Genomic DNA, 55201 nt, shown 5'->3' with positions numbered 1-55201 from the left:
CCCCAGATCCGCCGTTTCCTCGCCTCCAGCCTCGTTCAACCGCCAATACCCGTACGGGCCCGAGTCCAGGACCGCCGCCCGATAGTTGGAGCCGCTGCCGTACTCGTAACGGGTGCACACAGGCTCGGCACCGGGAGCGCATACCTTTGTCAGCCTGCCGGCGTCGTACTCGTATGTCCATGTCAACGCCTGGCCGTCGACGGGATCAGTGGACACACGGGTGACGTGGCTCCCGGTCCAGGTGAAGCGGAGCGACCGTCCGCCCATCGCACTCACCGTGGACAGCAACCCCGCCGCGTCATAGGCCAGGTCCTGGCTACGCCCCCGGCTGTCCGAGATCGTGCTCAGCCGCCCGTCCCCGTCGAACACGTACGAGGTGGCGGACTTGTCCATCAGTCTCCAGCCTCCGCCGACCACCTCCGCCAGCGTGACGAACATCCCCGGAGGCGGCTGAAACGTGCCATCGCCCTTCGCGCCGAAACGCAGCACCCGCCCATCCGGCTGCGTCACCAGCAACGCCGAACCGTCACGGACAACTTTCATGTCCCAGCGAGTGGACCAGCCGGTGCCGAACATCCCGTCGCCACGCGGATCGAAGGTGTTATAGGAACGCACGACCGACAGCGGAGGCCCTGCCACGGCCACTTTCACATCCGTCTTCGTGGTCGTGTAGTTCCCAGTGACCTGATCGAACTCCTGGCCATCCGGCCCTCGCGTCGCCAGCTGGGAACCCACCACCGGCTGCCGCACCCCCGTGGTGAAGGAGTCCGCATCCGACACCGTTTGAGCCAAGGTGCCACGGTCCTTGACCGTCACCTGCCAGAAGTACTGATGGCTCCACGCCAATTTGCCCGCGGGCACCCGCCAAAAGTGGGTGTCGCCCAGCACTCTGGAGGAAAAGCACCCCTTCACCATCGAGGCGTCGTCGCAGACCTTGAAGGTGTAGTCCATGCCGTTGTCGCTGGAGGCCCGCACCAGCAACAACGGCGTCAACGTGTCAGCCAGCGCCCAATCCAGCGGAAAACGGTCCTCAATCACTGGCGAGCAACACGCCGCGTCTCGCTGCTCGATACGTCGTGTCCCGCTGGGAAGCTCCCGCTCTTCCTTCCCAGCAGGAGGCTCGGTGCGAACCCGCTGCTCCAGCGGCACAGCGCCTTCCGGACGCCTACCGTCCCCGTCCGGCTCTGGCACGCCTGCGGAAGCCTGCGCCACGGATGAGGGCACCAGCGACGGCAGACCGGCCGCCGTTTCGGCCATCTGCCGGGGCATATCATCCGTTCCCCCGGTGACCGATAACTCCAGGTTCACAAGTTCCACGGCCTGAGCAGGAATGGAAATAAGCGTCAGCAACCCAGGCAGCACGGCCATGAGGATCGCGAGCACCTGCAGCCCTGATCGAGCCCATGCCCCATACACGGCTCGATGCCTCGCCCGGTCGTCCTTGCCGGGGAGCAACGCCGACTGTCTGCGAAGCGTCCTGACCCGCCTCGCCATCCTGCCCAACCGGTTCATCAACGGCCTCGATCCATGAAGGGGAGACCCAGGGCGTCACATGACGGAATCAACGCACCAGGCCGAACGTGTCGATGGCAGGATGCGACCCAGCACTCTCGATCTTGGCACCGCCAACTCTCGATCTTGTCGTGCTGATCTGATATTCAGAGGTTCCAGCTACGGAGCTCCTGGTCACGCCGTGGCGGGTTCGGCACCACCCACACTTCACGACCTGGCTCTAGGAGGGGCATGTGGAGTATCGGATCCTGGGCCCGGTGGATCTGTGGCGCGACGGACACTCGGTTTCCGTCGTCGGCCAGAAGCAGCGGACCCTCCTGGCGGTCCTTGTGCTCAACGCAAACCACGTGGTCTCTCACGACCGGCTGCTCGCCGCGCTCTGGGGGACGGACCTCCCGGCAACAGGCCGGAAGCTGCTGCACAACCACCTGTGGTCACTGCGGCGCCTGCTGAGCACTCCCGTTCATCTGTCCGGCACGCCGACGGGCTACCGGCTCCATGTGCCGCCGGGCGGTGCCGATCTCGCCATCTTCACCGCCGGGGTCCGGGCGGCACGCACGTCCCAGGCCGCCGGCGACGTTCAGCGGGCGGCGGAGCAGTTCCGCGAGGCGCTGACATTGTGGCGCGGCTCCGCGCTGGCGGGCACCCGGGACGAGCTGATGCTCACGCAGGGCGCCGCGCTTGACGAACTGCGGATCGCCGCGCTCGCCGACCGGATCGAAGCCGATCTCGCCGTTGGGCGCCATGCGGATCTGATCAGCGAGTTACGGCACCTCGTGACGGAACATCCCCTGCAGGAACGGCTGCGCGGCCACCTGATGACGGCACTCCACCGCTCAGGCCGCACCGCGGAGGCCCTTGAGGAATATCGAATCGGGCGTCACCATCTGCGTCAGGAGCTCGGGCTGGATCCGGGCCAGGAGCTGACCTCCCTGCACCAGGAGATCCTGCGTGCAGCCCCCGCGAAGACAGGCCCGTCCCCAGCCGGTGCGACGGACACGACCGCTCTTAGACGATCCGTGACACCGCGCCAGCTGCCGGCCGACATCGTCCGTTTCACCGGACGCGAGGACGACATGCATCATCTGGATCGTTTGCTGTCGGGCGAACCCGGCGCGGTGACGATGGCCGTCGTGACAGGTGCGCCGGGGATCGGCAAAACCGCGCTCGCGACGCGTTGGGGCCACCGGCACGAGGCGCGCTTCCCGGACGGGCAGCTCTACATCGACCTGCACGGCTATTCACCCGGGGAGCCTGCGACGGCCATGCAGGCCTTGCACCAGCTCCTGCACGGACTTGGCGTGGCTCAGGACGCGATCCCCCACGGAATGGGCGAGAAAGAAACGCTGTACCGGTCGTTGCTGGCCGACCGGCGGCTGCTTCTGGTGCTCGACAACGCCGCCAGGGCCGACCAGATCCGTCCCCTGCTACCCGGCGGTTCCCGCTGCAAAGTGGTGATCACGAGCCGAGATTCGTTACGCGGTCTCGTCACCACTCATGACGTGTACAGCGTGGTTCTCGACGTGCTGTCGGCCGAGGAGGCGATGACGTTACTCGCCTCGATCCTGGGCGAGGAGCGAGTGTCCCGCGAGATGGACGCCGCGAAGTCGCTGGCCCGCCTGTGCGGTCATCTGCCCCTCGCCCTCCGCCTGGCCGCGGCCCATCTCTGGGGCCAGCCGGACATGCCCATCGGCGACTTCTTGGCCGCTTTCCTCGCAGACGATCCACTGTCCGTGCTCGAGATCGAGGGCGACCCCGGTGTCGGCGTCCGGCACGCTTTCGAACTGTCGTACCAAGGGCTCACGGAAACATGCCAGCGGACGTTCAGGATGATGGGGTTGCACCCCGGCCCGAACCTCGGTGTCGACGAGCTTCTCGTCATGACGGAGGAGTCCAGGAACGACATCGACTCGGCGGTCGACGCGCTCATCAGAGCACATCTCGTCCACCGCGACGGCAATGGCCGCTACTTCCTGCACGATCTCGTGTGGCTCTTCGCGCGCGAGCTCAGCCACGCTCACGACGGCGAACAGCTCCGGCACGACGCCCTGTTCCGGCTGTTCGACTGGCTCCTGCACGCCTCAAGGGCGGCGATGGACCAGGTTTACATGTCCAGCCTCAACCACGAGCTCAAGTGCTCGCCTCCCGTACACGACGTGCCTGTGTTCGACGGGTTCGCTCCCGCCGCTGCCTGGCTGGAGCTCCGGTATCCCATGCTCATGTCCGTGATCCAGTACGCCGGGCGGCACGGCTACAACGCCCACGCCTGGCAGCTGGTGGAGACACTGGACTACTTCTTCTACCTGAGGAACCAGGTCGATGACTGGCTGGCAAGCCTCCGGCTGGCGTTGGAGGCGGTACGGGTCCTGAGTGACCGAGACGGTGAAGGACGCGTACTGAATGCCCTGGGCATGGCTCTACTCATGGCCGGACGCGTGCGGGAATGCATCGAGTACCAGCAGCAGGCCTTGAATCTGAGCCGCGTGGTCGGCGATCCCGTGCGCGAGGCGTACGCGCTCTACAGGATCGGATACAGCCGCCTCTGGAACGGAGACTTCCGCCAGTCGATGGCCGACAACCTGAGGGCGGTCGACTTGTATCGGCAACTGGGCAACGAGCGTGGGGAGATCCTGGCGACAGTGGCTCTAGGGATCGTCAATCTCCGGATGGGGCGATCGTCCGAGGCTCTGTCCTGCCTACGTAGATGCCTCGACTACGACCGTGCGAACGGCAACCGTAGCGACGAGGGCTACACGCTCACCCTGCTAGGAGACGTCTATGACGAGCTGGGCGACTCAGAGACGGCCCTGGACTGTTACGAACGCGCCTTTCGCCTGAACGGGGAGATCGGCCAGACCAGGTTCGAGGCCGGCGCGCTCAACGGCATCGGCCGGGTGTACCGCAAGCAGGGCCGTCTCGCCGAATCGGCCGAGTCGCATCTGCGGGCGCTCGCCCTCATCAGAGACGGCGGCGACCGCACCACCGAGTGCGAGATCTTGTTGGACCTGGGCCACTATCACCTGGCAGGCGGAGACGCCCTTGAGGCGCTGAGGAACTGTCGCCTCGCCCTGGAAATAGCCGACGAGATCACCGACCGTTTCCTGCAAGGGCTCACACACCGCGCCGTCGCGGGCGCTCACCACGCTCTCGGTCAGCCAAGCAGAGCGGAACACCATCTCCGTGAAGCTCTCAGCATTCTCGCCCCCATGGGCGTCCCGCAGGCCGAGGATGTCGCCAAGCGCCTGCCATGAACCGGAACGGCGGTGACGGGCGGCCCGTCAAGGAAGATCTTCCTTAGTTCTCCTGACAGAGAGTGTTTACCTTGTCACCATGGGCGCATGCGTCGTGGTGATCTGACGAACGCCGAATGGGAACGGCTGGCGCCGCTGCTGCCCCCGGAAGAGTTGCTACCCCTTGACGACAGACGCGGACGTCCGCGGACCGGCCATCGGGCGGCGATCAACGCAATGCTCTATCAGGCCCGCACCGGGGAGCACTGGCGAGATCTGCCACAGCGGTTCGGATGCTGGGTCGCTATATATAAGCGTCATCGACGGTGGGCGGCGGACGGAACCTGGCAACAGTTGTTGTCCGCGATCGAAGTCGTTCAGGGCACGAGCGCCCAAACGCCCAGCGATGCATCGAGTCGCCGCCCCAAGCTGCGCGCCGTCCCGCCGCCGACACCTCGGCGCAGGAGAGCGACGCCGAGCGATCCGGTGCTGACACGGCTCCGCGCCCATCTGGCGGAGGTCGTCGGCCAGAGGACCGTATAGGTCGCGTACGGGCGCTCCATGCGCGTGTTGATACGTGGCATCGGCCCTCGATGGTCACCCGTGGCCTGGCGGGCGAGTTCGAGTATCACTTGACCGGCCCCTGTCTGAACGCGCACAACGGCGACCCTGCATCCCCCACCTCTATATAAAGGGAACGTTCCTCGGGCCTGGGACGACCGGCCCGCCGGGGCACGAGGGACCGGGCGGCGACCAGGGCGATGCCTCCCCCTTGGCCAGGAACCGGCCGCACAGCGGCTCCGGCGACCCGCACCGGCCCGCGCCCTCGCGGCGATCACCGCCCACCTCTCCTCGCGAGCCGAGGGAACGCCCGTCGTTGCCCCAGCAGCAAATCCCGACAAACCAGGCGAATGTGGATGTATTGGGTCGGAACCTGAAGATCGCCTGAGAGGAGGCGAGCATCTTAGACGGGGCAGGCTCCGATCTGGTTCCTGTGATCTAAGTCACGTTTTCCCGGCTACGTTCTGTGTCGGAGTGCTAACGGACCTTTCGTCCCGGCAGCAACATGTCGCCCATACCCTGCGAAGATGTAACCCTTCGGTCACCATACGCGAAGATCTCTGACTGGTAACAGCACGGTAACGGCGGTAAGAGTCACTTCCGGATCTTCCAAACCGGGTTCCACCTGCGGAGATCACCACGCTATGTTCCTTGCTATCCCTTTACTGACGCATGGGACGCAAGTTGCGACCCACGACAGAGCAAGGAGCAGTTCCCTTGAAGCGCATTCTCATCCCCGCCGGTGGTGCCGTTCTCGCCACCGGTCTTCTGGCTGCCGGCCTCGTCGGCTCGGCTCAGGCTGACAGCGACGTCGCCAAGGACAACATGGCGACCAGCGCGGCCAACGCGAAGGCCATCGCGAACTTCTGGGCGGAGAACAACGGTGCTGCCCTTAAGGCCGCCAAGCAGTCCGACATCTGGACCAAGTCCGATGTCTCCAAGCTGCAGAGCAAGGGCGGCTACAGCTCGGACACCAAGCCGGGTTCGACCGCTCCGATCGGCCAGGAGAAGAAGTCCTCGTCGAAGACGCAGAACGTCAACTTCCCGAAGACCATCGGTAAGGTGTTCTTCGTCAACAGCAAGGGCGAGAAGAAGTGGTGCTCCGCCACTTCGATCCAGTCGAGCCACCGCAACCTGGTCGCCACGGCCGGCCACTGCGTGTACGACACCGCGACGAACTCGGCCACCATGGACAAGTGGGTCTTCGTCCCCGGTTACTACCAGGGCAAGTCCCCGTGGGGCATCTACGTCGGCAAGACCGCCTTCACCCACTACGACTTCGACGTGTACGAGGACTACGACCGCGACTACGCGTTCGTCACCGTGTACAACGGTGTCAAGCTCGACGCGAGCAAGTCCAAGAACGTCACCAAGGAAGAGTGGGACAAGTACGAGGGCATCAAGGATGCCAAGGACGTCGAGGTCAGCCGGGAGGAGTTCCGCAAGGGCAAGCTCGACCCGAAGACCGCAGACTACTACTGGGTGAAGAGGGGCTCGGCGCCTGAGGCGACCGGTCCCGACTACCCGGGTGCCGAGGTCGGCAAGGTCGAGGTTTCCGAGACCCAATACAAGGCTGCCCGCGTGGGCAAGGGCAACGGCCGCAAGTTCGGTGAGCCCATCACCGAGATCGTGACCGACAACGAGGCTGCCGCCTACAAGGCCAAGCAGGCTCAGGACCCGACGAAGTACCCGGCCAAGGTGGTCAAGGACCGCCGCGGCAACTGGACGATCACGCACTTCTACGTCCAGCAGTGGTACAAGCCGGGCTCGGACTCGAAGTACTTCAAGACCGTCTTCTACATCATCGAGGACTTCGCCAAGGACGCGGGTCGTCTCGGTGACAACGTCGGCGGTCAGGGCTTCGCGTGGAACCAGCCCACCGGCAAGGCCGTGCGCGTGTTCGGCTACCCGGCCGCTCCTCACCCCGACGGCAACAAGGCCTACACCGGCATTACTCCGAAGTGGTGCTACGGCAAGACCACGAAGAAGCTGGTCGGCTCGAAGGCCAAGAAGATCGAGGAGCACGTCGCCCTCAAGTGCGCCATGACCGAGGGCGCCGACGGTGGCCCGTGGCTGTACAAGTACAGCAACGCCAAGCGTCTCGGCTACGTGAACGGTGTCATCAGCACCTTCAACGACCAGGACGGCAACGGCCGCGTTGACTACATCTCGTCGCCGTACTTCGACGGCGAGACCAACACCGTCTACAAGGCCGCTGCGGCCTCGTGGTCCGGCAAGGTCGTCTAAGTAACTCGTAGCGACCGGCCCTAAACCGTTCGTTAGGCGTTACAAGCGAGGGGCTCGGCATGTGCCGAGCCCCTCTGCTTTTCCGGCCCAGAAGTGAAGGCGTTTTGACGCATGGGACCGCCAGATGGTGCCATGCATCCTTTGTGATCTGTGTCACATAGAAGCGTCGGCCTTGATTCGCGCAACCCCCGCGCCTCGCTGGTCACCCTGACAACGTACTTATGTTGATCAGGGCAAACGGCGAGAAGGTGAGCTTCGCTCAGCTCCTGCGGTTTAGCCAGTTAAACATCACGAAACGATCACGCCCGACTTGTCGCAGCTTTTCCTGGCAAAGCGGCTACCGGTTCCCAAGATCGACACTGTATGTTCCTGGCTATCCCTTTACTGACGCATGGGACGCAAGAGGCGTTCCACGACAGCGCAAGGAGTCATTGTGAAGCGCATCCTCATCCCGGCTGGTGGCGTGGTTCTGGCCACCGGTCTTCTGGCTGCCGGCCTGGCCGGCACCGCCCAGGCCGCCGACAAGACCGTCGCCAGCGACGCTCTGGCGGCGAACGCCCAGAAGGCGGCCGAGACGCTCGAGTTCTGGACCAAGTCCAACAACGCTGCCCTCAAGGGCGCCGTGGCGTTCAGCCCCGACGCTCTCGAGGTCAAGAAGATCCAGAGCAGCGGCGGCTATACCGCGGACACCAAGCCCGGTGAGACCAAGCCGATCGGCGAGGAAGGCAAGTCCTCCTCCAAGACCCAGAACGTCAACTTCCCGAAGACCATCGGTAAGGTGTTCTTCGAGGGTCGCGACGGCAAGCTGTACTGGTGCTCGGGCACCTCGATCCAGTCGAAGTACCGCAACCTGGTCGCCACGGCCGGCCACTGCGTGTACGACATCAAGGCCAACCAGGAGACCGTGTCTCGCTGGGTCTTCGTCCCCGGTTACTACCAGGGCAAGGCTCCTTGGGGCGTCTACGTGGGTAAGCAGGCCTTCACCCACTACGACTTCGACGTGTACGAGGACTTCGACCGCGACTACGCGTTCGTCACCGTCTACGACGGCATCGGCGGCACGCTGAACAAGCCGAAGCAGGTCACCAAGGCCGAGTTCGACGCCTACAAGGGCGAGAAGGAGGCCAAGGACGTCGAGGTCAGCAGGGAAGAGTTCCGCAAGGGCAAGCTCGACCCGAAGACCTCCGACTACTACTGGCGTCAGAAGGGCAGCGACGCTGAGCTCGCCGGCCCTGACTACCCTGGCGCTGAGGTGGCCAAGGTCGAGGTCAACGAGGCTCGGTACAAGGCTGCCCGCGTGGGCAAGGGCAACGGTCGCAAGTTCGGCGAGCCCATCGTCGAGAACGTGACCTACAACGAGGCTGCCGCCTACCTGAAGAACCAGGAAGCGAACCCGGCCAAGTTCCCCGGCACCGTCAAGCTGGACCGGCGGGGCAACTCCACGATCACGCACTACTACGTGCAGGCGTGGTACAAGCCGGGCACCGACAAGAAGTTCTACCGCACCGACTTCTTCATCATCGTTCACGAGGTGAAGAGCGTCGGCAAGCTGGGCGACAACGTCGGTGGCCAGGGCTTCTCGTGGAACCAGCCGACCGGCAAGGCTATCCGGACGTTCGGTTACCCGCAGGGCGCGCACCCCGACGGCAACAAGGCCTACACGGGCGTTACGCCGAAGTGGTGCTACGGCAAGACCAGCAAGAACACCTACAAGATCGCCCAGTACCGGGTCGAGGAGCAGGTGGCGCTGAAGTGCGCCGTCACCGGTGGCTACGCCGGTGGCCCGTGGCTGTACAAGTACAGCAACGCCAAGCGCCTCGGCTACGTGAACGGTGTCACCAGCCTGATCGTCGACAGCGACGACAACAAGCGCTACGACACCATCACCTCGGCGTACTTCGACGGTGAGGCCAACACGGTCTACAAGGCCGCTGCGGCCGCGTGGTCCGGCAAGCTCATCCCGTAGTTCACTGCGGACCCCGAACGAGGACTCGTCTTCGTTCACCAGCACGACCAGAGGGCTCGGCATCCAGCCGGGCCCTTTGCCCTTTATTAGCGTGAAATCCGTGAATCCCCTTACAAGAGTGACTGAAGGGTCGATAGGGTTCTTACGCCCGTTTTGACAACTGTGGAGCCTCCCGTGAAGCGCCTGCTCATCCCCCTAGCCGCCGCCGGCCTGAGCGCCGTGACCCTTGCCGCACCCGCCAACGCCCAACCGCACTGGGCGTCCGACGACCTCCAACCCAAGCCCGCCGACGCTTACGGCGCCGCCTTCTTCTGGCTCGACTCCAACGGAGCCGCGCTGAAGAAGGCCACCCAGTACAACCTGGACACCAAGGCCCCGCCGAAGCTCGTGTCCTCGGGGGGCAGCGGCAGCTCGTCCGACGGCAAGCCCGGGAGCACCGCCCCGACCGGCACCACCAAGAGCTCTGCCAAGGTGTCGAGCGTCAACCTGCCCAAGACCGTCGGCAAGGTCTTCTTCCTCGACAAGGCCGGCAACTACCGCTGGTGCACGGCCACGTCCATCCAGTCCAGGAACCGCAACCTGGTCGCCACCGCCGGGCACTGCGTGTTCGAGAACGGCAAGGACGACGTCTACGACAAGTGGATCTTCGTCCCGGGCTACTACCAGGGCAAGGCCCCCTGGGGTGTCTACGTCGGCGCGTACGCCTTCACCGCGTACGACCTCGACACCTACGACGACTACGACGGCGACTACGCCTTCGTCGCCGTGCACAACGGCTTCGGCCTGGGCCCGGACAAGCGAGTCACCGCCAAGGAGTTCAAGGCCTGGGCCGGCGACAAGTGGGTGAAGCCGCGTGAGATCAGCCGCGAGGAGTACGTCAAGTGCGTGCTGAACCTCGGCGAATGCTGGTCCGAGGGCAAGAACACGCCGGCTGACCTGGTCGGCCCCGACTACCCCGGCGCCGTCCTCGAGAAGGTCGAGGTCAGCGCGGCCAAGTACAAGGCCGCCAGGGTCGGCAAGGGCCAGGGCTTCAAGTTCGGTGAGCCCGTCGTCGAGCACGTCACCCAGCCCAAGTGGGCCGCCTACAACGGCCCCGGCGACAAGGGCAGGGGCCCCGACGCCCTCGGCAACTACAAGATCACCCACTACTACGTGCAGAAGTGGGTCAAGCCCGGCACGTCCCGTAAGTACTACGAGGCGCAGTACATCATCGGCATCGCCAAGGACATGGGCCGGCTCGGCGACACCGTCGGCGGTCAGGGCTTCTCCTGGAACCAGCCGCTGAACCAGAAGGTCATGGCCTTCGGCTACCCCTCCGCCCCGCACCCCGACGGCGACAAGCCCTTCACCGGGGTGACGCCGAAGCACTGCTACGGCAAGACCGGCACCAAGAAGTATCAGGTCAACATGTTCAGGGTCGACACGCACCAGGTGCTCAAGTGCTCGATGACCCCCGGCGCCGACGGCGGCCCGTGGCTCATGAAGTACAGCAACGCCAAGCGCGTGGGCTACGTCAACGGCGTGACGAGCATGTTCCACGACACCGACAAGAACGGCCGGATCGACTACATCAGCTCGGCCGTCTTCGACAGTGAGACGGCCGACGTGTACAACAAGGCCAACTACGCGACCACCAAGAGGATCGTCGGCCCGCACGGCGAGCTTCTCAAGTAAGAGGTCCAGCGCGCCGGCCCGGATCGCCCGCAGGGGCGGTCCGGGCCGTTTCGTGTTCAGACGGCGGTGGACAACTCGCGCTCGCGCAGCGCCCGCACGGGCCGCTCGTTGCGGTAGGGCTTCAGGCGCCGCCGGAGGTCGTCGGCGTAGGAGCGGGACCTGGCCGACTGCAGCTCACCCGACAGCGCCAGCGCGCCGGACGCGACCTGGCAGGCCTCCTCCAGCTCGCCCGACTGCAGCAGGCCGGCGGCCAGCAGCGACAGGTTGAACATCCGCCCTCGCACGTAGCGGGAGTCCATGTCGAGCGAACGGTGCGCGTGGCGGACGACCTGCTCGCCCTCCCCCAGGTCGCGGAAGCAGTGGGCGAACTTGGCCGACAGGTAGGCCTCGTCGAAGTAGCTCAGCCACGGGGGCTCGTCGGCGGGCCTGCGGGCGTCGAAGGCGCGCTCCGCCTCGTTGAGCGAGGCGGAGCAGGAGCGGGTGTCGCCCATGCCGGCGTGGGCGTGGGCCTCCAGCACCTGCGAGGAGGCCAGCAGGGTTTTCACGCCGGCGCTGCGAGCCGCCATCTGGGCGGCCCTGGCCAGGTCGAGTGCGTGCGCCGGCTGGCCCATGTAGATGGCCTGGTGGGCCATGCCGGCCAGGATCTCCCCGCCCAGGGTCTGGTCGTCGGCGCCCCTGGCCAGGCGCAGGGCCTGGATGAGGTAGCGCTGGGCGAGGCCGTGCTGCTCCATGTCGTAGGCCATCCACCCGGCCAGCCGGGTCAGCTCGGCGGCCGCGGTGGCCAGCTGCTTGCCGGTGGCGTCGTCGTAGGAGCCGTCCTTGAGCAGCGGCGAGACGGCGTTGTCGAGATATCTCACCACGGACGAGCGGACACGGCCGCTGCCGAAGCGGTTGTCGAGCTCACCGAACGATCGGGTGACCTCGCGGATGGCGACGATGTCCGCGCGGCCCACCCGCCGCGCGCCCATGCCGCTCGGGCGTCCCTCGGTGGGGAACGTCAACCAGCGTATGGCTCCTACGGAGCCGGCTCCGATCGCGAAGGTCGAGTCGATCAGGAACCTTCGTCGCTCTACATCGGCACGCCATAGCGCCGTCACGGTCGCGACCCCCTCCTGCCAGGTGTGCGTGAACTCCTGTCCGAGATCGAGGGGGGAGATGACCGGCATGCCAAGGTCGTCCGAGGTGACCCGTCTGCCCAGCCGTAGCGCGAAGATCTCGGTGAGCAGACTTGGCACGGGATCGCGCGGCCTCTGACCGCTGATCCAGCGCAGCACGGAACTGTGGTCGTACTTGAGGCCTGGTGTCCCGCGTGCGGCTCCCAGATCGTTGAGACGTCTGGCCAATCCCTTATGGGAGAACCCCGCCTCCGCGATGAGTTGCTGCAGCAGACGGTTAGGCTCGCGTTCCATCGCTCTCCTCGTCGCAGGAGCCGGCGCCCACAAATCTTTACAGAGAGCTACAGTTATAGCACCTAGCGTAAAGAGAATATGGCAGTTCGCTGACCTCAACCAGACTCTGTCCCGCACCCGGCCCGTCGGCGATCCCCTCCTCCTGGAGAGGTCCGCATCTACCCGCCGTCGCGCGGGATAACCGCGGCAAGAAGAGAGCGAGGGCCGTCGGGCCCCCGCTCAGGAGTGATGCCGCAGGTCAGGCGCGGGCCACGCCGTCGGCGCGGGCCTGGGCGGCCACGGCGGCCGTCACGGCGGGCGCGACCCGGTCGTCGAACGGGCTCGGGATGACGTACGTCGCCGCCAGGTCGTCACCGACGACGGCCGCCAGCGCGGTGGCCGCGGCCACCTTCATGTTCTCCGTGATGGTGGTGGCCCGCACGTCGAGGGCCCCGCGGAAGACGCCGGGGAAGGCCAGCACGTTGTTGATCTGGTTGGGGTGGTCGGAGCGCCCGGTGGCGACGACGGCGACGTGTTTGGCGGCCACGCCGGGCTCGACCTCGGGCGTCGGGTTGGACAGGGCGAACACCACGGCCTCGGGAGCCATGGACGCGATGGCCTGCTCCGACACCGTCGACCCCGACAGCCCGATGAACACGTCGGCGCCTGCGAGGGCGTCTTCCGTCGACCCGGTGTGCCCGGCCCGGTTGGTCTGGCGGGCGAGCGCCTCCTTGACGGGGTTGAGGCCCTCACGGCCCTCGTAGATCATGCCCTTGGAGTCGGCGACGGCGATGTCGCCGACGCCCGCCTCCAGGAGGATCTTGGTGACCGCGACGCCGGAGGCGCCGGCGCCGGCCACCACGGCGCGCAGGTCGCCGAGCGCTCGGCCGGTCAGACGGGCGGCGTTCTGGAGCGCGGCGAGCACCACGATGGCCGTGCCGTGCTGGTCGTCGTGGAAGACGGGGATGTCGAGCAGGTCGCGCAGCCGGTCTTCGACCTCGAAGCAGCGCGGGGCACTGATGTCCTCCAGGTTGATGCCGCCGAACGAGGGCGCGAGCCGCACGACGGTCTCGACGAGCGCGTCGACGTCGGTGCAGTCGAGGCAGATCGGCACGGCGTCGACGCCGGCGAACTCCTTGAACAGCAGGGCCTTGCCCTCCATGACCGGCATGGCGGCCGAGGGGCCGATGTCGCCCAGGCCGAGCACGGCGGTGCCGTCGGAGACGACGGCGACCACGTTGGGGACCCAGGTGTAGTCGCCGGCCAGCGCGGGGTTGTCGGCGATCGCGGTGCAGACCCGGGCGACGCCGGGCGTGTAGGCCAGCGACAGGTCATCGGCGTCACGGACGGGAACGGTGGAACGGACCTCGAGCTTGCCCCCGCGGTGCAGCGCGAAGGCAGGATCGACGTCGAGTGTGTCGGGAGAAGAAGATGCGGGCGTGGCAGCCACAACGACCCCTGTGTTGATCGGTAGCGGAAGAGACCTTCGGCGGACGAGCGCGAGCGGGCTGGCCTCGGTAGCTGCCAGGATCCCCTCGTCGGTCATCTCGGAGGGGGTTACGGGGGTCACCCGTGTGCCCATCTTGCCACATGGTGAGATGGTGTCGGCGCCGACGCCGTTCCGTTGACGCATCGTTAAACCCCAGATGACGTACCTGCACAAAACCCCATTTAAACTGCACAAAACGCAAGTTTCGTGGCTTTTCACTCCTAGGAGGCCGTTCATGGCCCTCAGCCTCAAGGGCCGCCGTGGCTACGCCGCCGGCGCGCTCGCCTTGACCGCCGCTCTCGCGCTCACCGCTTGCGGCGGCGAATCCGGCTCGAGCTCCGGCACCACGAGCGCCAGCGCCTCCGCAGCCGGTGGCGCCCAGCTCGTCCAGCCGGGCAAGCTCACCGTCTGCACCAACATCCCGTACGAGCCCTTCCAGTTCAAGGACGACACCGGCAAGATCGTCGGGTTCGACGTGGACATCGTCGACCTCGCCGCGAAGAAGCTCGGCGTGACCCAGAACATCGTGGACATCGACTTCGCGGTGATCAAGAGCGGTGCCGCCATGGCCGCCAAGAAGTGCGACGTGGCCGCCGCCGGCATGACCATCACCCCGGAGCGCCAGCAGAACATCACCTTCTCCGACCCGTACTTCGACGCCACGCAGGCGCTGCTGGCCAAGAAGGGCACGGGCGCCAAGTCGCTGGAGGACGTGAAGGCCAAAGGGCTCAAGCTGGGCGCGCAGGCCAGCACCACCGGCCTCGACTACGTCAAAAAGAACGGCCACAACCCGACCGAGTACGCCGACTCGTCCAAGGAACTGCTCGCCCTGCAGGCCGGCCAGGCCGACGTGGTCGTCCAGGACCTGCCCGTCGTGCTCACCTGGCTGAAGAAGCCCGAGATCGCGGCCAAGTTCGAGATGATCGCCAGCCTCGACACCGGCGAGCAGTACGGCATCGGCCTGAAGAAGGACGCCGACCCGGTGCTCCTCAAGACGATCAACGAAGAGATCGCCAAGGCCAAGCAGGACGGCACGTACGAGAAGATCTTCGTGAAGTGGTTCGACAAGAAGCCGGGCGAGCTGAGCTGATCCATGGCCGACCAGCCGACGACGGCTGAGCCTGTCCGCGCCAGGCTCAGCCCCCGGAAAAAACAGCAGATCAGCCGCGGCGTCCAGTACGCCATCCTGGTCGTGGCGCTCATCGTCGTGGCGCTGTACGCCGACTGGGGCAGCCTCGCACAAAACTTCGCCAAGGCCGACGTGGCCGAGCAGGCGCTGCCCGACCTCTTCACCATCGCGCTGCGCAACACGATCATCTACGCGGCCGGAGGGTTCATCTTCGCGTTCGTGCTGGGCCTGTTGCTCGCGCTCATGCGGATCTCCCAGGTCCGGCCCTACCGCTGGATCGCGCTCCTCTACATCGAGATCTTCCGCGGCCTGCCAGCGCTGCTGATCTTCCTGATGATCACCTTCCTGCCGCTGGCGCTGCCCGGGTTCGAGGTGCCGTTCGGCACCTACGGCCAGGGCATCCTCGGGCTCGGCCTGGTCGGCGCCGCCTACCAGGCGGAGGTCTTCCGCGCCGGGTTGCAGGCCGTGCCCAAGGGGCAGACCGAGGCCGCCAGGTCGCTGGGCATGTCGGCGACCAGGGCACAGGTCACGGTGGTGATCCCGCAGGCCGTGCGCATGGTCATCCCGCCGACGACCAACCAGTTCGTCTCCCTGCTCAAGGACTCGTCGCTGGTGTTGTTCCTGGGCGTCTCCGGCGAATATGTCGAGCTCGCCAAGTTCGGCAACGACCTGGCCTCCCAGTACGCCAACGCCACGCCCATCATGGTGGCGGGCGTGACGTACCTGATCGTCACGATCCCGCTGGGATACCTCGCGTCCCGGCTGGAGGGACGTAAGGGGAGGAACCGATGACGCACGCCATCGAGCTCAAGAACCTGCACAAATACTTCGGCAAGAACGAGGTGCTCAAGGGCATCGACATGACGGTCGAGCCCGGGCAGGTGGTCTGCGTGATCGGCCCGTCGGGATCGGGCAAGTCCACCCTGCTGCGCTGCGTCAACCTGCTGGAGCAGCCCACCAAGGGCAAGGTGTTCGTGGAGGGCATCGAGGTCACCGACCCCGACGTCGACATCGACGCCGTCCGGCGCCGCATCGGGATGGTCTTCCAGCAGTTCAACCTCTTCCCTCACATGACCGCGCTGCAGAACGTGATGATCGCCCAGCAGCGGGTGCTGAGGCGCGGCAAGCGCGAGGCCGAGGTCACCGCCAGGGAGAACCTCGACAAGGTCGGCGTCGGCGCCAAGTGCGACTCACTGCCCGGCCAGCTCTCGGGCGGGCAGCAGCAGCGGGTGGCGATCGCGAGGGCGCTGGCCATGGAGCCCGACCTGATGTTGTTCGACGAGCCGACCTCGGCGCTCGACCCCGAGCTGGTCGGCGACGTGCTGACCGTCATGCGCAAGCTCGCCGAGGAGGGGATGACCATGCTCGTGGTCACCCACGAGATGGGCTTCGCCCGCGAGGTGGCCGACCGGGTGGTGTTCATGGACGGCGGCGTGGTCGTCGAGGACGGCCCTCCGTCGCAGGTCATCGGCGACCCGCGGCATGAGCGCACCCAGGCGTTCCTGCACCGGGTGCTGCACCCCGAGGGATAGCCGCGACCGGCGGGGGCGTCTCCCCGAGCCGCTCCCGCCGCGCCGGCCGGCCGTGGTGTAATGGACCGGGATGGACCTGACCTCTTACGCCGCGTGGGCGGTCCGGCTGGCCGACGATCCCGCCCCGCCGCCCGACCTAGCCCGCCTGCGCGACGAGCTGGCCGCCGTCTTCGACGCGGCCGGCGACGACCGGCGGGTGGTCGCGCTGCTCAACACCCTGCTCGTGCGCTATCCCGTACGCCCTCAGCTCTCCGACCACGACGGCGGGCCCTGGCACCTCCATCTGGCCGACGACTACGCCGCCTGCGCCGTGATGGGCCTGGCCGCGGTCGTGGCCGAGCTGGGCGTCGACCGGCTCGGCCGGTGCCTCGACCCGCGCTGTGGCAAGGCGTTCCTCGACACCTCGTCCAACCGCTCGCGCCGCTACTGCTCGGCCCGCTGCGCCAGCCGCGCGAACGTGGCCGCCTTCCGCGCCCGCCGCAAGAACGCCTCCTGACTCAGCACGCCGGCGGGCGTGCCTGGCGCCGTCTCCGCAGCCCGGACGCCCTCCCGGCGCCGGCCCGGCGCACCAGCGGCCAGTAGCGCAGCACCACCCGGCCGACGATGTCGTGAACGGGGCCGAAGTCCCAGCTGTCGCGCCGGCCACTGGCCCGCTGGTTGTCGCTCTCCAGCCACCAGCCGTCCGCCCCGTGCCACTGCGCCCGTTTCACGATGAGGTGTTCGGGGTCGCCGGGGAGCCTGGCCACCACCAGGTCACCCGGGCGCACGGTCGCGCCGCGCCGGACGAGAAGCCAGTCTCCCGGCACCAGCGCGGGACGCATCGAATCGCCTTCGACACGCACTCTCATGGGCTGCGACCCCCTACTCCACGGGCACCGGGACCCGAGTAAGGTCGGTTGTGGACCAAGCTGATTCAGCATCAAGGAAGGACTTTCCGATGCTCGCACGACTGCTACGACCCAAGCATGTCGCATCCGCACACTGCGACCTGCCCTGCGGGGTCTACGACCCCGCTCAGGCCCGCATCGAGGCCGAGTCGGTCAAGGCGATCATGGAGAAGTACGCGGCCAACGAGGACCCGGTCTTCCGCGCCCGCGCGGTGACCATCAAGGAGGAGCGCGCGGAGCTGGTCAAGCACCACCTCTGGGTGCTCTGGACCGACTACTTCAAGCCGCCGCACCTCGAGCAGTACCCTCAGCTCCACCAGCTGTTCTGGGACGCGACAAAGCTCGCCGGCGCCGCCGGCGCCAAGGGCACGGTCGACGTCGGCAAGGCCGAGGATCTGCTGGGCAAGATCGACGAGATCTCCAAGATCTTCTGGGAGACCAAGGCCGCCTAAAACGGCACCTAAGGCTCTGCGCGGTCGCCGACCGCGCAGAGCCTTTTCCATTGATGGCGAGTCTGAAGCGTCCAAGCACCGCTCAGGGACGGTAAGTTGCAGTTGGCGTCGGATACGGTGGGTCGCGGTCAGCGGCCCGCCACGTGGCGGTTCCCACGTACGCGAGGAGGAACGTGACCGAGGAAACCGAGACCCGCGCGGAGGGCGTGGCCGGCATCCGCGACGTGGTGAGCATCAGGCTCCCCGCCGCTAGTGCCTACCTGTCTGTGCTGCGCACGGCCACCGCCGGGCTCGCGGCGCGGCTCGACTTCACGCTGGACGAGATCGAGGATCTGCGGATCGCGGTCGACGAGGCGTGCGCCATGCTGCTGAGCGAGGCGGTGCCCGGCACCGACCTGACCGCCGAGTTCGAGCTGACCGGCCAGGAGATGCAGGTCAGGGTCGAGGTGGCGACCGTCGGCAGTTCCGCTCCCAAGCGTGACGACTTCGCCTGGATGGTGCTGACCGCCCTGGCCGATGACGTGGACGCCGTGGCACCTTCCCAGGGTTTCCCCGATCGCATGGCGATCGTCCTGCGTAAGCGCCGAGGCGCGGCCCAGAGAACGGCGGGGCCGGCGTGACGGAAAGGACTGGAGCCATGGCCACCAGCGAACACGCCGTGCCCGACAGGGTCCGTGCCCGCAGGCTCTTCGCCGAGCTGGCCGAGCTGGGTCCTGAGGAGCCGCGCCGCCAGCGCATCAGGGACGAGCTGGTCGAGCTTCACCTTCCTTTGGTGGAATACCTGGCGCGCCGCTTCCGCAACAGGGGCGAGTGGCTCGACGACCTCACCCAGGTCGCCACCATCGGCCTGATCAAGTCGATCGACCGGTTCGACCTCAACCGGGGCGTCGAGTTCTCCACCTACGCGACGCCGACGATCGTCGGCGAGATCAAGCGGCACTTCCGCGACAAGGGCTGGGCGGTGCGCGTGCCGCGCCGCCTGCAGGAGCTGAAGCTCTCGCTCACCAAGGCCATCAGCGATCTGTCGCAGCGCGAGGGCCGGGCGCCGACGGTGTCCGAGCTGGCCTCCTACCTGAAGATGACCGAGGAGGAGGTGCTCGAGGGCCTCGAGTCGGCCAACGCCTACTCGACCGTGTCGCTCGACGCCCCCGACTCCGGCGACGACGACGCTCCCGCGGTGTCCGACTCTCTCGGCATCGTCGACGAGTCACTCGAGGGCGTCGAATATCGCGAGTCGCTCAAACCGTTGCTGGAGCGGCTGCCTCCGCGGGAAAAACGTATCCTGCTGCTGCGGTTCTTCGGCAACATGACGCAGTCGCAGATCGCCACCGAGCTGGGCATCTCACAGATGCACGTCTCGCGTCTGCTCGCCCGCACGCTGGCTCAGCTGCGCGAGGGCCTGACCGCCGACGACTAACCGTCTCCATAGAGAGCATGGGTGGTGGAGGGCGCCAGCAGGGTCACGAGCCCTGTCACGGCGACCACGATCAGCGGGATGCCGAGCTGCGGCTGGTCCGACTGGATGAGGGTGACGGCGATGAGCAGCATGAAGATCTGCGTCAGCACGGCCGGTGACCTCCCCCACCGCTCCCTTTTGAACAGACCGCCCCAGGCCACCCAGAGCAGCCCGGCGGCCACCAGCAGCGCGAACCCCGACTCCGCCAGGGCCGTCGTCACGTTGTCCGGCGCTCCCGTCAGCGTCTGCACCGCGACGAGCACGCCGAGCCCCAGCGCGACGAGCCCCTCCAGGGCGACGACCACGGCGGCGATGAGAAGGGTAAGCGGGCGACCGTTCACGCCCGTACCCTACCGCCAGGACCGTACGGTCCGAGAAATAGGACGTTAGGCCCACAAAGCGGACGAGCTTAACCGGCTACGCTGGCGATATGCGCGCCATGCTGCTGGTCAACCCCAAGGCCACCACCACCAACGCTCGCACGCGTGACGTGCTGATCCGCGCGCTCGGCGCGGCCGTCGACCTCGCCGTCGAGGAGACCCGCTACCGCGGCCACGCGGCTTCGCTGGCGTCCACGGCACGGGCCAAGGGATACGACCTGGTGGCTGTGCTCGGAGGCGACGGCACGATCAACGAGACCGTCAACGGCCTGCTGAACCCGGTGGACGGCGAGCCCGCGCGGGACGACCCGAGCGCGGGCCGCCCCGGCCTGATCGTCATTCCCGGCGGCAGCGCGAACGTCTTCGCCCGTGCCCTGGGCCTGCCGAACGATCCGGTCGAGTCGACGGGCGCGGTGCTGGAGGCGCTCAGGGAGGGGCGGCGCAGGACCGTGGGGCTGGGGCAGGCCCTCTGGGAGGGGCAGAGCCGCTACTTCACCTTCTGCTCGGGCATGGGATATGACGCGGAGGTTGTGAGGGCCGTGGAGGGCCTGAGAGGCGCCGGCAGGAAGGCCACCCCCACACGGTATGTGAACACGGCTCTGCGGCACTATCTGGCCACGGACAAGCGGCATCCGGCGATGACGCTGACCGGCCCCGGGATCCCCACCGCCGAGGGGGTGTTCATGGCGATCATCTCCAACACCTCGCCGTGGACGTACGTCGGCACGCGGCCCGTGACGCCCACCCCGTGGGCCTCCTTCGAGACCGGGCTCGATCTGCTCGGGCTGCGGCGCATGAGTCCGGCCACGCTCGCGCCGGTGATCCGGCAGATACTCACGGGCAGTGACGTCCTTCCGTCGGGCCGGCACCTCGTCCAGCTGCACGACGAGCCCGAGTTCACGCTCACCGCCGGCCGCCCGGTGGCCTTCGAGCTGGACGGCGACTACCTGGGCGAACGCGAAAGCGTGACGTTCCGGTCCACGCCGAACGCATTACAGGTTCTGGTCTAGATGGTTACATTCGGTCATTGTGTGACGCATCCGACATCCATAACAGCCAAAACTTCGCGTCAACCCTCTTGCGTGCACTCAAAGTGACTGAAAGGCTCAACACTGACGTCGGAACGTAGGACCTTTCGCAACCCCGAGGTCCTCCGGGCGTCAAGCGAGCGACCCCGGTCCTCACAGGATCCGGGTGATCGTTCGCGCGAGTTAGTGAAACTCTTCACAAAGTAGTAGCCGCACGGAGCCGACCTAGAGGCTCCATCTACTAAGGAGTGACGCATGGACTGGCGCCACCGAGCTGCCTGCCGTGACGTGGACCCCGAGCTGTTCTTCCCGATCGGCAACACCGGCCCCGCCCTCCTCCAGATCGAGGAGGCCAAGCAGGTCTGCCGGTCCTGCTCGGCCGTCGAGGCCTGCCTGAAGTGGGCGCTGGAGTCCGGACAGGACGCCGGTGTCTGGGGCGGACTGAGCGAGGACGAGCGCCGCGCCCTCAAGCGCCGCTCCGCCCGCGCCCGCGCCCGGCTCTCCGCCTGACCCGATCTCACCCCCTGCTCCGGTGCGTCCGCACAGGATGTGCCCGCCGGCGGCTCGGGCACGGATTCGCCCGGGTCAGGCCGGCGGGAGCGGGATCGACATCACCACCTCCGTGCCGCCTTCCAGCCGTGGCTGGATCGACAGCCGGCCCGACAGCTCCCCCACCACGAGCGTGCGCACGATCTGCAGCCCCAGGCTGGTGGAGCTCTCGAGGTCGAAGCCGCTGGGCAGCCCGCCCCCGTCGTCCCAGACCGTGAGGTTGAGCCGGTCGTGCCCCGGCTCGACCACCACCTCCAGCCGCTTGGGCCTCCCATGCTGCAACGCGTTCTGCAACAGCTCGGTCAGGGCCATGGCCAGCGGCGTGGCGATGAGCGACGGCAGCACGCCGAAGCCTCCGACGCGCCGCGGCGTCACGGCCACCTCCGCCGACGACACCTCACCCGCCATCGCGATCACCCGGTCGGCGATCTCGTCGAAGTCGACGAACTCCTCCGGCGCATGAGAGAGCGTCTCGTGCACGATCGCGATCGACCCGACCCTGCGCACCGCCTCCTCGAGCGCCTCCCTGCCCTCCGGCACCTGCAGCCGCCTGGCCTGCAGCCGGAGCAGGGCCGCAACGGTCTGCAGGTTGTTCTTCACCCGGTGGTGGATCTCGCGGATCGTGGCGTCCTTGGTCATCAGCTCGCGCTCGCGGCGGCGCAGCTCCGTGACGTCCCTGATGAGCACCAGCGCACCGATGCGGCCGCCGCCGACGATCAGCGGGATGGCTCTGAGCTGCACGATCGTGCCGCCGGACTCGACCTCGGTCTCCTTCGCCGCCCGCCCGCTGGCCACGATCATGAGGTCTTCGTTGATGGGCTCGTCGGAATAGCACAGCTGCGCGGTGACCCGCCCCAGCTCCGCCCCCACCAGGTCGGCGTGCAGGCCCAGCCGCCGGTAGGCGGACAGGGCGTTGGGCGAGGCGTACGTGACGCGCCCCGCCCGGTCGAGCCGGAGCAGGCCGTCGCCCACGCGCGGCGAGCGGACCAGGATCGGCTCGTCGCCGGAGAACGGGAACCGGCCCTCCGCCACCATCTGCGCCAGGTCGGAGGCGCTCTGGAGGTAGGTCAGCTCCAGCCGGGAGGGCGTGCGGGCCGAGGAGAGGTTGGTGGAGCGCTGGATCACCGCGAGGAAGCGGGCCTCGCCGCCCACGACGGCGCGCCGTACGGGGATCGTCTCCTCCCTGACGGGCACGCCGGTGGACCAGTCGGGATCGCCCTCGCGGCAGATACGGCGTTCGTTCCACGCGGTGTCGATGAGGTGGCGCTCGCCCTTGGCCGCCACGGTGCCGACGATGTCGTCGTGGTAGACGGTCGGGCCGGTCGTCGGCCGCATCTGGGCGATCGCGATCCAGCCGTTCTCCCCCAGCAGCGGCGCCCACAGGATGAGGTCGGCGAAGGACAGGTCGGCCAGCAACTGCCAGTCGGAGACCAGCGAGTGCAGCCAGTCGAGATCCGCCTCGTCCAGCGCGGTGTGGCGGGCTACGAGGTCGCTCAGTGTCGGCACGAGTGCATCATGCGTGCTTTCCCCCGCAACAGCCAAACCGGCCACCCGGCGCCGGGCCCGCTGAGGTGGGCGTTTGGCCGCATAGCCGATATGCGGTCACGACTCCGTACGAGTGCGGGCGAACGCCATCATCCTCGTACAGTGCCGACAGATGCGGCATCGTGCGCCCTGATGACCCTTTCGTGAAATCTCATATGGTGAGAAGCATCACACAGCCGATACCGCTCAGCTCCAGGCAAAGGGCTGCGCGCGACCAGCCGGAGGTGATCCGCACGGGCGGGTGGTTCCTCCGCGACACGGCTCGCGGACCGGCCTCGGTTGCGATCGCGCACATCGCTGTGGATATCCTTCACCATCAACCTGAGCAGCCCGGATCCGTGCGTGCCAGCTGTCGTACGCGCTCGGCGCCGGTCGGCGGCTCCGGCCCGCGGTTGACCGCTCGGGCCGAAGTGAGTTCCGATGATCTCGCGGTGACCAGACACGCCCTCACCGCCGTGGCAGAAGTGAAGGTGAGAGCGTGACTGACGACAGCCCCCGCGTTCCGAAGTACTACGACGTGAAACGGAGCCTGCTCGAGCTCACCAAGAGCCTCGCGCCCGGCACCGCGCTGCCGCCCGAGCGCACGCTCGCCGTACGCTTCGAGACCTCCCGCACCACGGTCCGGCAGGCGCTGACCGAGCTGGTGGTGGAGGGCAGGCTGCTGCGCATCCAGGGCAAGGGCACGTTCGTGGCCCAGCCGAAGGTGGCCCAGGTCCTCCAGCTCACCTCCTACATCGGCGACCTGCGCACCGCCGGCCTGGAGCCGGACACCAAGATCCTGGAGATCGGCTACATCACCGCGGACGAGGCGCTGGCCCGGCGCCTGGCCATCAACCCCGGCGGGCGCGTGCTGCGCATCCACCGCCTCAGGCTGGCCAACGGCGAGCCGGTCTCCATCGACACGACCCACCTGTCCGCCCGCCGCTTCCCCCGGCTGCGGCGCGAGCTGGAGGTGCACGCGTCGCTGTACGAGACCCTGCACAACGCCTACAACGTGCGGCTCACCGACGCCGAGGAGATCATCGAGACCGTGCTGGCCACCCCGTACGACGCCAAGGCCCTGGGCGTCGACGTCGGCCTGCCGATGTTGCTGCTCACGCGCCACGCCTTCGACGCCGACGGCAACCCCGTCGAGTGGGCCCAGTCGCTCTATCGCGGCGACCGGTACAAGTTCGTCACGCGCCTGCGCCGTCCGTGACGAAACCTCATGCGTTACGGCAGGCCACCGTGCCCGGACCCGCCGACGCCGGCTCGGCTCCGTCGAGCGCCGGTCGTGAAGGCTCACGGGGCACTCGCCGTGACGAGCGCGCCGCGGGCCGTGTTCTTCGCTGACTTCTAGGCTGACGTCCATGAGCATTCTCGTCGTCACCGGCACCGGAGCCGGGGTGGGCAAGACCGTGGTGACGGCGGCCGTGGCCGTGTTGTCGCTGGCGCGCGGGGCGGCGACCGCCGTGGTCAAGCCCGCCCAGACAGGGGTGGCGCCCGGCGCGCCGGGCGACGTCGACCACGTGATCCGGCTGTCGGGGGTGACCACCACCTTCGAGCTGCGCCGGTTCGCCGACCCGCTCTCCCCCGCCGCCGCGGCCAGGGCCGCGGGCATGCCGCCCGTGTCGCTGGCCGAGGCCGCCACGCTGGTGCGGGAGCTGGGTGAGAGCAACCGGCTGGTGGTCGTGGAGGGCACTGGAGGGCTGCTGGAGCGCTTCGACGAGGACGGCGCCACCGTCGCCGACCTCGCGCGCGCCCTGAACGCTCAGGTGCTCGTCGTGGCCGGGGCCGGGGGTGCCGCGGTCAACCACACCGCGCTCACCCTGGAGGCGCTGGCCCATCGCGGGCTCGACCTGGCCGGTCTGGTCATCGGCCGGTGGCCGCGGCGGCCGGGGACGGCCGCGCGCAGCGGCGTGGCCGACCTTGAGATGCTGGCCGCGCGGCCGCTGGCCGGGGCGCTGCCCGACGGCGCGGGCGACCTGGACAGACAGGCGTTCGCCGAGGTGGCGCGCAAAGGGCTGGGCGCCACGCTGGGCGGCACGTTCGACCCCGCGGCCTTCCGGCGGCAGGTCCGCTGACCCGGGCTCGCCCGATGGTGGGGCTAGCCCCACCATCCACCAGCACACCAGGGCTATTTCGCGGCTCCCCCGCCGGTCAATACCGTTGAGGCATGACAGTCCCCCGTCCGTGGTCGGCACGGGCCTGGCTCGACACGGCTCACGTCATGACCGGCCTGCCGGTCGCCGTGCTGCTCGGCGGGCTGACGGTCCTGCTGGCCGTGGTCCCTCGCCTGCTGTGGCGGGCCCTGCCGTGGTTCACCCGGGTGCAGTGCTCCCGGTTAGCGGCGTTCCAGGGGGTGCGCATCCCGCCCACACCGCCACTGGCGGGATGGCGGAGCCCGGCGGCGTGGCGGCAGATCGCCTACCACCTGCTGTCGCCGTTCGTGGGCGCCGCCGCGGCGTTCCTGGTGGCCACGGTGTGGGGCGGAGCGTTCATGGGGCTGCTGTCGTTCCTGCCGCCGCGGCTGGAGCCCCCGCCCATGGTGTTCGATTACAACCTGCGCGACGGCCGGGTGGTGGGGACCTTCATGGGGGTGGGGTTCGTGCTGCTCATGCTCGCTCCCTTCCTGGCGCGCGGCATGGCGGCGCTCGACCTGCTGGTGGCACGCACGCTCCTCGGGCCCAGCCGCTCGGAGCTGGGGCAGCGGATCGAGACGCTGACCGAGAGCCGGGCCGGTGTGATCGACGCGGCCGACGCCGAGCGCCGTAGGATCGAGCGTGACCTGCACGACGGCGCGCAGCAGCGGCTCGTCTCGCTCGCCATGAACCTCGGCCTGGCCAGGGCCACCCTGACCGACCTGCCCGAGCCGGCGCGCGAGGCGATCGAGCAGGCCCACGAGGAGGCCAAGCAGGCGCTCAAGGAGCTGCGCGACTTCGTCAGGGGCCTGCACCCGGCCGTGCTCAACGACCAGGGCCTGGACGCGGCGCTGTCCGGCGTCGCCGCCCGCGCGCCCGTCCCGGTCAGGCTCCGGGTCGACATCGAGCGGCGTACCAGTCCGACCATCGAGGCGGTGGCGTTCTTCATCGTGTCCGAAGCACTGACCAACATCGCCAAACACGCCTCGGCCACCAAGGCTGAGATAGGCGTGCGGCGCGAGCGCGACCGCCTCCACGTGGAGGTGTACGACGACGGCTGCGGCGGCGCCACGCTGGACGGCGGCACCGGGCTGCGCGGCCTGGCCCAGCGGATCGACGCGGTCGACGGGTCTCTCCGGCTGTCCAGCCCGCTGGGCGGCCCGACGACGATCGAGGTGGAACTGCCGTGCGAGTAGTGCTGGCCGAGGACTCCGTGCTGCTGCGAGAGGGCCTGATCCGGCTCCTGGACGCCTCCGGAATGGAGGTGGTAGCGGCCGTTGACGAAGCCGAGGGGCTGCTGCGGGCGGCCGAGGAACACCGGCCCGAGCTGGTCATCACCGACGTCAGGATGCCACCCACGCACACCGACGAGGGCCTGCGGGCCGCGCTCCTGCTGCGCCGCCAGCAGCCGGGCCTCGCGGTCCTCGTGCTCTCCCAGTACGTCGAGGAGCGCTACGCCGCCCAGCTGCTGGCCTCGGCCGCGACCGGCGGCGTCGGCTACCTGCTCAAAGACCGGGTGGCCGACGTGGCCGAGTTCATCGACGCGCTGCGCAGAGTGGCCTCCGGCGGCACCGCCCTCGACCCCGAGGTGGTCGCCCAGCTGCTGCTGCGCGGCAACAGCGACCCGCTGGAACGCCTGACGCCGCGCGAGCACGAGGTGCTCCAGCTGATGGCGGAAGGCCGGTCGAACGCGGGCATCGGCCAGGCGCTGGTGCTCAGCGAAGGGGCGGTCGGCAAGCACATCGGCAACATCTTCGCCAAGCTCGACCTGTCGCCCGCCGAGGGCGACCACCGGCGTGTGCTCGCCGTGCTGCGGTTCCTCAGGATCAGGAGCCTGCCATGAGAGCGGCCTGGCTCATCGTGGGCGCGCTGACGACCGCGGTGGCGCTGCTGGTGTCCACGACGGCGCTATGGCATGGCTTCGCCAGGACCAGGATGCCCGAGGAAACCAGGCAACGGACCATCCCGTTCAAGGCGCACAAGATCAAGGTCAGCGCTTCCCAGGGTGACGTGCACGTGTCCATCCTGCCGGGCAGAGCCGGCGAGGTGTTCATCCGCAGGTCGGTGCGGTGGACGCGGGACCGGCCCACCGTCACGGAGGATTGGGACGCGCGTACGAGCACCCTGCGGCTTGACGCGGTCTGCCCCGAGGCCGACCAGCCGGAAGGGCCCCGCTGCATGGCCGAATATCTCCTCTTCGTGCCGCCCGAGACCGACATCGAGGCCGACACGACCCGTGGCGGGCTCAGCATCGGCGACGTGTTCGGCAACGTACGCGTGAATTCCGTCTCCGGCGACGTGCGCGTCGACGACCTCGCCGGCTCCTTGTGGGCCAGGGTCGGCACGGGCAACATCAACGCCGACGGGCTCGATGCGGAGAAGACGGATGTGGAGGTCGGGGCGGGCAACGTGCACCTCAGCTTCGTCAACCCGCCGACGGCCGTGAGAGCCGTCGTCAGGACGTCCGGTGACGTGGGCGTGCACGTACGCGGCGGCTCCTACGACGTTTCGGTGGTCGGACGCAACACCACCCTGGACATCAGCAAGGACCCCAGCTCGCCGCGGAAGATCACCGCGAGGGCGCCGGACGGCAACGTCACCCTGTGCTGCCGCTGAAGATCATCTGTGTACGGGCCTTAAGGTCTGTTTACTCCTGTGACTGATTGGTAAGTTCCCGGCATGGAGTCTGCGAAGCACGCCGGTGACGCCGCCGTCGCCGTGTCCAAGGCCTATGGCGTCGAGACCATGTTCACCCTGTCGGGAGGGCACGTCTTTCCGCTCTACGACGGCGCCGTGCACGAGGAGATGCGCATCCTCGACGTACGCCACGAGCAGAGCGCGGTCTTCGCCGCCGAAGCGACGGCCCGGCTGACCAGGAAGCCCGGGCTGGCCGTGCTGACCGCCGGCCCCGGCATTACCAACGGCGTCAGCGGCGTCGCGACCGCCCACTTCAACGGCTCTCCCGTGGTCGTCATGGGCGGCCGGGCGCCCCAGTCGCGCTGGGGCAGCGGCGCGCTGCAGGAGATGGACCACCCGCCGCTGCTCGACCCGATCACCAAGCTGTCGTTCACCGCGAGCGCCGCCGAGTCGGTCGGCCACGAGGTCGAGATGGCCTTCCGCACGGCGGTCGCCTCCCATCGCGGCCCGGTGTTCCTCGACTTCTACATGGACCACCTGTTCTCGCCGTCGCCGGTGCACGACGTGCAGACGCAGACGCCCTCGCCGCTGGAGCCCGACCCCGGCGACCTGGCGAACGTCGCCCGGCTGCTGGCCGAGGCCGAGCGGCCCGTGCTGGTGTACGGGTCCGACGTGTGGATGGAGCGCGCCGAGGAGGCCGCCCGCGACTTCGCCGAGACGTGGCGGCTGCCGGTCATCCCCAACGGCCAGGGCCGCGGCATCTTGCCATCCGGGCACGAGCTGCTCGTCACCCGGGCGCGCGGGCTCGCCTTCTCCCAGGCCGACCTGGTGATCGTGGTCGGCACCCCGCTCGACTTCCGCCTGGGCTACGGCTGGTTCGGCGGCAAGGACGGCGCGCCGCTGGCCCGCGTGGTCCACATCGCCGACGCGCCGTCCCAGCTGGCCACGCACATGCAGCCGGCCGCGTCCGCCGCCGGCGACCTGTCGGTGGTGTTCTGGAGCCTCGGCGCCGCCTGTGGCGACGCGGGCGTCAAGCCCGGCCGCTACGCCCCCTGGGTGACGAAGTTGTCCGACACGGCCGCCGCGGCCATCGCCGGCGACGCCGAGTTGCTGGCCTCCGGCTCCGACCCGATCCACCCCATGCGCATCTACGGCGAGCTGGGCAAGATCCTGGCCGACGACGCCGTGGTCATCGGCGACGGCGGCGACTTCGTCTCCTACGCGGGCAAGTACGTCGAGCCCCGGCAACCGGGCAACTGGCTCGACCCGGGCCCGTACGGCTGCCTCGGCACCGGCCTCGGCTACTCCATCGCCGCCCGCCTGGCCAGGCCGTCCTCACAGGTCGTGCTGCTGCTCGGCGACGGCGCCGCCGGGTTCTCCCTGATGGACGTCGACACCCTCGTACGCCACCGGCTGCCGGTCGTCATGGTCTGCGGCAACAACGGCATCTGGGGCCTGGAGAAGCACCCCATGCAGATGTTGTACGGCTACGACGTGGCGGCCGAGCTGCAGCCCCAGTGCCGCTACGACCAGGTCGTGACCGCGCTCGGCGGCGGCGGTGAACTCGTCACCAAGCCGTCGGAGATCGGGCCCGCGCTGCGCAGGGCGTTCGACTCGGGCATCCCCTACATGGTGAACATCGCCACCGACCCGCAGATCGCCTACCCCCGCAACACGACGGGGGTGTGATCGCTACTGCTTCGGGGTGGCCGACGGGGTGGGGCTCGGGCTGCCGCTCGTGCAGGGGCTGTCGACGACGACCAGCGTGACCTTGTCGCCTTCGTCCGCCATGGTGCCGCCCTTGGGCATCGTGGCCTTGACGGTGCCGCAGCGCAGGCCGGCGGTGGTGGTGGTCTGGTCGTCGAGGCCCACCTCGAAGCCCATCGCCAGGATCATTTCCTGCGCGTCCAGGAACCTCATCCCGACCACCTTGGGCACGCGCTTCTTGTCGGCGGTGGGCGTGGGCGATCCCGACGGCGTGCTGGTGGGTGTCTTGGTGGGCGTCGACGTGCTGCTGGGAGTCCTGGTCGGCTCGCTCGTCTCCGTCGTCCTGCCGGGCCGCGGTCGGGTGATGGTCGGCTTGGGCTCCGAGGTCGTCGGATCGGGCCTGGGCGGCCTGGTGGTTTTGATGGGAGACGGGTCGAGCGGCGATGTGTTGCCCTCAGGAACGGCGGTCTTGGTGACCTGCGGCTCGCCGGGGGTCATGCCCGTCAGGGCGACCGCGCCGGCGCCCGCGCCGAGCACCACCGCGACCGCGATGCCCGTGATCAGGCCGGTCCTGCGCGGCGCCTTCGCCGCCCGCCGGCTGCCCCCGCGACGTTCGGACACGTTCGTGTCCTGGGACGCCTGCTGGTGCGCACCGGTCTGGTACGCCTCCACCGGCGGAGCAGCCGCGCCCGTCCCGGTGGGGGGCGCCTGAACCGGCTCGGGCACGGGCGAGGGCTGCCCGCTGGCGGCCGCGCGGGCCGCCTCGCTCATGGCCTTGGCCGACGGGTAGCGCCTGGCCGGGTCTTTCGACAACGCGACCTCGACCAGCGTGCCCACCGCCGGGGGGATCTCGGCGGGCAGCGGCGGCGGGGCCTCGCGGATGTGCTTGAGCGCGATCGTGACCGCGCTGTCGCCGTCGAACGGACGCTGCCCCATCAGGCACTCGTACGCGACCACGCCGAGCGCGTAGATGTCGACCGCGGGCGTGACAGGCGCGCCCTCGGCCTGCTCGGGGGCGCAGTAGGCGGCCGTGCCTAGCACCATGCCGGCGTCGGTCAGCCGGTTGGCCAGATCGGATCTGGCGATGCCGAAGTCGGTCAGCACCAGCGTGCCGTCGCGCTGCACGAGGAGGTTGCCCGGCTTGACGTCGCGGTGCACGATGCCCTGGTCGTGCACGGCCTGCAACGCCGAGGCGGCCTGCGCGATCAGCTCCATGGCCTGCTGCGGCGCGATCCGGCCCAGCCTGGAAAGTAAGCGGTCGAGCGGCTCGCCGTCGACGAACTTCATCACCAGGTAGACGGTGTCGCCGCTGACGCCGTAGTCGTAGACGTCGACCACACCGCTGTGGTTGATCGTGGCCATCGCCCGCGCCTCCCCCTGGAAGCGAGCGACGAACCCGGGATCCTCCATACGGCCTGGCAGCAGCACCTTGACGGCGACGGTGCGGGCCAGGACGATATCCTCGCCCCGCCACACCTCGCCCATGCCGCCGGCGCCGATGCGGGTATCCAAGCGATACCGCCCCGCCAGCGTCGTCCCTTGTGCCACCATGACGCCCCCGTTACCCCCTACCTCAGTGACCTCTCCCACCCCGCGAGTCTCCAACAAAGCGAACTTTTATCGCGGTAAGGTAACACAGTGGTCACGGAAGTCAGAGAGTGTACGACTCACCTGTCCCACATGCCACTCAAATGCCTCAAGCCGTACAAACTCTATCCTGCGGCCTCGCGACGGGCCTTGTCCGCGTTTCGCGGAACTCAACGGCCGGATCGCTAGGCTGATCCCATGACGCTCGTTCCTGGCCTTCGCGCCCAGTCGCTCATCGTGGTCGAGATGGACGACACCGCCAAGAGCGTGGGCAGCGGAGACGTGCCCGTGCTGGCCACGCCCCGGCTGCTCGCGCTGGCCGAGGCGGCGACCGTGCGCGCCGTCGAGCGGCACCTCGCGCCGGGCCAGACGTCCGTCGGCACCCGGGTCGAGCTGGAGCACGTGGCCGCCAGCCCGCTCGGCACGCGCGTGCAGATCGGCGTCGAGCTGACCCGGGTCGACGGCCGTCGCCTGACCTTCGCCTTCGAGGCCCACGACGAGCACTCCGTCGTGGGCAAGGGCACGATCGAGCGTGTCCTCGTCGACCGCGCCCGATTCCTGGCCGCGAGCGAGCGCCGCACGACCTGAGGGCCGCTAGTCGTCGATGACGGCGATCAGGTCACCTTCCTGGATCACGTCACCCTCGCCCACCTTGAGCTGGGCCACCGTGCCGTCGTCCTCGGCGAGCACCGGGATCTCCATCTTCATCGACTCGAGGATGACGAGCGTGTCACCCTCGGAGACGGTGTCGCCCTCGCGGACGACGACCTTCCACACGTTGGCCACCATCTCGGCGCGTACCTCAGCCACCGCGACTCCCCTCTTTCCATGATCCGATGATGTTCGCGACCTAGGCGCGCATGCGCGCGACCAGACCGGTGTCGTAGTCGCCGGCGACGAACTCCGCGTTCTCCAGCAGCTCCGCACAGAATGGCAGATTGTTCTTGGGTCCCTCTACAGTGAACGCCGCCACCGCCTTGCGGCCCTTCTCCAGCGCGTCGGCGCGGCTCTCGCCGCGGACGCAGAGCTTGGCCATCAGCGGATCGTAGAACGGGGTGACCGTGTTGCCCACCTCATAGCCGGAGTCCACCCGCACGCCGTCGGCGACCGGCTCCTCCCACGCCGTGATCGTGCCGGGGCCGGGGAAGAACCGCTTCGGGTCCTCCGCGTAGACGCGGAACTCCATCGCGTGGCCGGCCGGCTCGGCCGGGACCTCGGGGCTCTCGCCCGCCGCGACGCGCAGCTGCAGCTCGACCAGGTCGACGCCGGTGACCAGCTCGGTGACCGGGTGCTCCACCTGCAGCCTCGTGTTCATCTCCAGGAACACGAAGTCCTGCCGGTCGGCGTCGACCAGGCACTCGACGGTGCCCGCGCCGGCATAGCCGACGGCCTCGCCGGCCCGTACGGCGGCGGCGAGCATGCGCTCGCGCAGCTCCGGCGTGATGCCGGGGGACGGCGACTCCTCGACCACCTTCTGGTGGCGGCGCTGCACCGAGCAGTCGCGCTCGCCCAGCGCCACGACCCGGCCGCCGGGCAGGCCGAGGATCTGCACCTCGACGTGGCGGGCCCGCTCGATGTAGCGCTCGAGCAGCACGGCGGGCCCGTCGAGCGCGTCACCCGCGCTCCCGGCGAACCTCGCCGCCGCCCTGGCCGCCTGGTCGTACGCCTTGCCCAGGCCCTCGTCGTCGTAGGCCACGCTCATGCCGATGCCACCGCCGCCGGCCGCGGTCTTGACCATGACCGGGTAGCCGATCGACTCTGCGGCCCGCAGCGCCAGCGACAGGTCGGTGACCGGCTCGCGGGTGCCCGCGGCGACCGGGACGCCCGCGGCCTCCATGACATTCCTGGCGTTGATCTTGTCGCCCATCCTGTCGATGGCCTCGGGCGCGGGCCCGATCCACACCATCCCCGCCTCGATCACGGCCCTGGCGAACGCGACGTTCTCCGCGAGGAACCCGTAGCCCGGGTGCACGGACCGCGCGCCCGTCGCGCGCGCCGCCTCCAGCACCTTGCCGGCGTCGAGATAGCTCTGCGCGGGGTTGCCCGGGCCGATCAGCACCGCCTCGTCGGCCTCGCGGACGAACGGCAGGTCGGCGTCGGCCTCCGAGTGCACGGCGACGGCACGCAGGCCCATCCGTTTGACCGTGCGGATGATCCGCCGCGCGATCTCTCCTCGGTTGGCGACCAGAACGGGTCCGAGCGTCTCAGTAAGCACGCCGACCACCTTATGACCGCCACCGGCTTGACCCCTTTCCCCCGAAACCACCGAAGCGGCGAGCACGATCTGTAGGAACCCCACAATGAGGAGCGCTCCACGGGCCGGTGGAAGGCGTGCCGGGCGGCAACAACGTTAGACGCGGCCACGGTCGATCACACGCCCGAGCGCCTCGATCGCGTGGGGGTCGTAGGAGCCGCCCGGTGACTGCCGGACGCGCTCCAGCGCCGCTCCGGCGCGGTCGCGGTCGGTCGAGGGCCCCACCAGGTCGTCGTAGGCGTTGGCGACCTTGATGATGCGGCTCGACAGCGGCGGGTCCTCGGTGATCGGGTCGCACTGCCGCCTGACCACCTCGGCCACGCGGTCGAGCACGCCCGTCTGCCGGATCACCTCGGCGCCCAGCTCGGCGATGCGGCGGGCCTGCTCGGGCTCGGTGAGCACGGTGGCGCCGCCGGGGATCGGGTCGCGCAGGGACAACTGGCCGATGTCGTGCATCAGCGCCGCGTATTCCAGCTCCAGCAGCTCGGGCTCGGCCATGCCCAGCTCTCTGCCGATGGCCACGGCCAGCCGGCTCACCCGGCGCGAGTGCCCGGGCTCGACGTAGCCGCCGACCTCCGTCACCCGGGACAGGGCGCGCACGGTCTGCAGGTAGGTGGCGCGGATGCCGGCGTATTTTCTGAAGGCGACCTGGGTGACCAGCAGCGGGGCGGCGAACACCAGCAGCGCCACCAGGTCCATGCTGTGCGTGGCCAGCGCGAGCAGCACGCCCGACGAGCCCACGGCGGCGCCCAGCGGGAACGCCATGTTGATCTCGTCGCGCACCGCCACCCGGAACGCGGTGCGCACCTGCTCCGCCCTGAGCAGCGCCGCGATCAGCACGTCGATCAGCAAGGTGATCGTGATGAGCGTGGCCATCGCCGCGAGCGCCGGCCACCACGTGCTGGTCGGCGGCTTGGTGAGCTCGTAGAGCGGGTCGGCCAGCGGCCGGAACGCGAACGCCGGCAACGCGCCGATGAGCAGCCGCCTGGCCATCGCGTCGAGCCGCGGCGGGCGGCCGACGGCCAGGTGCGGCAGCGCTCCCGCGGTCATGCCGACCGCGATCACGGCGACCACCTGGAGCGCGGGGTGGCGCAGCGGATTCTGGCTGAGGTCGAGCAGCAACGTGTAGCCGAGCGCCGCGGCGGCCCCGATGGGCGCGACCTCCCTGTTGCCCGGCATGGTGAGCCTGGCCAGCTCGCCGACCGCGATCAGCGCGCCGAACCCGACCGCGATCTCCGGGCGTTCGAGCCCGGCGGCGGCGGTGTAGCCGACCCCCGCCACCGCGACCAGCCCGGCCGCGCAGATGAGCAGGAGCTGCCCCGAGTCGAGCCGGCGCAGGACCGTGCCCACGGACCGCTCGGCCCGCCTCCGGGGACGCGCTGTGGTGATCATTGACCGGTCACGACCTCGATGGGCATGGTCGGGTCGTCGTGGTCCTTGATGGGGGACTCGGCGGCCTCGGGAGGCGGCGGGTCGACGCGGCGCGGCGGCTGCCACGGCTCGCGCTCGAGCGCCCTGATGAAGGCCGCGACCATGACCGGGTCGAAATGGGTGCCGGCGCACTTGCGCAGCTCCTCCACGGCCACCGGCACCGGCCTGGCGCCGCGGTAGGAACGGTCGGAGGTCATCGAGTCGAACGCGTCGGCCACCGCGATGACCTTCGCGAACTCGGGGATCTCCTCACCTGCCAGCCCCATCGGGTAGCCGGTGCCGTCGTGGCGCTCGTGGTGGTGCATGATGCCGGCGTAGGCCTCGTCGAGGAACCCGATGCCGCGCACGATCTCCAGCCCGCGCATCGGGTGCAGCTGGATCGCGGCGAACTCCTCCTCCGTGAGCGGCCCGTCCTTCTGCAGCACCTTGGTCGGCACGCCGAGCTTGCCCACGTCGTGGAGCATGCCGGCGTAGCGGATCGCCCGCACCCGCTCGACCCCCATGCCGATCTCATGAGCGATCATGGAGGAGGCGTGCGAGACCCGCGTGCAGTGGCCGCGCGTGTAATAATCTTTCGTCTCCACCGCCTGGCAGAGCGCGGCGATGGTGGCGTCGTAGGAGCGCTGCTGCGCGTGATATTGGCCGAACGCCCACCGCGCCACGAAGAGCGGCACCAGCACCAGCACCGCCGAGATCGACGCCACGGTGGCCCACAGCCCCGCCACCAGCAGCCCGAACGTGCCGTAGCCCAGATAGGACAGCAGGAACTGGACCATGCCGCGCATCGGCACCTCGGTGGCCCGCGACCCCGTGGCCAGCGCGATCACGGTGAGGGTGAGGACGATGTTGAGCGGCACGAAGACCGCCGTGGCCGCGACGTAGGGGCCGATCAGGTCGTCGAACGCGTTGACCTGGGGCACGCCGACCTGCCCGTCGAGCGCGACGTAGACCCACCCGGCCGCGAAGCCGCAGATGGCGAACTGGGCGCCGTTGAACAGGCGTTTGATCAACGGCAGCCCCGGCCGCACGCTCACGATCGCGGTCAGCCCCACCAGCGCCGCCCCCTCGGGACCGAGCAGCACCACGGCGGCCAGCGAGGCCGAGAAGCTCACCGAGACAGCGAACTGCTCCACGTTGAGCAGCGTCGGCATCGACTCGCACACCAGGAACAGCAGCGCGAGCACGAGCAGGATGTCGAGGTTCTCCGGAGCCACGGGGGCACCGGAGACCACGACGCCGCGAACGATGAGAGCGGCCGCCACCCCGATCACAGCGACCAGATAGGCCCTTGCGGGCCACGGCAGATCACGCATTGCGGCCCCCCTACGGCGGTCAGGTCCAGGAGACCCCGGGTGGGATCGCTCCACCGAACACCATGACCATCGGAGCGGCCAGCACGGCGGCCATGAACAGCCGGGCGACCATAGCCTTCAACATACGCATGCCTCCACGGTCGACTTGTGGAGTTTCACGCTACAGAAGAGGACGTTGTCGCACCGCTCGAGTGTGAAATAGCAAGCAAAGCGTAATCAAGCAACTACGAGACGCGATGTGCGGCGGACCACTCCACGGTCTTCTTCACGCCGGTCGACAGGTCGGTGCGCGGCTGCCAGCCGAGCCCGTCGTGGGCCGGCACCGGGTCGACCGCCATCGCCGGCAGGTCGCCCACGCGCGGCTGCGCGAACCCCGGCTTGTCCTGGGCGCCCGCCGCGTCGGCGATGAGCGAGTGCAGCCGGCGGTCGCTGGTCTGGATGCCGGTGCCGAGGTTGAACCTGCGGCCGTTGCCTTCCGCCCCGCACGCCCTGACGAAGCCGTCGACCACGTCGTCGACGTAGATGTAGTCGCGGGTCTGGGTGCCGTCGCCGTAGAGGACCGTGGGCGTGCCCGACAGCAGCGCGTCGGTGAAGATGGCGACCACGCCGGCCTCGCCCTCGGGCGACTGGCGCGGGCCGTAGACGTTGGAGAGCACCAGCGTGGTGTATTCGAGACCGTAGAGGGCCCGGAACGTGGCGAGGTAGGTCTCGCCGCTCAGCTTGGACGCGGCGTAAGGGGAACGCGGGTCGGTCGGCGCGTCACCGGGCACCGGGATCGTCGACGGCCTGCCGTAGACCGCCACCGACGAGGCGAACACCACCTTGCGGGTGCGCCCCTCGTGGGCCGCGGCCAGCACGGACGCCGTGCCGGCGACGTTGACGCCCGCGTCGTGCACCGGGTCGGCGACGCTCTTGCGCACGCTGATCTGCGCGGCGAGGTGGCAGATGACCTCGGGTTGCAGGTCGGCGACCAGCCCGATCAGCGCGGGGTCGCGTACGTCGATCTCGTGCAGCCGGAAGCGGTCGCTCCCGGTCGCCTGCGCCAGGTTGCCCCGGCGCCCTGAGGACAGGTCGTCGACCACGTCGACCTCGTGTCCGTCGGCCAGCAGGCGATCGACGAGATTCGAACCGATGAACCCGGCACCCCCGGTGACCAACGCGCGCATGCGGTCGATCCTAGTCGGCCAGCTCCGACCTCACTTGCGCGATGCGGGCCAGGACCTTGGAACGCAGGTCGGCCGGGACCGGGTCGCAGCCGCAGTGTTTGTGCACAAGCGCCTTGACCGCTTTGTCCAGATCATATTCCTGCAGGCACGGGCTGCACTCGTCGAGATGCACGCGGATGCCGGCGACGTCGCTTTCGGTCAGCTCGCCGTCGAGGTAGGCGTAGACCTTGTCGAGCACCTCACGACAGTCGGTGTCATGCGGGTTGCCACAGCTCATTTCGATCCCTCCGCCGGGACCAGGCCACGCTCGCGAGCATAGTCCTCAAGGAGGCCCCGCAACTGCCTGCGTCCCCTGTGCAGCCTCGACATCACGGTGCCGATCGGAGTGCCCATGATGTCGGCGATCTCCTTGTAGGGGAAGCCCTCGACATCGGCCAGGTAGACGGCGATCCTGAACTCCTCGGGCAGGGCCGCCAGAGCCTGCTTGATGTCGCCGTCGGGCAGGTGCTCGAGCGCCTCGACCTCGGCCGACTTCAGCCCGCTCGAGGTGTGGGACTCAGCCCGCGCGAGCTGCCAGTCCTCGATCTCCTCGGCGCCCGACTGCTTCGGCTCGCGCTGCTTCTTGCGGTAGCTGTTGATGAAGGTGTTGGTCAGGATCCGGTAGAGCCACGCCTTGAGGTTGGTGCCCTGCTGGAACTGGTGGAACGATGCGAACGCCTTGGCGAAGGTCTCCTGCAGCAGGTCCTCCGCGTCCGCGGGATTTCGGGTCATCCGGAGCGCGGCGGAGTAGAGCTGCTCGAGATACGGCATGACGTCGCGCTCGAATCGCTCGCTTCGCTGCTCCAGCGTCTCCGCGCCTGTCGCGGGCACCGGACCCACCCCCCTAAGATCACCGGTGGCCGACCGTGGCGGAACACCGTACTCAGGGGAGGATACCCGCTGGCCCGTGACCTCCTGGTCGGCGGGTTGGGGGCTGAGCAATGTGAGCATGCTCGTCGCAACACACCCGCGCCCTCGTCTGTTCCCGCAAGATAGAAGGTACGAAGGACCCGGTGCGGGGAACGTCATAACGTACCGGCTGGTAGCCCTTTTTCCGTAACCCAGGAGTCGCGTGTGCTGCCCATTCCGGCCGAGGAACTGAACGGCTCAGGGACGCTCGGGCCGTACTGGACCTTCTACCGCGCCGTCGCCGCCGAGCAACTGACCAGATGGCTTCCCAGCCAGCCCTCCGTGATCCTCGACCTGTCCGGCGGCCGCGGGCGGTGGTCCGGCCAGGCCTCCAGGGCGGGGCACCGGGTGATCGAGGTTCTCGACTTCCGCCGGACCGTCGACGCGCAGTCCCGGTTGCGCGATGCCGACCGCGTCCGGCACGTACGCGCCGACGATCTGTCGTTCCTGCCCGACGAGAGCGTGGACGCCGTCCTCGCCGAAGAGCGCGCGATGTCGGTCGAGCTGATGGCCGAGTCGGCGATGAGCGACGTGGCCAGGGTGTTGCGCCCCGGCGGCCGGGCGCTGGTGTGCGTCGACTCGCTCGTGCTCGGCATGGCGATCCTGGCCGAGCAGGGCCAGTGGCAACACCTGCGCCAGACCGGCGAGGTCATGCTCGTGCCGTGGCCCGACGGCAGCATCACGCGCTGCTTCAGCAGCGGGCAGCTGCGCGAGCTGCTGGCGGGCACCGGGTTGGAGGTGGAGTGGATGCGGCCGCGCACGGTGTTGTCGCCGTCCACGGTCGACCACGTGCTCTCGTCCGACGCGCGCGCCCTGTCCTACCTGGTGCGCACGGAGCTCGATGCCCATCCCGACGACGACGACACCGTCGGCATCCACCTGGTGGCCAGCGCCCGCAAACGCTGAACGCCCTGCTGGCAGGCGCTGACGATCGACCGGGCCGCCGTTCTTCGTGGCCGGCGGCCCCGGCGCGGTCAGCGGCGGCGCTCCCGTTTCCCCTGGCACTGCACGCACCGCGCGGCCTCGGGGCGGGCCTCCAGCCGGCCTTCCGGCACGGGCTTGCCGCAGTCGACGCACCTGCCGTAGGCGCCTTCGTCGATGCGCTCGATCGCCTCCACCACCGCGCGGCGCTGCGCGGTGGCCACGGTCAGCATGGCCTGCGCGCGGTCGGCGTCGGTCAGGTCGGAGCCCGCGTCGGCCGCGGAGTATTCCCGCACCGCGACGGGGTCGCCTTTGAGGACCCCGATCGAGCGGTCCAGTTCGGCGAGCATGTCTTTCAGCCGCTCACGAGCGGTCGTGACGTCCACGAATCCGCACCTCCGGGTGAATGAGGGAAGCCTGCGGCCAGGACTCCCCGGATGTCCCCGCCGGCGCGATCAATGGGGGTCTATGTGGCGGTGACACCGAGTGAACGGTTGCATCGCTTTCTCACCGAATGCCCACTTACCGTGCTTCTTACACCTTTAGAACAGCGCAGGATCCCCCGCCTCGGGGAGCGGTTTGATGAGGTCGGGGCCGTTGTTCCTGACATTGTTCACATCCGTGGCGACCGCGTACGCCGTGAGCCGCCCCGACTCGGCGGGCACCAGCAGCTCCGAGGCCCGCTCGGTGTCGGTGAGCTTGGGATCGAGCCATTCGGCCCAGCGGTCGCGCTCGATCATCATGGGCATCCTGTCGTGGATGCGGCCCAGGTGGTCTTCGGCGTCTGTGGTGATGACGGTGCAGCTGACGAGCCATTTGAGCGGGTCGTCGTCGGCGCGCGACGGATCCTTCCAGAACTCGTACAGGCCGGCCATGGCCAGCACCCCGCCGTCCGCGGGATGGATGAAGTACGGCTGTTTCTTCTTTTCGCCTTCGACCGGCATCCACTCGAAATAGCCGTCGGCCGGGAGCAGGCATCTGCGCTTGGCGAACGCCCGGCGGTAGGACGGTTTGTCCGCCAGCGTCTCGGCCCTGGCGTTGATCAGCCGCGAGCCGATCGACGGGTCCTTCGCCCAGGCGGGGACCAGGCCCCACTTGACGATCCTGAGCTGGCGGACCGCCCGCTCTGCCTCGTGGGGCACGCGGCTCAGGACGGCGTAGACGTTCTTGGTCGGCGCCACGTTGTAGTCGGCGCCGAGCTCCTTGTCGGGGTCACCGTCCTGCTCGATCTGGAACTCCTCGAGCAGCTCGTGCTTCTTGCGCGCCGAGGCGTATCTACCGCACATGACACCACACTGCCATGTCCTTCCCTCACTCGCGTGTCCGCCCTGCGGCGGCGCGCAGCTTCGACCGCGTCCCGCCACTCCCAGTACTCTTTGACCATGCCCGCTCCGCTCTGGCCCGCACCGACGGCGACGACCCCCGTCAGCGCCACCGTCTCGCTGCCCGGCTCCAAGTCGGTGACCAACCGCGCGCTCCTGCTCGCCGCACTCGCCGACGGCCCCGGCGTCGTGCGCGGTGCGCTGCGCAGCCGCGACGCGGACCTGATGGCGGCCGCGCTGCGGGCGCTCGGCACCACGCTGGTGGCCGGCGGCGAGAGCGCCGCGGGGGTCGACTGGCACGTGACGCCCGGCCCGGTCCGCGGCGGCGTGAGCATCGACGCCGGCCTGGCGGGCACGGTCATGCGCTTCGTCCCGCCGATGGCCGCGCTGGCCGACGGCCCGGTCCACTTCGACGGCGACCCTCACGCACGCAAGCGTCCGATGGGGCCCATTCTCGACGCGCTGCGATCGCTGAAGGCGCGGGTCGACAACGACGCGCTGCCGTTCACGATCACCGGGCCCGTCACGGGCGGCGAGGTGACGCTGGACGCGTCGGGCTCATCGCAGTTCGTCTCGGGGCTGCTGCTGGCGGCCGCGCGCTTCGAGAAGGGCGTCACGATTCGCCACGTGGGCCCGCCGGTGCCCTCGCAGCCGCACATCGAGATGACGGTGCAGATGCTCAGGGCGGCCGGCGTCACGGTCGACGACGGCGAGCGCGACGTGTGGCGCGTCGAGCCCGGCCGGATCGCGGCGAGAGACGTCACGGTCGAGCCCGACCTGTCCAACGCGGCCCCGTTCCTGGCCGCCGCGCTGGTCACGGGCGGCACGGTCACCATCCCGGCATGGCCCGCCGAGACCACACAGCCCGGCGACGCCCTGCGGGGCCTGCTCACCTCCATGGGCGCCACGGTCACCCGCACGGCCGACCTGGTCGTCACGGGCACGGGCGAGATCACCGGCGTCGACGCCGACCTGCACGAGGTCGGCGAGCTGACCCCGACGATCGCCGCGCTGGCCGCGCTCGCGCGCACCCCGAGCCGCATCCGGGGCGTGAGCCACCTGCGCGGCCACGAGACCGACCGCCTGGCCGCGCTGGCCACCGAGATCAACCACCTCGGCGGCGACGCCGAGGAGACGGAAGACGGCCTGGTCATCCGCCCCCGCCCGCTGCTCGGCGGCACTTTCCACAGCTACGACGACCACCGCATGGCCACCGCTGGAGCGGTGATCGGGCTCGCGGTCCCGGGAGTGCGGGTGGAGAACGTCGCGACGACCGCCAAGACCCTGCCAGAGTTCGTCCAGATGTGGGCGGCGATGCTGGACACCCGATGACGACGGTGATCCGGCCGCTGCCCGCCGCTGGTTTCATGGGGGAAACCCCGGGCACGTCGGAGATGGGCGACACGTGACTGCGCGCTGCCCGCACCAACCCGCCGCACCCGGCCCGCGTCACCGAGCACCCTGTCACCGACCACAGAGGGGAAGCGAGCGTATGGGAGCGGACCGCTGAGAAAGCGGGAGTACGACGAGGACGACGTACGGGTCAGGCCGGGCAAGGGGTCACGGCCGCGCACCCGGATCCGTCCTGCGCACGAGGACGCCGTCGGAGGTTTCGTGATCGCCGTCGACCGGGGCCGCTACACCGTCCTGGTCGAGCCCGAACGTCCTAAGGGGTCGGCCCAGAAACGCAGGCAGCAGTCGCAGCGCCGCCTGGTGGTCGCCATGAAGGCCCGCGAGCTCGGCCGCAAGGGCATCGTCGTGGGTGACCGGGTCGCCCTGGTCGGCGACGTCTCCGGCCGCCCCGACACCCTGGCGAGGGTCGTCCGCGTGGACCCGCGCAGCTCGATGTTGCGCCGCTCGGCCGACGACACCGATGACACCGACGGCATCGAACGCCCGGTCGTCGCCAACGCCGACCAGCTCGTCATCGTGACCGCCCTGGCGGATCCGCCGCCCCGCCCCCGCATGATCGACCGCATTCTGGTGGCCGCGTTCGACGCCGAGATCGACGCTCTGCTCTGCCTCACCAAGTCCGACCTCGCTCCGCCCGACTCCCTGGTCGCCCTGTACGAACCGCTGGGTGTCTCGCACGTCGTCGTGCGCAAGGGCGGCTCGCTCGACGAGCTGCGCGACCACCTGACCGGGCGCATCAGCGTTCTGGTCGGCCACTCGGGCGTCGGCAAGTCCACCCTGGTCAACGCCCTGGTCCCCGACGCCAACCGCGCCGTCTCCCAGGTCAACGCCGTCACGGGCCGCGGCCGCCACACCTCCACCTCGGCCGTCGCCCTGGAGCTGCAGGAGGGTGGCTGGATCATCGACACCCCGGGGGTGCGCAGCTTCGGCCTGGCCCACGTGTCGGTGGAGACGGTGCTGGCCGCGTTCCCCGACCTGGTGGAGGGCACGGTCGACTGCCCGAAGGGCTGCACCCACCTGGGCGACGCCTGCGCCCTGGACGCCCGGGTGGCCGCCGGCAACGCCGACCCCGCCCGCCTGGAGTCGCTCCGCCGCCTCCTGTCCAGCCGCGACGGCTCACCCGACGACTCTCCCTGACCCCTTTCACGTGCCCTTACGTGCTGTCATGGCGAGCTCGTACCCGCTGCCTTTCTGGCGGTCAATGGGCGGGCAAAAGGGACGGACTGCCACGGAAGATCAGTGACATCTCTCGACATGACGTACTTACCACTGACAGGGAAAAGGGATACCGGTTACCAGAAAAGAGACGTTGGTGACTGATGTTCGGTATACGACTCACGGTAGCGTGGGCGACCGTGCAGGGTTACAACGATGATCTTCGCCTCGCGCATGTCATGGCGGACGCCGCCGATGACCTGACCATGCGGCGGTTCAAGGCGGTCGACCTGAAGGTCGACACCAAGCCCGATCTGACGCCGGTCAGCGACGCCGACCGCGCGGTGGAGGAGGCCATCCGGGGCACGCTGCGCCGTGCCAGGCCGCGCGACGCGGTCGTGGGAGAGGAGTTCGGCAAGACCGGGTGGGGCGCCCGGTCGTGGATCATCGACCCCATCGACGGCACCAAGAACTACGTGCGCGGCGTGCCCGTGTGGGCGACCCTGATCGCGCTCATGGAGTACGGCCAGGTCGTCGTCGGCCTCGTGTCGGCCCCCGCGCTCGGCAGACGCTGGTGGGCGGCCACCGAGGGCGGCGCGTGGACCGGCAAGAGCCTGACCAAGGCGTCCAGGATGACCGTGTCGTCGGTATCGGCCCTGGAGGACGCGTCGTTCTCCTACTCCAGCTTCGACGGCTGGGAGAAGACGGGCCGGCTCGACAACTTTCTCGACCTCGGCCGCGCCTGCTGGCGCACGAGGGCGTACGGCGACTTCTGGTCGCACATGATGGTCGCGGAGGGCTCGGCGGACGTGTCCGCCGAGCCCGAGTTGTCGCCGTGGGACATGGCGGCGCTCACCGTGATCGTCGAGGAGGCCGGCGGCGTGTGGACCGACGTCGCGGGCGTGAAGGGCCTGGAGGGCGGCAGCCTCGTCTGCACCAACGGCACCCTCCACGACGAGGTCGTCCGCCGGCTCAACGCCTAGGCCCAGCCTCGGCCTGGATGCCGGCGGTTGCGACGTTCAACTCCCGTTCATCCTTGTACGTCACATTTCCCCCATACGTGACCCCGCTGGGCGGATTGTCGTGTCCCAGCGGATCCTGGTCCCAGAAGTTCCCCCGGTAGACCACGTTCTCCAGCGGCGGCCCCACCTCGAGGACGGCCGTGTTGTCCGCCCGCAGGACGACGTTGCCCTCCACCGTCACCCACGAGGCCCCGTAGTCGGTGTAGAGCCCGAAGTTGTACGGCGTGCGCGTGTCCTTGATGACGTTCCCCTGGACGAGCGCCTGGTTGTCCATGGAGTCGCCCTGCGGCCCCGACAGGTAGACGCCGCCCCCGTCGGCCAGGACCTCCATGGTGTCCGCCGTGAGGTTGCGCAGGATGCGGGTGGCCTGCCCGGAACCCACGACGATCCCGCAGTGGGGCACGTGGGCCACCTCGTTGTGCGCGACCACGCAGTCACGCGTGCCCGCCACGGAGATGCCAGGCGCGCCGCTGAACTCGAGCCCGATGTGGTGCACGCGGTTGTCCTCGATCGAGGTCGCCCGGCTGCCGGAGGCCTCGATGCCGGCGCCCGACAACGTGTCGAACGCGCAGCGGCGCACCGCGAGACCGGCGCCGCCGGTGACGCCCAGCCCGGAGGCGCCGAGCCGGGTGAACCGGCAGCTCTCGATCGTCACGTTCTCGGCGGCGTCGAAGGTGACGCAGGCGGGGATCGTGACGGAAGCGGAGGGATACGTCACGGACGCCCCTTCCCCGATGACCGCCGTTTCGACGCCGCCGCCCTCGTAGTAGCCGGTGCCGTGGTAGTGCAGGAACCCCTCGGGCGCGCTCGGACGCAGCCAGCCGGCCTCGGCGAACACCAGGCCCTTGAACGACACGTCCCGTGTCCCTGTGACGCTCACCAGGCGCTCCAGGACAGGCGCGACGACCCGCGTACGGGAGGGGTGCTCGTCGGAGCGGGGCAGGTACATCAGCACGTGCCGCCCTGGACGCGACCGGTCGAGCACGAAGGTGCCCGGCTCGGCCAGGAAGGCGGCGTCGTTCTCGATGCGGGTGGGCAGGCCGGGCCCGCTCGACGACCGGCCCTCCCACGTGGAGTTGTACAGCTCGCCGGCCCACCCGAAGGCGGGTTGCGCCATGGTGATCACGGTGGCGTCCCCGTCGCGGGAGACGGCGGCGACCCCGCAGCGGGCCTCCGTCCAGGGGTAGACGCCCCGGAAGACGAACTCGACGTCTCCGGGGCTGCGCCAGCCGAGCGACTCGCCTTCGGTGACGTAGCCGGTGGCGGTCGCGCGGGCCTCGCCAGGCAGCCCGGGGACGGCGGCCCGCTCGGCCCGGCGCCCGTCGACGTAGAGCTGGCGGGTGTCGAGCTCGCCGACCTCGGCCACCCAGACGCCGTCGCGTTCCTGCCATCCCGTGATGACCCGCCCGCCGCTGATCACGGGCTCCTCCTGCTCGGGGGTGCCGTAGCCGTACGCCTGGAAGACGATCCCCGAATCGGCCTCGGTCAGCTCGAACGGCCGCGCGAGCGGGTGCACGCCACCCCTAAGGTGGACGACGGCGTCGCCGCCGGTCTCGCGGGCCGCGGCCCTGGCGCGGTCGAGGGTGGCGAAGGGACGCCCGGCCGATCCCGGCCAGGAGTCGTCGCCGGAGGGCGCGACGTGGAACTGGAACATCTGAACCACCTTTGCTGTTTATGCCGTACACGGAGAAGTACACCATAAACGAGGGAGGGCGCGCATGGCGAGGGGCAGGGCCGACGACCCCGACCACGGAGTCGAGCTGCTGTGGAGGGCCGGCGGCCGCGAGCCGAGGCAGGGCCTCAGCCTGCCCAGGGTCGTGCGGGCCGCCGTCGAGCTCGCCGACGACGAGGGCCTGGCGGGCCTGTCGATGCGCAAGGTCGCCGACCGGCTCGGGTTCACGACCATGTCGCTCTACCGTCACGTGCCCGGCCGCGGCCAGCTCGTCGACCTGATGCTCGACGAGGTTCTCGGCGAGCACCCGCGGGCCCCGGAGACGGGCGGCTGGCGGGCCCGCCTGGAGGCCGTGGCCAGGCACGCGTGGGAACTCCGCAAGCGGCATCCGTGGCTGGCCGAGGTGCGCGGCAGCCGCCACGTCCCCGGTCCCAACGCCGTCGCCCACTACGACTACATGCTGAGCACGCTCGCCGGCACGGCGCTGCGCCCCTCGGAGGTCATCGCGGTCGTGGGCATGGTCGGCCGGTTCGTCGACGCGGAGGCCCTGGTCCTGGTCGAGACCCGGCGGGAGGAGCGGCGCAGCGGGGTGTCGGAGGAGGAGTGGTGGGGCTCGCGCGACTCGCTCTTCGAACGCCTCGACCGCTATCCGATGCTCTCCCACCTGTGGACAGCGGGCGGCTGGGACCAGCCCGAGGACTCCTTCGACTTCGGCCTGCGCCGGCTGCTCGACGGCATCGAGGTCCTCGTTCGACAGCGTGACGAAATTCGTGATGAAATATGCACGGAATGCGGCGGCCCCCTGGAGCCGGCTCCGTCCGGCCGTCCCCGCGTCTACTGCTCACGCGCCTGCCAGCAGCGCGCCTACCGGAAACGCAGGAAAGGTTAAAGCGCCAGCACGCGCCCCACCGCGCTCATCAGGGCGTCCCGGTAGCCACCCCCGAACAACACCACGTGCACGAGCAGCGGATGCAGCTGGTGCAGCGGCACCCGCTCCCGCCACCCCTCCGCAAGCGGCCACTCCTCCCGGTAGGCACCCAGCACCCGGTCGAGGTACGGCAGCCCGAACAGGTCGAGCATGGCCAGATCGGTCTCCCTGTGCCCGCCATGGGCGGCCGGATCGACCAGCACCCCCGACCCGCCCGACCACAACACGTTCCCGCTCCACAGGTCACCGTGGATGCGCGCGGGAGGCCCGGCCGGCCCCGCCACCTCGGCGAACCGGTCCACCGCCCGCTCGACCAGGGAGACGTCCCGTGCCGGCAACCGGGCCTGCCGCAGGAACGGAAGCACCCGCCGCGAGGCGTAGAAGGACGGCCAGTCGGCCGCGGGCGCGTTGTCCATCGGCAGTTCGGCGATGAACCCCGGCCACGGCGCGCCGAAACCGTCCGCCCCCTCGCCGTGCAGCCGGGCCAGCGCACGCCCGAACCGCTCGGCCGCCGCGGCGCTGGGCGGCTCCTGCCGCACCCACGACACCACGAGCCGGTCGGGCCCGGCCTCGATCACCTCGGGCACCGCGATCGCCTCGCCCAGCCACCGCAGCCCGGCGGCCTCGGAGGCGAACATCTCGGAGCGGCGCCCGCCGCCTTGGCCGCTCTTCACGAACACCTCGCGCCCGTCGTTCAGCACGCCCCGCTGGAGCCGCCGGCCGTGCGACGAGCCGAGGTCCTCAGTCCGTCTCATCGGCGATGTGCTTGGCCACGCCCTCGGATGCCGCCTTGACCAGCGCGAGCACCTCCTCGAACCCTTCGGGGCCCCCGTAGTACGGATCGGGCACCTCGGCTCCCTCCGGCGCGGCAGGGTCGAACGACCGGAACAGCCTCACCTCCACCTCGTACGGAGCCATCCGCCGCAAAGTGGAAAGGTTGTCCCGATCCATGGCCAGAACCAGGTCATAACGGGCGAACCAGTCGCCCGCGAACTGCCGTGCCCGGTGCACCGAGCCGTCGTACCCGTGCCGGGCCAGGATGTCGAGCGCCCGCTCGTCCATGGGATCCCCCACGTGCCATTCCCCGGTCCCGGCGCTCTCGACGGTCACCCGGTCCCCCAGCCCGCGGCCGTTGAGCGTCTGGCGGAGCACCACCTCCGCCATCGGGGAGCGGCAGATGTTGCCCATGCATACGAGGCATACGCGATAAGTCATAGCACCCATCATGAGGGTGACCTGGTGCGTTCACCGAACGTTCACCCTCGTTAGGGGTCTGAGTCACCTTCGCTGCATAGCTTCATGGCGACTAAGGACCAAGTGGGAGGAACCCAACCGTGAAGTATGCAGGCCGGCTCGCCGCCGTGGCCTTCGTCGGCGCGCTCTCGCTCGCTGCGTGCGGCACAGACAACAACACCGGGGCCAGTGGCACCACCGCCGCCACCGAGGCCGCGGCAGACAGTGGTCTGAGCGGCACGATCAACGCTGCGGGCTCCTCTGCCCAGGCCAACGCGATCGACCAGTGGAAGAAGGAGTTCCAGGCCAAGAACTCCGGGGTGAGCATCAACTACCAGCCCAGCGGCTCCGGCGCCGGCATCCAGGCGTTCATCCAGGGCACGGTCGCGCTCGCGGGTTCCGACTCGGCCCTGAAGGACGACGAGCCCGCCAAGGCCGACGCCCGGTGCAAGACCGGCAAGGCCGTCAACATCCCCATGGTGACCGGCCCCGTCGCGGTCGTGTACAACCTGCCCGGCGTCGAGGGCCTGCAGTTGTCCCCCAAGACGCTCGGCGGCATCTTCAACAGCAAGATCACCAAGTGGGACGACCCGGCCATCAAGGCCGACAACCCCAATGCCACGCTCCCGTCCACGCCGATCCAGGCCTTCCACCGGGCCGACGAGTCGGGGACCAGCGACAACTTCACCAAGTTCCTCGAGGCCACCGCCGACTGGCCGTACGAGGCCGCCAAGGCGTGGCCCGCCGAGGCCAAGGGCCAGGGCGCCAAGGGCTCCGACGGCATCGCCACCTCGGTCAAGGACACCGAGGGCGCGATCAGCTACGTCGAGATGTCGTACGCCGACAACTCCCAGCTCCAGAAGGCCAAGGTCGCCAACGGCTCCGGCGAGTTCGTCGAGCTGACCCCGGAGAGCGCGGCCAAGACCGTCGAGACCGCCGAGATCAAGGGCACCGGCAACGACCTCGCCCTGTCGATCGACTACGCCACCAAGGCGCCGGGCGCCTACCCGATCGTGCTGGTGACGTACGAGATCACCTGTGAGAAGGGCCTGTCGGCCGAGGAGTCGAAGCTGGTCAAGGCGTTCCTCACCTACACCGCCAGCGACGAGGGCCAGGCGGCGCTGAAGGACCTGGGCTACGCCCCGCTGTCCGGAGAGCTGCTCACCAAGGTCCGCTCCACCGTCGAGGCGATCTCCTAAGAGCTGATGACGACCAAAACGGAAATCCGTGAAGGCGGACCGGCCACGAGCCGGTCCGCCTCGCGGCGCAGCCATGGTGAAGCGCCCTTCCGCTTCCTGTCCACCGGGGCCGGCATCCTCCTGCTGGGGATCATGGCGGCCATCGCCGTCTTCCTCATCGGCGAGGCCATCCCCGCGCTGCGGGCCAACAAGGGCAACTTCCTCACCGAGCTGACGTGGGACCCGAACAACAGCCAGGTGTTCGGCATCGGCGCGCTGGCGTTCGGCACCGTGCTCAGCTCGGCACTCGCACTCGTCATCGCCATGCCCATCGCGGTGGGCGTGGCGCTGTTCATCTCCCACTACGCGCCGCGACGCCTGGCCGGGCCGCTCGGTTACCTGATCGACCTGCTCGCCGCGGTGCCCAGCGTGATCTACGGCCTGTGGGGCGTGGCCTTCCTGGTGCCACTGCTCAGGGAGCCGTCGCAGTGGCTCAACGAGAACTTCGGCTGGTTCCCGCTGTTCGCCGGTGAGGGCGCGATCGGCGGCAAGACCATGCTCGCCGGCGGCATCGTGCTGGCGATCATGATTCTGCCGATCATCGCGGCCATCTCGCGCGAGGTGTTCCTGCAGGTCCCGAAGACGAACGAGGAGGCCGCGCTGGCCCTCGGCGCCACCCGCTGGGAGATGATCCGCATGGCGGTGCTGCCCTTCGGCCGCCCCGGCGTGATCAGCGCCGCGATGCTCGGACTCGGCCGGGCGATGGGCGAGACGATCGCGGTCGCGCTGATCTTCCCGGCGACGTTCGGCATCAGCTTCCAGATCCTCACCCCCCAGGGCAACAGCATCGCCGCCAACATCGCCAACGGGTTCGGCGAGGCCGGCGAAATCGGCCGTGGCGCACTGATCGCCTCAGGCCTCGTGCTGTTCATCATCACCCTGCTCGTCAATATGGCCGCCCGCATGATCATCAACCGGCGCAAAGAGCTCATGAAGGCCGACACATGACCACCATCCAGCACATCTCGACCGGCCGCCGGCTCAAGGACCGCATCGTCCAGGGGCTGGTCTATCTGGCGTTCGCGCTGGCCGTGGTGCCGCTCGTGTCCGTACTCTGGCTGGTGATCTCCAACGGCCTGGCGCGCTTCGACATGACGTTCCTCACCCATTCGATGCGGGGAATCGGCGCGCGCGATGTGGGCGGCGGCGCCTACCACGCCATCATCGGCACCCTGGAACAGGTCCTGCTCTCCTCGCTCATCTCGGTCCCCGTCGGGTTGCTCACCGCGATCTACCTGGTCGAATACGGCAGCGGCGACCGGCTGAGCCGGGCCATCAGCTTCTTCGTCGACGTCATGACCGGCATCCCCTCGGTGGTCGCCGGCCTGTTCGTGCTGGCGTTCTGGATCCTGTTCCTGGGCATGCCCTACTCCGGCTTCGCCGGCGCGATGGCGCTGTCGATCCTGATGATGCCGACCGTGGTCAGATCCGCCGAGGAGATGCTCCGGCTGGTGCCCGACGACCTCCGTGAGGCGTCGTACGCGCTGGGCGTGGCCAAGTGGCGCACGATCCTCAAGGTCGTCTTGCCGACCGCGTTCACCGGCATCGTGACGGGCGTCATGCTGGCCGTGGCCAGGGTCGCGGGCGAGACGGCGCCGCTGCTCCTGACGGTGTTCTTCACCGACTCCATCAACAACGACCCGTTCTCCGGGCCGCAGATGGGCCTGCCCCTCTACGTCTTCGACCAGGCGGCGCGTCCCAACGACACCGCCATCGACCGGGCGTGGACCGGAGCCCTCACACTCATCCTGATCGTCATGCTGCTCAACCTGGTGGCGCGTCTGATCGCCTGGTGGCGTTCACCCGCCAGGCGCCGATAGGGGGTAACCGCAGATATGTCCAAGCAGATCCAGGTCTCGGGCCTCGACGCGTACTACGGGTCGCACAAGGCGATCGAGGACGTGTCGATGACCATCGAGCCGCGCTCGATCACCGCGTTCATCGGCCCGTCCGGGTGCGGCAAGTCGACGTTCCTGCGCACGCTCAACCGCATGCACGAGGTGATCCCCGGCGCTCGGGTCGAGGGCAAGGTCCTGCTCGACGGCGACGACCTGTACAACAGCAACGTCGAACCCGTCTCCGTACGCCGGATGATCGGCATGGTCTTCCAGCGCCCCAACCCGTTCCCCACGATGTCGATCTACGACAACGTCGCCGCCGGCCTCCGGCTCAACGGCCGCGTCAGCAAGTCGCAACTCGACGACACCGTGGAGGAGTCGCTGAAGGGCGCCAACCTCTGGAACGAAGTCAAAGACCGGCTCAGCAAACCCGGCGCGGGCCTGTCCGGCGGGCAGCAGCAGCGGCTCTGCATCGCGCGGGCCATCGCGGTCAAACCGCAGGTGCTGCTGATGGACGAACCGTGCTCGGCGCTCGACCCCATCTCGACGCTGGCCATCGAAGACCTCATGGCCAAACTCAAAGACGATTACACGATCGTCATCGTCACCCACAACATGCAGCAGGCCGCCCGGGTCAGCGACAGGACCGCCTTCTTCAACCTGGCCGAGCAGGGCAAGCCTGGCAAGGTCATCGAGATGGACGAAACGTCCCGCATGTTCACCAACCCGTCCCAGAAGGCCACCGAGGACTACATCACGGGACGCTTCGGTTGATGAACCGACAGCAGACGGCATCCACGATGAACGGGGACACGAGGACTAAACCCGTACTGCTCATCGCCGACCCTGACGGCGCCGTTGTGGACGCCCTGGCGGCCGCCCTCGAACGTGAGGGCGTGGCCGTCACGGGCGCGCCTGACGGCGCCCAGGGCCTGCTGCAGGCCGGTGCCCTGCAGCCCGACGTGGTGCTCGTCTCGGCCACGCTACCGGTCATCGACGCCGTGGACTTCGTCCGCGCGGTACGCCTCGCGCGGGCCGTGCCGGTGCTGCTCGGCGTCGGGGAAGGCCACGCCGAGCAGGCCGTACGCGCGCTCGCGGCAGGGGCGGCCGCCTGCGTGGCCAGGCCCTACCGGGTGCCCGAACTGCTGCCGTTCATCCAGGCGGCCTCCCCCGAGTCGCACAAGGTGCTGGCGGTGGGCGGGGTCGAGTTGGACGTCCAGGCCTACCAGGTGCGCGTGGGCGGACGGACCGTGCACCTGCCGCTGCGGGAGTTCGAGCTGCTGCAGTATCTGATGCGCAACGCCGACCGTACAGTCACCCGCGAGCAAATCATGCGTCACGTGTGGAACGCCGCGGCGACCACGTCCACGAACACGATCGCGGTGCACGTCAAACGCCTGCGTGCGCGCCTGGGCGACGAGGACGACCAGCTCATCCAGACCGTACGCGGCGTGGGCTACCGGCTCGTCACCCCGAGCATTTCCGGAAATCCCGCATGATGCGCTCGGTGACGCCTTCGACGGTCGCTATGCCGTGCCACACCTCCGGGCTTCCCTCGGTGAGCACGGCAACGGCGTAGTCGCGGCCGCCGCCCCTGATCAGCCCCACGCTGATCGTGGCCCAGCGCTTGGTCGAGACGCGCCTGAGCCACCCGTTCTTCAGCGCCGCGCGCTCACCCTCGCACGTCGCGGCGCTGATCCCCCAGCCCTGACCGTCGACGACCCGGCCCATGAGGTCGAGCACCCGCTCGCGGTCCTTGGCCCTCAGCGGGCTCCTGCCGGACACCAGTGCCTGCATGAGGCGGATCTGGTCCCCGACGGACGTTCGGGTGATTCCCCAGCAATAGAGGTCGAGGCAGTCCCCCGGAACCCCCTGCGTGTGTTTCAGGCCGAGCTTCTTTCCCGCCCTGGTGAAGCCGGCGGCCCCGCCGATGCGCAGCCAGAGACGGTCGGCGGCGTGGTTGTCGCTGTAGCGGATCATCAGGTCGGCGTCGTGCCTGACGCCCGCGGGCAGCTTCTTCCAGGGGGTGTCGAGCAGGAGCGCCATGAGGATCTGGACCTTGGCGGTGCTCGCCGTGATCAGCCGCTCACCGGGACGGTAGCGGTAGACCCGCCCCGTCTCCAGCTCCTTGACCATGGCCGTGACCGGCCCTGGACGGCCCCGCAGATAACGGTCGAGGCGTTCGGTGATCTTCTTGGCCGGGATCGGCGGCAGTGTCTCCTCGCGTGCGCTCTGCTCGATCCTTCCTTGCGGTTCCCGGCGCACCTCGGAAGACGTGGTCACGTCCAGCACGGCCGGCATGGCAGCGTGCATCTTCGCGGGCGTGGGCCGGGGCATCGGGACCAGCGGCAGGAGCAGGGCGATGATGATGACCAGTCGTGGTATCGCTCTCGCCCCAAGCGCGATCATCCGAGCATTATCACGACATTTCACAACACGCCGCTAGTGCCGCAACCAGAAGATCAGCGCGGCGAGCACCGGCGGTCACGATGCCTCCGGTTTCCGTCGGCGGGGGTCACGGTCCAGGCGGGGACACCATGTGCGAAGAGTGATCCCTCGACTCCACGAGACCGGGCCTGCTCGGTCCCGGCCTTGGTGGGCATCGGCGCAAGTTCCGCCCGCACCAGCGAGGAGTTCCGCCTCCCCGCGTCGTCCGCAGGTAAAGCATCCTCTCGGTCACCGAGCGGCGATCTCCACCATCGCCGCCGATCACCGCCCAACCCGGTGATCGTCCCGGTCAGAGTGCTAGACGCGAGCGGCGACCAGTTTCGCGATGGAATCGTCGTCACACGAGGACCAGAAGTCCCCGACGACGTCCTCCAAGTGCTGGACCGACTCGGCCCGGAACAGTACATCCTGATATTTCGTGATGTCGTAGTGCGTGGTGCCCATGGCGGACAGGTCCAGCGGCCTGATATCCATGCCGCGGAACTCCTCGATCTCCCCGTACGACGACAAGATGCCCGCCCCGTACGCCTTGAGCTCGTCGGCCTCCCGCATGACACCGAACTCCATGGTGAACCAGAACACCTTCGACACGAACTCCAGCGCCTCCTCCCCCTCGACGCGCCGTGCGGCCTCGCCCGCGAGGCGGTAGAGGGCGGCGTACCGGGGGTTCGCGAGCGCGTTGGCATGCCCGATCACCTCGTGGATGACGTCGGGCTCCGGCGTGTAGAAGGGAACGGAGTGATGCCGGATGTACTGCGTCGAGTGGAAAAGCCCGTCCGCGAGCACCCCGTAGAAGTCCCGCAGCGGCACCAGCCCCGCCGCCGGCAGATAGCGGAAACCGGTCAGCGGCTCCAGGAGCTGGGAGACCTCCTCCAGTTGCGGGATCCTCTCCTGAGGCAGCCTCAGCCTGGCGGCGCCGTCGAGATATTCCGCCGTGGCGTACTTGGCGTGCTTGATCCCCAGCTCCCTGGTGACCGTCGCCCACACCTCGTGCTCCTGCTCGGTGTACTCGGCGGTCGGAATGGGTGTCCCCGGCTGATAGTTGACCGCCAGCCCAGCGATGGCGTTGCGCCGCGCCCGATACACCGGATCCGCGAACCCCGGATGCGAGGCGGACAACTCGACCACCACGGAGCCGTCCGCCTGAGCCGCAACTGGGGCGAAGTACTGCGCTTCCTCAAACATGCCCCATATGACAACAAGTCCCGCTTTCGCTGGCAAGAGCGACCAGCCTGACTGAGCGATACGCTAGTTCCCGCATGCCAGATCATGTGTTTCCTGGACGAATCGCACAGCCGCGGAGGACGCCCTCGTGGACGATCTAGACGCCCGCCTGCTCGTGACCATGCGAGCCCACCCCCGCATCGGCCTGACCGAACTCGCCCGCCTGCTCAGGGTGGCCAGGGGCACGGTCCAGGCTCGGGTCGAGAAGCTGACCGCCAGAGGCGTCATCGAGGACTTCGGCCCCACCGTTTCGCCGGCCGCCGCCGGCTATCCGATCCTGGCGTTCGTCTGGCTGCAGATCGCGCAGGGACGCCTGGAGGAGGCGGTGGAAGCGCTACGCGCCGTACCGCACATCCTGGAGGTTCACGGGACGAGCGGACAGCACGACCTGCTGTGCCGGGTCGTCGCCAGAACCACGGAGCACCTCCAGGAAATCATCGCCCACATCCTGACGTCCCCCGCGGTGCAACGCACGGACTCCACCATCGCCCTGTCCACCCAGATCCCCCACCGGATCGAACCACTCCTGGCAGACGCCGTCACCTGATCCCGGAAAACACAAAAAGGAGGGGGTTTCGACGCGCTAAGCGTCGAAACCC

The 55201-nt window shown here is 68.9% G+C and carries 53 protein-coding genes; 32 read left to right on the top strand and 21 right to left on the bottom strand.

The genetic code is table 11. From position 1 onward, the window contains the following. Positions 1-1383, bottom strand: a 1383-nt coding sequence (locus E1294_RS19725; RefSeq protein ID WP_165977376.1) for an RHS repeat domain-containing protein, incomplete at its 3' end; no start/stop codon positions are given. Positions 1384-1745: 362 nt separating this feature from the next. On the opposite strand from E1294_RS19725, the gene E1294_RS19720 reads away from it, so the two are divergent. The 5 genes from E1294_RS19720 (at position 1746) to E1294_RS19700 (ending at position 11190) form a co-directional block, all read left to right on the top strand. Beyond that, positions 1746-4763 carry an AfsR/SARP family transcriptional regulator gene (locus E1294_RS19720; RefSeq protein WP_132510143.1) on the top strand — a complete coding sequence of 1006 codons (3018 nt, stop codon included), beginning with the start codon at positions 1746-1748 and terminating at the stop codon, positions 4761-4763. A gap of 87 nt (positions 4764-4850) precedes the next feature. Next, on the top strand, positions 4851-5285 hold the full coding sequence (locus E1294_RS19715) for a transposase (protein WP_132510141.1): 435 nt from the start codon (positions 4851-4853) through the stop codon (positions 5283-5285). A gap of 735 nt (positions 5286-6020) precedes the next feature. Continuing rightward, a complete protein-coding gene (locus tag E1294_RS19710) occupies positions 6021-7550 on the top strand; it encodes a trypsin-like serine peptidase (RefSeq protein WP_132510139.1) in 1530 nt (509 codons plus the stop codon). A 433-nt stretch (positions 7551-7983) separates the two neighbouring features. Beyond that, positions 7984-9516 (top strand): trypsin-like serine peptidase, encoded by a 1533-nt coding sequence (locus tag E1294_RS19705; RefSeq protein ID WP_132510137.1) that lies wholly within the window; start codon positions 7984-7986, stop codon positions 9514-9516. A gap of 174 nt (positions 9517-9690) precedes the next feature. Then, positions 9691-11190, top strand: coding sequence for a trypsin-like serine peptidase (locus tag E1294_RS19700; RefSeq protein WP_132510135.1), 1500 nt, complete (start codon positions 9691-9693; stop codon positions 11188-11190). Positions 11191-11246: 56 nt separating this feature from the next. Here the strand turns inward: E1294_RS19700 and E1294_RS19695 are convergent, their stop codons facing one another. Beyond that, positions 11247-12599 carry an NsdA family TPR-like regulatory protein gene (locus tag E1294_RS19695; protein ID WP_132510133.1) on the bottom strand — a complete coding sequence of 451 codons (1353 nt, stop codon included), beginning with the start codon at positions 12597-12599 and terminating at the stop codon, positions 11247-11249. 238 nt (positions 12600-12837) lie between these two features. Continuing rightward, positions 12838-14028, bottom strand: coding sequence for an NAD(P)-dependent malic enzyme (locus E1294_RS19690; RefSeq protein ID WP_246083122.1), 1191 nt, complete (start codon positions 14026-14028; stop codon positions 12838-12840). Between the two features lie 274 nt (positions 14029-14302). On the opposite strand from E1294_RS19690, the gene E1294_RS19685 reads away from it, so the two are divergent. The 4 genes from E1294_RS19685 to E1294_RS19670 all read left to right on the top strand — a co-directional run bounded on the left by E1294_RS19685 (position 14303) and on the right by E1294_RS19670 (position 17224). After that, complete coding sequence (locus tag E1294_RS19685) at positions 14303-15157, top strand: ABC transporter substrate-binding protein (RefSeq protein ID WP_132510131.1); 855 nt, start codon at positions 14303-14305, stop codon at positions 15155-15157. Between the two features lie 3 nt (positions 15158-15160). Then, the gene (locus E1294_RS19680; protein WP_132510129.1) at positions 15161-15988 is read left to right on the top strand and encodes an amino acid ABC transporter permease; all 828 of its coding nucleotides are present in this window, start codon (positions 15161-15163) and stop codon (positions 15986-15988) included. After that, positions 15985-16728, top strand: a complete 744-nt coding sequence (locus tag E1294_RS19675; protein ID WP_132510127.1) for an amino acid ABC transporter ATP-binding protein — start codon at positions 15985-15987, stop codon at positions 16726-16728. The genes E1294_RS19680 and E1294_RS19675 overlap by 4 nt, the downstream gene beginning before the upstream one ends. A gap of 70 nt (positions 16729-16798) precedes the next feature. Then, entirely contained in the window at positions 16799-17224 is a 426-nt protein-coding gene (locus tag E1294_RS19670) for a CGNR zinc finger domain-containing protein (RefSeq protein WP_132510125.1), read from the top strand. A gap of 1 nt (position 17225) precedes the next feature. Here E1294_RS19670 and E1294_RS19665 read toward each other — a convergent pair whose 3' ends face one another. Continuing rightward, positions 17226-17648: a S24 family peptidase gene (locus E1294_RS19665; protein ID WP_220447828.1), complete on the bottom strand. Its 423-nt coding sequence runs from the start codon at positions 17646-17648 to the stop codon at positions 17226-17228. 17 nt (positions 17649-17665) lie between these two features. On the opposite strand from E1294_RS19665, the gene sodN reads away from it, so the two are divergent. From sodN to E1294_RS19650, 3 genes are all read left to right on the top strand, one after another. After that, positions 17666-18067, top strand: coding sequence for a superoxide dismutase, Ni (gene sodN, locus E1294_RS19660; RefSeq protein WP_132331356.1), 402 nt, complete (start codon positions 17666-17668; stop codon positions 18065-18067). A 173-nt stretch (positions 18068-18240) separates the two neighbouring features. Then, positions 18241-18687 (top strand): ATP-binding protein, encoded by a 447-nt coding sequence (locus E1294_RS19655; protein WP_132510121.1) that lies wholly within the window; start codon positions 18241-18243, stop codon positions 18685-18687. Positions 18688-18704: 17 nt separating this feature from the next. After that, entirely contained in the window at positions 18705-19484 is a 780-nt protein-coding gene (locus E1294_RS19650) for an RNA polymerase sigma factor SigF (RefSeq protein ID WP_171055307.1), read from the top strand. Here E1294_RS19650 and E1294_RS19645 read toward each other — a convergent pair. Then, positions 19481-19864, bottom strand: coding sequence for a hypothetical protein (locus E1294_RS19645; RefSeq protein ID WP_132510119.1), 384 nt, complete (start codon positions 19862-19864; stop codon positions 19481-19483). The two genes, E1294_RS19650 and E1294_RS19645, sit on opposite strands and share 4 nt — an antisense overlap. An 89-nt stretch (positions 19865-19953) precedes the next feature. On the opposite strand from E1294_RS19645, the gene E1294_RS19640 reads away from it, so the two are divergent. Next, positions 19954-20913 carry a diacylglycerol/lipid kinase family protein gene (locus tag E1294_RS19640; RefSeq protein WP_132510117.1) on the top strand — a complete coding sequence of 320 codons (960 nt, stop codon included), beginning with the start codon at positions 19954-19956 and terminating at the stop codon, positions 20911-20913. Positions 20914-21186: 273 nt separating this feature from the next. Then, positions 21187-21441 carry a WhiB family transcriptional regulator gene (locus E1294_RS19635; protein WP_132331363.1) on the top strand — a complete coding sequence of 85 codons (255 nt, stop codon included), beginning with the start codon at positions 21187-21189 and terminating at the stop codon, positions 21439-21441. Between the two features lie 75 nt (positions 21442-21516). On the opposite strand, the gene E1294_RS19630 is transcribed toward E1294_RS19635, so the two are convergent. Next, entirely contained in the window at positions 21517-22986 is a 1470-nt protein-coding gene (locus E1294_RS19630; protein ID WP_132510115.1) for a PAS domain-containing sensor histidine kinase, read from the bottom strand. A 517-nt stretch (positions 22987-23503) separates the two neighbouring features. Here E1294_RS19630 and E1294_RS19625 point away from each other — a divergent pair. The 6 genes from E1294_RS19625 to E1294_RS19600 all read left to right on the top strand — a co-directional run bounded on the left by E1294_RS19625 (position 23504) and on the right by E1294_RS19600 (position 29471). Next, a complete protein-coding gene (locus E1294_RS19625) occupies positions 23504-24223 on the top strand; it encodes a GntR family transcriptional regulator (RefSeq protein WP_132331367.1) in 720 nt (239 codons plus the stop codon). Positions 24224-24374: 151 nt separating this feature from the next. After that, positions 24375-25088 (top strand): dethiobiotin synthase, encoded by a 714-nt coding sequence (bioD, locus tag E1294_RS19620; RefSeq protein WP_132510113.1) that lies wholly within the window; start codon positions 24375-24377, stop codon positions 25086-25088. 92 nt (positions 25089-25180) lie between these two features. Continuing rightward, the gene (locus E1294_RS19615) at positions 25181-26341 is read left to right on the top strand and encodes a sensor histidine kinase (protein WP_132510111.1); all 1161 of its coding nucleotides are present in this window, start codon (positions 25181-25183) and stop codon (positions 26339-26341) included. After that, positions 26332-26988 (top strand): response regulator transcription factor, encoded by a 657-nt coding sequence (locus E1294_RS19610; protein WP_132510109.1) that lies wholly within the window; start codon positions 26332-26334, stop codon positions 26986-26988. The genes E1294_RS19615 and E1294_RS19610 overlap by 10 nt, the downstream gene beginning before the upstream one ends. Then, entirely contained in the window at positions 26985-27761 is a 777-nt protein-coding gene (locus tag E1294_RS19605) for a DUF4097 family beta strand repeat-containing protein (RefSeq protein WP_132510107.1), read from the top strand. The genes E1294_RS19610 and E1294_RS19605 overlap by 4 nt, the downstream gene beginning before the upstream one ends. Before the next feature lie 63 nt (positions 27762-27824). Beyond that, the gene (locus E1294_RS19600; protein ID WP_132510105.1) at positions 27825-29471 is read left to right on the top strand and encodes an acetolactate synthase; all 1647 of its coding nucleotides are present in this window, start codon (positions 27825-27827) and stop codon (positions 29469-29471) included. A 3-nt stretch (positions 29472-29474) separates the two neighbouring features. Here E1294_RS19600 and E1294_RS19595 read toward each other — a convergent pair whose 3' ends face one another. Then, positions 29475-31001 (bottom strand): serine/threonine protein kinase, encoded by a 1527-nt coding sequence (locus tag E1294_RS19595; protein WP_246083120.1) that lies wholly within the window; start codon positions 30999-31001, stop codon positions 29475-29477. Positions 31002-31274: 273 nt separating this feature from the next. Here E1294_RS19595 and E1294_RS19590 point away from each other — a divergent pair, with 273 nt between their 5' ends. Continuing rightward, on the top strand, positions 31275-31664 hold the full coding sequence (locus tag E1294_RS19590; RefSeq protein ID WP_132510101.1) for a thioesterase family protein: 390 nt from the start codon (positions 31275-31277) through the stop codon (positions 31662-31664). Positions 31665-31670: 6 nt separating this feature from the next. Here E1294_RS19590 and E1294_RS19585 read toward each other — a convergent pair whose 3' ends face one another. The 7 genes from E1294_RS19585 to E1294_RS19555 form a co-directional block, all read right to left on the bottom strand. Continuing rightward, entirely contained in the window at positions 31671-31886 is a 216-nt protein-coding gene (locus E1294_RS19585; protein ID WP_132510099.1) for a biotin/lipoyl-binding carrier protein, read from the bottom strand. Positions 31887-31926: 40 nt separating this feature from the next. Further along, a complete protein-coding gene (locus E1294_RS19580; RefSeq protein ID WP_246083119.1) occupies positions 31927-33291 on the bottom strand; it encodes an acetyl-CoA carboxylase biotin carboxylase subunit in 1365 nt (454 codons plus the stop codon). Between the two features lie 135 nt (positions 33292-33426). After that, on the bottom strand, positions 33427-34722 hold the full coding sequence (locus tag E1294_RS19575) for an HD-GYP domain-containing protein (RefSeq protein ID WP_132510095.1): 1296 nt from the start codon (positions 34720-34722) through the stop codon (positions 33427-33429). Further along, a complete protein-coding gene (locus E1294_RS19570) occupies positions 34719-36074 on the bottom strand; it encodes an HD-GYP domain-containing protein (RefSeq protein ID WP_132510093.1) in 1356 nt (451 codons plus the stop codon). The genes E1294_RS19575 and E1294_RS19570 overlap by 4 nt, the downstream gene beginning before the upstream one ends. Positions 36075-36298: 224 nt before the next feature. Beyond that, complete coding sequence (locus E1294_RS19565) at positions 36299-37240, bottom strand: NAD-dependent epimerase/dehydratase family protein (protein WP_132510091.1); 942 nt, start codon at positions 37238-37240, stop codon at positions 36299-36301. A gap of 10 nt (positions 37241-37250) precedes the next feature. Further along, positions 37251-37517, bottom strand: coding sequence for a mycothiol system anti-sigma-R factor (gene rsrA / locus E1294_RS19560; protein ID WP_132510089.1), 267 nt, complete (start codon positions 37515-37517; stop codon positions 37251-37253). Further along, positions 37514-38119, bottom strand: coding sequence for a sigma-70 family RNA polymerase sigma factor (locus E1294_RS19555; RefSeq protein ID WP_132510087.1), 606 nt, complete (start codon positions 38117-38119; stop codon positions 37514-37516). The genes rsrA and E1294_RS19555 overlap by 4 nt, the downstream gene beginning before the upstream one ends. A gap of 234 nt (positions 38120-38353) precedes the next feature. On the opposite strand from E1294_RS19555, the gene E1294_RS19550 reads away from it, so the two are divergent. Further along, positions 38354-39094 carry a class I SAM-dependent methyltransferase gene (locus tag E1294_RS19550; RefSeq protein ID WP_132510085.1) on the top strand — a complete coding sequence of 247 codons (741 nt, stop codon included), beginning with the start codon at positions 38354-38356 and terminating at the stop codon, positions 39092-39094. Between the two features lie 68 nt (positions 39095-39162). On the opposite strand, the gene E1294_RS19545 is transcribed toward E1294_RS19550, so the two are convergent. Then, positions 39163-39495, bottom strand: coding sequence for a TraR/DksA family transcriptional regulator (locus E1294_RS19545; RefSeq protein ID WP_132510083.1), 333 nt, complete (start codon positions 39493-39495; stop codon positions 39163-39165). Between the two features lie 156 nt (positions 39496-39651). Further along, positions 39652-40395, bottom strand: a complete 744-nt coding sequence (locus E1294_RS19540) for an SOS response-associated peptidase (RefSeq protein WP_132510081.1) — start codon at positions 40393-40395, stop codon at positions 39652-39654. Between the two features lie 96 nt (positions 40396-40491). Here E1294_RS19540 and aroA point away from each other — a divergent pair, with 96 nt between their 5' ends. The 3 genes from aroA (at position 40492) to hisN (ending at position 43982) form a co-directional block, all read left to right on the top strand. Continuing rightward, positions 40492-41763: a 3-phosphoshikimate 1-carboxyvinyltransferase gene (aroA, locus tag E1294_RS19535; RefSeq protein WP_132510079.1), complete on the top strand. Its 1272-nt coding sequence runs from the start codon at positions 40492-40494 to the stop codon at positions 41761-41763. Between the two features lie 174 nt (positions 41764-41937). Further along, a complete protein-coding gene (rsgA, locus tag E1294_RS19530) occupies positions 41938-42981 on the top strand; it encodes a ribosome small subunit-dependent GTPase A (protein WP_132510077.1) in 1044 nt (347 codons plus the stop codon). 182 nt (positions 42982-43163) lie between these two features. Continuing rightward, positions 43164-43982 carry a histidinol-phosphatase gene (gene hisN, locus E1294_RS19525; RefSeq protein ID WP_425465212.1) on the top strand — a complete coding sequence of 273 codons (819 nt, stop codon included), beginning with the start codon at positions 43164-43166 and terminating at the stop codon, positions 43980-43982. On the opposite strand, the gene E1294_RS19520 is transcribed toward hisN, so the two are convergent. Next, a complete protein-coding gene (locus tag E1294_RS19520; RefSeq protein ID WP_132510073.1) occupies positions 43972-45675 on the bottom strand; it encodes a right-handed parallel beta-helix repeat-containing protein in 1704 nt (567 codons plus the stop codon). The two genes, hisN and E1294_RS19520, sit on opposite strands and share 11 nt — an antisense overlap. Before the next feature lie 64 nt (positions 45676-45739). On the opposite strand from E1294_RS19520, the gene E1294_RS19515 reads away from it, so the two are divergent. Beyond that, positions 45740-46582, top strand: a complete 843-nt coding sequence (locus E1294_RS19515; RefSeq protein WP_132510071.1) for a TetR/AcrR family transcriptional regulator — start codon at positions 45740-45742, stop codon at positions 46580-46582. On the opposite strand, the gene E1294_RS19510 is transcribed toward E1294_RS19515, so the two are convergent. Together E1294_RS19510 and E1294_RS19505 are read right to left on the bottom strand one after the other, a co-directional pair. Beyond that, positions 46579-47376 carry a fructosamine kinase family protein gene (locus tag E1294_RS19510; RefSeq protein ID WP_132510069.1) on the bottom strand — a complete coding sequence of 266 codons (798 nt, stop codon included), beginning with the start codon at positions 47374-47376 and terminating at the stop codon, positions 46579-46581. The genes E1294_RS19515 and E1294_RS19510 overlap by 4 nt on opposite strands. Continuing rightward, positions 47363-47809 (bottom strand): low molecular weight protein-tyrosine-phosphatase, encoded by a 447-nt coding sequence (locus E1294_RS19505; protein WP_246083118.1) that lies wholly within the window; start codon positions 47807-47809, stop codon positions 47363-47365. The genes E1294_RS19510 and E1294_RS19505 overlap by 14 nt, the downstream gene beginning before the upstream one ends. A gap of 146 nt (positions 47810-47955) precedes the next feature. On the opposite strand from E1294_RS19505, the gene pstS reads away from it, so the two are divergent. The 5 genes from pstS to E1294_RS19480 are packed head-to-tail and all read left to right on the top strand — an operon-like array spanning position 47956 to position 52429. After that, entirely contained in the window at positions 47956-49053 is a 1098-nt protein-coding gene (pstS, locus tag E1294_RS19500; RefSeq protein WP_132510065.1) for a phosphate ABC transporter substrate-binding protein PstS, read from the top strand. A 6-nt stretch (positions 49054-49059) separates the two neighbouring features. Next, positions 49060-50040, top strand: a complete 981-nt coding sequence (gene pstC, locus E1294_RS19495; RefSeq protein ID WP_132510063.1) for a phosphate ABC transporter permease subunit PstC — start codon at positions 49060-49062, stop codon at positions 50038-50040. Beyond that, positions 50037-50912 (top strand): phosphate ABC transporter permease PstA, encoded by an 876-nt coding sequence (gene pstA, locus E1294_RS19490; RefSeq protein WP_132510061.1) that lies wholly within the window; start codon positions 50037-50039, stop codon positions 50910-50912. The genes pstC and pstA overlap by 4 nt, the downstream gene beginning before the upstream one ends. A gap of 15 nt (positions 50913-50927) precedes the next feature. Beyond that, entirely contained in the window at positions 50928-51704 is a 777-nt protein-coding gene (gene pstB / locus E1294_RS19485) for a phosphate ABC transporter ATP-binding protein PstB (RefSeq protein WP_132510059.1), read from the top strand. Beyond that, complete coding sequence (locus E1294_RS19480) at positions 51704-52429, top strand: winged helix-turn-helix transcriptional regulator (protein ID WP_132510057.1); 726 nt, start codon at positions 51704-51706, stop codon at positions 52427-52429. The genes pstB and E1294_RS19480 overlap by 1 nt, the downstream gene beginning before the upstream one ends. Here the strand turns inward: E1294_RS19480 and E1294_RS19475 are convergent. Continuing rightward, positions 52398-53339 (bottom strand): serine hydrolase, encoded by a 942-nt coding sequence (locus tag E1294_RS19475; RefSeq protein WP_246083117.1) that lies wholly within the window; start codon positions 53337-53339, stop codon positions 52398-52400. The genes E1294_RS19480 and E1294_RS19475 overlap by 32 nt on opposite strands. A 336-nt stretch (positions 53340-53675) precedes the next feature. Then, complete coding sequence (locus E1294_RS19470; RefSeq protein WP_132510055.1) at positions 53676-54563, bottom strand: phenylalanine 4-monooxygenase; 888 nt, start codon at positions 54561-54563, stop codon at positions 53676-53678. Positions 54564-54690: 127 nt separating this feature from the next. Between E1294_RS19470 and E1294_RS19465 the strand changes: the two genes are divergently transcribed. After that, the gene (locus E1294_RS19465; protein WP_132510053.1) at positions 54691-55149 is read left to right on the top strand and encodes an Lrp/AsnC family transcriptional regulator; all 459 of its coding nucleotides are present in this window, start codon (positions 54691-54693) and stop codon (positions 55147-55149) included. The last annotated feature ends 52 nt before the right edge of the window (positions 55150-55201 follow it).

Source organism: Nonomuraea diastatica (assembly GCF_004349015.1).
GTDB classification, from domain to species: domain Bacteria; phylum Actinomycetota; class Actinomycetes; order Streptosporangiales; family Streptosporangiaceae; genus Nonomuraea; species Nonomuraea diastatica.
This window is presented reverse-complemented; position numbering and strand designations above follow the sequence as displayed.

Coding starts and splice junctions, on each gene's coding strand:
- E1294_RS19520 (WP_132510073.1), bottom strand. CDS start 45,675: ATGTTCCAGTTCCACGTCGCGCCCTCCGGCGACGACTCCTGGCCGGGA.
- E1294_RS19605 (WP_132510107.1), top strand. CDS start 26,985: ATGAGAGCGGCCTGGCTCATCGTGGGCGCGCTGACGACCGCGGTGGCG.
- pstC (WP_132510063.1), top strand. CDS start 49,060: ATGACGACCAAAACGGAAATCCGTGAAGGCGGACCGGCCACGAGCCGG.
- E1294_RS19505 (WP_246083118.1), bottom strand. CDS start 47,809: ATGGGCAACATCTGCCGCTCCCCGATGGCGGAGGTGGTGCTCCGCCAG.
- E1294_RS19570 (WP_132510093.1), bottom strand. CDS start 36,074: ATGCGTGATCTGCCGTGGCCCGCAAGGGCCTATCTGGTCGCTGTGATC.
- E1294_RS19670 (WP_132510125.1), top strand. CDS start 16,799: ATGGACCTGACCTCTTACGCCGCGTGGGCGGTCCGGCTGGCCGACGAT.
- sodN (WP_132331356.1), top strand. CDS start 17,666: ATGCTCGCACGACTGCTACGACCCAAGCATGTCGCATCCGCACACTGC.
- E1294_RS19685 (WP_132510131.1), top strand. CDS start 14,303: ATGGCCCTCAGCCTCAAGGGCCGCCGTGGCTACGCCGCCGGCGCGCTC.
- E1294_RS19565 (WP_132510091.1), bottom strand. CDS start 37,240: ATGCGCGCGTTGGTCACCGGGGGTGCCGGGTTCATCGGTTCGAATCTC.
- E1294_RS19695 (WP_132510133.1), bottom strand. CDS start 12,599: ATGGAACGCGAGCCTAACCGTCTGCTGCAGCAACTCATCGCGGAGGCG.
- E1294_RS19640 (WP_132510117.1), top strand. CDS start 19,954: ATGCGCGCCATGCTGCTGGTCAACCCCAAGGCCACCACCACCAACGCT.
- E1294_RS19635 (WP_132331363.1), top strand. CDS start 21,187: ATGGACTGGCGCCACCGAGCTGCCTGCCGTGACGTGGACCCCGAGCTG.
- pstA (WP_132510061.1), top strand. CDS start 50,037: ATGACCACCATCCAGCACATCTCGACCGGCCGCCGGCTCAAGGACCGC.
- E1294_RS19575 (WP_132510095.1), bottom strand. CDS start 34,722: ATGATCACCACAGCGCGTCCCCGGAGGCGGGCCGAGCGGTCCGTGGGC.
- E1294_RS19650 (WP_171055307.1), top strand. CDS start 18,705: ATGGCCACCAGCGAACACGCCGTGCCCGACAGGGTCCGTGCCCGCAGG.
- E1294_RS19715 (WP_132510141.1), top strand. CDS start 4,851: ATGCGTCGTGGTGATCTGACGAACGCCGAATGGGAACGGCTGGCGCCG.
- E1294_RS19665 (WP_220447828.1), bottom strand. CDS start 17,648: ATGCTGAATCAGCTTGGTCCACAACCGACCTTACTCGGGTCCCGGTGC.
- aroA (WP_132510079.1), top strand. CDS start 40,492: ATGCCCGCTCCGCTCTGGCCCGCACCGACGGCGACGACCCCCGTCAGC.
- E1294_RS19480 (WP_132510057.1), top strand. CDS start 51,704: ATGAACCGACAGCAGACGGCATCCACGATGAACGGGGACACGAGGACT.
- hisN (WP_425465212.1), top strand. CDS start 43,164: ATGTTCGGTATACGACTCACGGTAGCGTGGGCGACCGTGCAGGGTTAC.
- E1294_RS19590 (WP_132510101.1), top strand. CDS start 31,275: ATGACGCTCGTTCCTGGCCTTCGCGCCCAGTCGCTCATCGTGGTCGAG.
- bioD (WP_132510113.1), top strand. CDS start 24,375: ATGAGCATTCTCGTCGTCACCGGCACCGGAGCCGGGGTGGGCAAGACC.
- E1294_RS19470 (WP_132510055.1), bottom strand. CDS start 54,563: ATGTTTGAGGAAGCGCAGTACTTCGCCCCAGTTGCGGCTCAGGCGGAC.
- E1294_RS19675 (WP_132510127.1), top strand. CDS start 15,985: ATGACGCACGCCATCGAGCTCAAGAACCTGCACAAATACTTCGGCAAG.
- E1294_RS19615 (WP_132510111.1), top strand. CDS start 25,181: ATGACAGTCCCCCGTCCGTGGTCGGCACGGGCCTGGCTCGACACGGCT.
- rsrA (WP_132510089.1), bottom strand. CDS start 37,517: ATGAGCTGTGGCAACCCGCATGACACCGACTGTCGTGAGGTGCTCGAC.
- E1294_RS19540 (WP_132510081.1), bottom strand. CDS start 40,395: ATGTGCGGTAGATACGCCTCGGCGCGCAAGAAGCACGAGCTGCTCGAG.
- E1294_RS19515 (WP_132510071.1), top strand. CDS start 45,740: ATGGCGAGGGGCAGGGCCGACGACCCCGACCACGGAGTCGAGCTGCTG.
- E1294_RS19680 (WP_132510129.1), top strand. CDS start 15,161: ATGGCCGACCAGCCGACGACGGCTGAGCCTGTCCGCGCCAGGCTCAGC.
- pstB (WP_132510059.1), top strand. CDS start 50,928: ATGTCCAAGCAGATCCAGGTCTCGGGCCTCGACGCGTACTACGGGTCG.
- E1294_RS19510 (WP_132510069.1), bottom strand. CDS start 47,376: ATGAGACGGACTGAGGACCTCGGCTCGTCGCACGGCCGGCGGCTCCAG.
- E1294_RS19600 (WP_132510105.1), top strand. CDS start 27,825: ATGGAGTCTGCGAAGCACGCCGGTGACGCCGCCGTCGCCGTGTCCAAG.
- E1294_RS19475 (WP_246083117.1), bottom strand. CDS start 53,339: ATGATCGCGCTTGGGGCGAGAGCGATACCACGACTGGTCATCATCATC.